Genomic DNA, 41,347 nt, shown 5'->3' on the forward strand with positions numbered 1-41,347 from the left:
TTTGATAAGGAAGTGGCCCGAGAAATACGGGGGGCGCCGGGGCATCGACCCGGTGCCACCCTTATGAGCGCTGTATCAGCCGCGACGGCCGCACACCGGCCAGGCGCCTCGGCCCTGGCTGCGCAGCACGTTTTCGGCCACGCGAATCTGCTCGTCGCGCGAGGCCAGGTGCGGCGAGCCCGAACCGCCGTTGGCACGCCAGGTTCCCAGGGTGAACTGCAGCCCGCCGTAGTAGCCGTTACCGGTGTTGATCGCCCAGTTACCGCCGGACTCGCACGCTGCGACCGCGTCCCAGTTCATGCCGTCCGCCGAGGCGGTGGCGGTCCCGAGGACCATCAGAGCAAGGACGGTAGCGCCACCGATGGCGGCGATGCCGAAGGACCGTGCGAGCGTTTTGCGGACGTTGTTCAACAGTTTTCCTTTCGCCATACGCGCGCCAGACCTCCGTCGTCGGACGGATGCGGTCCCGTGGGACAGCGGGGTTTCGGGTCGCGCCGTCTCGGTCGGGCACGACAGCGGCGGCCGGCATCACCGTGGAATCACTTCTCCGGTGATCCACAGAAGGTCGTTGCGACCTCCCCGGCCCCGCTCACACGCAGGGTTCAAATGTGTGGAGTCATATCTGCAGTTGTTTGCTCCCTTGCGGGACCGGGTAGGACGCTACAAAGCGGGAGAAATGAAGTCACATCAACGACACGCTTATCTCGGTTAGATCACGAGATGGTTACGAGCGAAAGCTATGCGTTGTCTGTGCAGGTCAGCACGCAGTTTCACAGCCAGCTATTTTGTTGACACGCCCGTAAATAACGTGACGTTTATCACGTACAAATTGTGGCCCCGCACACACGTTATTGATAACGCAAGGCACTGACCTTTGCGATTTCGCGCGTTCCCAGGAATCAAACCGCGCCCCACCTGCCCCAACAGCACCGGCACCGAGCCATTCGTTAGCTGGCGGCCGTGTTCACGGCGACGGCGGCATGACGTGATTCCGCACCGCCCCGGCCTCAATCCGCAGCGGACGGACGGGACGGCTCCCGACACCCGTCGACCGCCCGAATTGTGTTGTCCCTCAGGACGTCCTGCAGGACCGGCAGGGCAGCCGGTCCGCAATATGACAATCGGCACCGATCACATTGTCCGTCGATTCCGAATTCGCTCCGGACGCCGATTATCCGGCGATTTGCTGGGCCAGATCGGCCGGTGAATTGACGTTCGCCAGCGCGCGACTGGCCGGCATCACGATCCGCTGAGTGACGACAGATTCGGCAAGCGCTCGCATACTCCGCTCTCCCGCGGCGACCAAGGCGTCGATGTGGTCGGCGAGACCAGTGTTGTAGATACCGGCCAGGTAGTGGTCGCGGCCGTCCCATGGCAGCACGATGTCTACACCCCGGTGTTGGGCGAGCTCGTCGATGATCTCGGTGGACAGGAACGGCATATCGACGGCGCTGACGAAGGCGCGCTCCACCCCGGCCTCCGCCGCCGCCCGCAGCCCGCGCCCGGTGGCCAGCAGCGGCCCGACTCCCCGAACCTCGTCACGCAATATCTGCCCGTCGAGGGCGGGTAGCGCCTGACCGGGGGCGGCGATCACGAACACCGGCGCACAGCGGGAGCTCAGCATGGCGACGGTGTACTCCACCATCGTGGCGCCGCCGTCGGGGTGAGGCAGCGTGGCCTTGTCCCGGCCCATGCGCCGCGACGCCCCACCAGCCAGTACTACAGCGGCCAGCGGGGCGGGCGTGCTCACGGTTGGATCTAGTCCACAGTCCAGGTATCGCGACCACGCAACAGCGACTGCAGCGCGTGCCGGTCGTGCGGGGTGGCCTCGCGGGCCATCCGAACCTGGTCACGGGCGGCGTCGTCATACGTCGGCCGGTTGACCTGGCGGAACACTCCCATCACGGTGTGCTCGAGGTTCTGGTCGCTGAGCCGCGACAACGCGAACGCGTAAGCCGAGTCCGCGGTGGTGGCGTCGTGCACCACGATGTCGCTGGCCGCCACGTCGGCGGTCTTGGCGACGTCCAGGCCGAAGCCGCTCTTGACCACGCAGTACTCACCGTTGGCGCCGAACACCACCGGCTCGCCCTGGCGGACGTTGATGATCCGCTCCTCGGCGCCTTCCTTGCGGAGCAGGTCGAACGAGCCGTCGTTGAAGATCGGGCAGTCCTGCATGATCTCGACCAGCGCGGCGCCACGATGCTGGGCCGCCGCCTTCAGGACCTCCGACAGTCCCTTGCGGTCGGAGTCCAGCGCCCGGCCGACGAACGTCGCCTCAGCGCCCAGAGCCAGCGACACGGGGTTGAACGGATGATCCAGCGAGCCCATCGGGGTGGATTTGGTGACCTTGCCGACCTCGGAGGTCGGCGAGTACTGGCCCTTGGTCAGACCGTAGATCCGGTTGTTGAACAGCAGGATCGTGATGTTGACGTTGCGGCGCAGCGCGTGGATCAGGTGGTTGCCACCGATCGAGAGGGCGTCGCCGTCGCCGGTGACAACCCACACGGACAGGTCCGGGCGGGCCAGCGCCAGCCCGGTGGCGATGGTCGGGGCACGACCGTGGATCGAGTGGAAGCCGTAGGTCTCCAGGTAGTACGGGAAGCGGCTCGAGCAGCCGATGCCGCTGATGAACGCGATATTCTCCCGGCGCAGACCGAGGTCCGGCAGGAAGTTGCGGATCGTGTTCAGGATGACGTAGTCACCGCAACCGGGGCACCAGCGGACCTCCTGGTCACTGGTGAAGTCCTTGGCCTTCTGCGGCTCGTCGGTGGTCGGCACCCACGCCGTCTTCGACACGCTCGGTGCCAGCAGGTCCGAGCCGATCAGGTCAGTCATGCGTTCACTCCTGCGCCAACATCTGTGCCGGTACCCACGGTAGCTGCCGCAAGCCGGGCGAATTTCGCTTTGTCGCTTTCCTTTTCAGCCAACGTCCCGTCGAGTGCGGCATCGATGATGCCTTCCAGCTCGTCGGCCAGGAACGCCATGCCTTCCACCTTGGTCACCGACTGCACATCGACCAGGTACGTGCCGCGCAGCAGCAGCGCCAGCTGGCCGAGGTTCATCTCGGGGACCACCACGTACTTGTACTGACGCAGCACCTCGCCGAGGTTGGCCGGCAGCGGGTTGAGGTGCCGCAGGTGAGCCTGCGCAACCTTGATGCCGCGGCGGCGGGCCCGGCGACAGGCTTCACCGATCGGGCCGAACGAGCTTCCCCAGCCGAGGATGAGCAGCTCCGCGTCGCCGGTCGGGTCGTCGACCGTGACGTCGGGCACCGTGATGCCGGCGATCTTGGCCTGCCGCAACCGGACCATCAGGTCGTGGTTGGCCGGCTCGTACGAGATGGCGCCGGAACCGTTGGCCGACTCCAGGCCGCCGATGCGGTGCTCCAGGCCGGGCGTGCCCGGAACCGCGAACTGGCGGGCCAGCGTCTCGGGGTCGCGGGCGTACGGCTGGAAGTCCTCGCCGGCTTTGGCGAGGTTGGTCTCGATCGGCTCGAACGAGTCGATGTCCGGGATCCGCCACGGCTCCGAGCCGTTGGCGATCGCGCCGTCGGACAGCAGGATCACCGGCGTCCGGTAGGTCAGCGCGATGCGCGCGGCCTCGATGGCCACCTCGAAGCAGTCCGACGGCGTGCTGGCGGCCAATACGGCAACCGGCGACTCGCCGTTGCGACCGAACATCACCTGCAGCAGATCGGCCTGCTCGGTCTTGGTGGGCAGGCCGGTCGACGGTCCGCCACGCTGCACATCGATCACCAGCAGCGGCAGCTCGGCCATCATGGCCAACCCGATGGCCTCGGACTTCAGCGAGATGCCGGGGCCCGAGGTGCTCGTCACGCCCAGCGCGCCGCCGTAGGAGGCGCCGATCGCGGCGCCGACGCCGGCGATCTCGTCCTCGGCCTGGAAGGTCAGGATGTTGAAGTTCTTGTGCTTGGACAGCTCGTGGAGGATGTCCGACGCCGGCGTGATCGGGTAGGTGCCGAGCACCACCTGGATGTCGGCGAGCTGGCCGGCGGCGATCACGCCGTAGGCCAGGGCCGTGTTGCCGGAGATCTGCCGGTATTCGCCCGGGGCGAGCTTGGCCGGGGAGATCTCGTAGGTGGTGCCGAACGCCTCAGTGGTCTCGCCGTAGTTCCAGCCGGCCTTCAGCGCCAGCACGTTCGCTTCGGCGATATCGGGCTTGCGGGCGAACTTCTCCCGGATGAACGTCTCGCTGGTCTCGATCGGCCGGCCGTACATCCACGACAGCAGCCCGAGCGCGAACATGTTCTTGGCGCGCTGGCCGTCTTTCTTGGACGCGCCGATCGCCTCGACGGATCCGAGGGTCAGGGTGGTCATCGCGACGGCCTGCACCACGTAGTCGTCGAGTTCGCCGCTCTCCAGCGGGTTGTTCTCGTAGCCGACCTTCGCCAGGTTGCGCTTGGTGAATTCGTCGGAGTTGGCGATCACCAGACCACCGCGCGGCAGATCGCCGATGTTGGCTTTCAGCGCGGCGGGGTTCATCGCGACCAGCACGTCGGGACGGTCACCGGCAGTGAGGATGTCGTAGTCGGCGATCTGGATCTGGAACGACGAGACGCCGGGCAGCGTGCCCTGTGGCGCGCGGATCTCGGCGGGGTAATTCGGTTGAGTCGCAAGGTCGTTGCCGAAGAGCGCGGCTTCGGAGGTGAACCGGTCACCGGTGAGCTGCATTCCGTCTCCGGAGTCACCGGCGAACCGGATGACGACCTTTTCCAGCTTCTGCCGGTTGCCCGCAGCCCCGTTGCCGTTCGGACCCACGTCCCCGCCTTTCGTCCTGTCCGCCGGGTGTAAATACCGCGTCGCTATCGGGTGGACGCGCCGACGGAATCGACAGCCCAGGAGTTGCTGTCACTCGCAGTACCGATTATTGCACTTTCTTAGGCATGGCTGACCGCGCCCCGATCGTGACACGCCGTGCGGCCTGCATCGAAGACACAGCTCACGGACACGATCGACGGCGGAGTGAGACAAAAGTGTGTCGTTCGTCACTTCCTGAGAACGTCGTTCTCTAAGAGAAGTCGCTACTCGCCGGTAGCTCTCAGTTGCGGCGCGCCCCGAGGCGTTTCTCGAGTTCGCCGGCGACGAGTTCACTCGCTGCCGCGGCCGCGGCGCGCGGGTCGGCCCCGGCTGCCCGATTTGCCACGTAACAGGTGGTGAACATGTCACCGGCGCCGGTGGTCTGCACACCGTCGACCCGCCACGCGGCCGGCACCCGAACCTTCGTGTCCCCGGTATAGATGTCGCAGCCCTCGGATCCGTAGGTCACCAGGATTTCGGGGACCCCGAGGCGGGCGGCGGTGGATTCGTCGAAGGGGCCGTCGGCGACGATGACGGCCTCGTCCTCGGCCAGCTTCAGGATGCTCAGGTGATCCAGCAGCTCGGGCGGGTAGTGACGGTCCACCACCAGTGGCCCGAGCTGGTCGGCACGGACCAGACCCTGGCCGTCGTAGGCGACCCGGTGGCCGCGCTGGGCCAGCAGCGCCAGTGTCTCGGCGGGAAAGTCGGTCCGCAGCAGCGGGGCGAGATGCACCCACGTGGTGTCGGGGTCCGCCGACTCCACCTCGGCGGCACTCCACACCGGGCCGATCGCGTCGACCGACATCCGGCGGTGATCGACGTCCTCATAGTCCAGCCGGAACGCGCTTGTGCATTCGGCGGGCAGGATCCGGATCAGCGATCCGAACCTCTCGAGCAGCGGCTCGTACAGCGAGTGGTCCTCGTCGGCGGCCAGCGCGACGATCCCGCCCGGCCCGCCTGCTGCTGCCATGGCGACACCGGAGAACGACGCGCACCCGCCGGGTGTCTTCGGGCCGCCGTTGATCACGTCGACGGCCAGATTGCCCAGCACGGTCACACCGGCGGCGAGCTCAGCGCGGTGTCGTGACACGGGTCGGTCTCCTTGGGTGCTTCGTGAGTTGGGCGCCATTCATCGTCGCCGTCGGCGCGGAATGCTAGTCGCGATTTCTTCGAATCGACGACTCGCCGAGTTCAGGCGGGCAGGTTGTACGGGGTGATCACCTGGATCGGGACGGGCCGCGCGGGCTCGGCGGGCAACGCGCGGTGCTGCTGCAGGATCAGCCGCATCGCGAGCCGGGCGTCGGCACGCAGGTCGTTGTGCAGCACCGCCGAGATGCGGCCCTCCCGCAGCAGCCGGCGGTTGTCGGCGTCGAGGTCATGAGCGATAAAAACTCGGCACGCGCGTCCTAATTGGTCGAACGCCGCGACCGTCGCCGTGTTTCCGCCGCCGACGGAGTAGACGGCCGCGACGTCAGGGTTGCGCTCGAGTGCGTCGACCACCAGGCGTTCGATGGTGGCGTCGATACCGTCGCTGTCCCCGACCTCGACGATGCCGCGGCCGGACCTGCGCAGCGCCGTCCGGAAGCCCACTTCACGCTCGGCCTCACCGCGGAACACTGTGCGGCTCAACGTGATCAGTACGTCCGCCGGCGTGTCACCCAGCCACTGGTCCACCAGATAGGCCGCGGTGGTTCCGGCTCCGTGGTTGTCGATGCCGACGTACGCGCAGCGCGCACTGGCCGGGATGTCGGTTGTGTAGGTCACCACCGGGACGCCGGCGGCGACCAGACTGTCGACGGCCTCGGCGACCTCCGGTTCATCCTGCGCCTTGAGCACGATTCCGTGGCTGCCCTTGATCCGGGCGAGCGTGTCCACCATCTGGTCTGTCGACCCGGATTCCCAGAGGTGAAACCGCGCGCGCAGCATCGCGGGCGCGAATGCGGGCAGTTCGGCTTCGACCGCGGCGCGGAAGGCGTCGGAGAACCGCTGCGGGGTCTGCATCACCACGTCGAGCAGGAAGCGACGTCCGTTGAGCCGCAATTGAGATCGTTGTTTCTCCAGATCCTCGATGGCCTGCAGCACCTCGGCGCGGGTGGCCGCCCGGACACCCGGCCGGTCGTTGAGCACCCGGTCGACGGTGGCTTCGGACAGTCCGGACTGCTGGGCGATCTCACGGACCTTGAAACGGTGCGCCATGTTCGCACCCTATCGAGCTGATGGGTTTTTGATGGATTTCTGGTGTTGATTGCGGCCTGAGTCACAGCAAGACTTTCGGCATGGCCGATGTGCGTGCGCGGGTTCAACCTTGGTTGACGGCACAGGCTTATGAACTCGACGAGTTGATAAGCCTGACCGAGCGCGAGACCGATCTCGAGGCGTACCCGCATGCCGCCGAGGTTCGGCAGAACGTCCTCATCTACTCCGCCGCCGAGATGACCCGCGCCGACCGACGGGCTCTACAGGGCGAACTCATCACCGCGCTGGCCGAGGGTCCCGGCGTCGTCGTATTCACCGGCGCCTTCTCGGCCGCGGTCGTCGACGCCGCCAGCGCGGCGTTCGCGGCACTGATCGCCGATCAGCGGCGCACCGGCGGTGCGGCCGGGGACCACTTCGGTGTCGCGGGTGCCAACGACCGGGTGTGGAACGCCGCCCAGAAGCTGGCTTTGCACTCCCCCGCGGCGTACGCCGACTACTACGCCAACGACCTGCTGGCCCTGGTCTGCCAGGCCTGGCTCGGGCCGCGATATCAGCTCACCTCTCAGGTCAACGTCGTCAATCCCGGTGGCGCCGCGCAGGTTCCGCACCGCGACTACCATCTCGGATTCGTCGCGCCCGGCCAGCTGACCGAGTACCCGTCGCACGTGCATCGGTTGTCGCCGACGCTGACACTGCAGGGAGCGGTCGCCCACACCGCCATGCCAGTGGAGAGCGGGCCGACCATGCTGCTGCCGTATTCGCAGCTGTTCGAGGGCGGTTACGTGGCCTTCAATTCACCGGAGTTCAGCGACTACTTCGCCACGCATCATGTGCAGATCCCGCTGAGCAAGGGTGATGCGGTGTTCTTCAATCCGGCGCTCTATCACGGTGCGGGCGCCAACACCTCGGCCGCGGTCCGTCGGATGGCGAACCTGTTGCAGATCTCGTCGCCGTTCGGCCGGGCGATGGAAGCCCTGGACCGCCCCGCGATGGTGCGTTCGGTGTACCCGGCGCTGCGCGCCATGAAGGCCGCGGGCCGACCGGCGGCGGAGCTGCTCAACGCCGTGGTGGCCACCGCGGAGGGTTACCCCTTCCCCACCAACTTGGACCGCGACCAGCCGATCGGAAGTCTGGCGCCGCCAAGCCAAGTCGACGTCGTGCTCGCCGCGCTGGCCGACGATCTGTCCCCCGAAGCCCTCGACGTCGCGCTGTGCGACCAGAACGAACGGAGAATCCCATGACCACCCTCGGCGTGATCGGCCTCGGCCGGATCGGGGCCTTCCACACCGACACACTGAGCCAACTCGACGGGGTCGACGGTCTCGTCGTCACCGATGAGCGTCCCGACGTCGTCGCTCAGGTAGCGACGAAGTACGGTGTGCGGTCGGTTGATTCGGTCGACGCGCTGCTGTCGTCGGGTATCGACGGGGTCGTGGTGGCAGCCGCCACCCCGGCGCACGCCGAACTGACGCTGGCCGCCGTCGAGCGCGGGTTGCCGACGTTCTGCGAGAAGCCGGTGGCCTCCACCGCAGCCGAAAGCGCCAGGGTCGCCGAGGCCATCATGCGGGCCGGCGTTCCGGTGCAGATCGGCTATCAGCGCCGATTCGACGCCGCGTTCGCAGCCGCCAAGGCCGCGGTGGACCGTGGCGCGCTGGGCACGCTGCACACCGTCCGCAGCACCACGATGGACCCGGCTCCCCCGCCGATGGAGTACATCGCCGGGTCGGGTGGCATCTTCCGCGATTGCGCGGTCCACGATTTCGACACTGTCCGCTGGATCACCGGCCAGGAAGCCGTCGAGGTGTATGCCACCGGCACCGCGCAGGGTGATCCGCTGTTCGTTGAATACGGTGACGTCGATACGGCAGCAGTGGTGGTCCGGTTCGACGGTGGCGCGCTCGGCGTCATCTCCAACGCACGCTACAACGGCCGCGGTTACGACTGCCGGCTGGAGGTGCACGGGTTCAACGACACCGTGGTAGCCGGCTGGGACCAGGGTGTACCGGTACGGAATGCCGATCCCCACAACGACTTTCCGACCGGGCAGCCGCACCATTTCTTCATGGACCGCTTCACCGAGGCGTTCCGCACCGAACTGAGCGGCTTCGTCGACGTCGTCAAGGGTGCCCCGGTGCGCGGTGCCACCGTGGCCGACGCCGTGGAGGTCGCCTGGATCGCCGAAGCCGCCACCGAATCGCTGCGCCGCGGCGCACCGGTCCGCATCGAGGAGGTACGTCAGTGAAAATTGCCGGAGCCCCCATCTCCTGGGGTGTATGCGAAGTGCCCGGCTGGGGTCATCAACTCGGACCCGAGCGGGTGCTGTCCGAGATGCAACAAGCCGGCCTGTCGGCCACCGAGCTCGGCCCGGAGGGGTTCCTGCCCGCCGACCCCGCCGAGCTGACCGCGCTGCTGGGCCGCCACGGCCTGAGCTGTGTCGGCAGCTTCGCACCGGTGGTGCTGCACGACGCCGGCCACGACCCGGTTCCCGATATCGCCGGGGTGCTGGAATCCATTGTGGCGTCCGGAGCTTCGATGTTGGTGCTGGCCGCCGCGACCGGCACCGACGGGTATGACTCCCGGCCCGATCTGGACGACGAACAGTGGTCGACGCTGCTCGCCAACCTCGACCGGCTGGTGACAACCGCCGCCGGGAGTGGTGTCACGGCGGTGCTGCACCCGCACGTCGGCACGATGGTCGAGAAGGGCGATGAGGTGGCCCGGGTGCTGGCCGGGTCGTCGATCCCACTGTGCCTGGACACCGGGCACCTGTTGATCGGTGGCACCGATCCGTTGCAGCTGGCCCGCGCGGTGCCGGAGCGCATTGCGCACGCTCACCTCAAGGACGTCGACGCGGCCTTGGCCGCCCGGGTGCAGTCCGGCGAACTGACCTATACCGATGCGGTCTCCCAGGGCATGTACACCCCGCTGGGCACCGGTGACGTGGACATCGCGGGCATCGTTGCAGCGTTGCGGAACAACGGCTTCGACGGCTGGTTCGTCCTCGAGCAGGACACCATCCTGGACGGCGAGCCGGCCGGCGAGGGTCCGTTACGGGACGTACTGACCAGCGTCGCCTATCTGCAGCAGGTCGCGGGCGGCGTGCCGGCGTGAGCGACGCTTGCGGAGCGAACCATCAGCGGGCATGCAATGCCCGAGCCTGCGAGGGGACTGCATGAGCCTGCGCATCGGCGTGCTCGGCGCATCCCGGATCGCCGAGAACGCGATCGTCGGGCCGGCCCGGGATCTCGGTCACCGGCTCGTGGTGGTGGCTGCCCGAGATCCGCAGCGCGCCCGCCGGTTCGCCGACACGTACGGGGTTGAGCGCATCGCAGACAGCTACGCCGACGTGGTCGGGGACGCGGAAGTCGATGTGGTCTACAACCCGTTGGCCAACAGCCTGCACGCCCCGTGGAATCTGGCGGCGATCAAGGCGGGCAAGCCGGTGCTGACCGAGAAACCGTTCGCGCGCAACCACATCGAGGCACAGCAGGTCGCCGACGCCGCCACAGCTGCCGGGGTGAGCATGCTGGAGGGGTTCCACTACCTGTTCCATCCGGTGACCCAGCGGATGTTCGAACTGGCAACCGACGGTGAGCTCGGCGAGATCCGGCACGTGGAGGTCCGGATGGCGATGCCGGCCCCCGCGCCTGATGACCCGCGCTGGTCGCTGGATCTGGCCGGCGGGGCACTGATGGACCTCGGCTGCTACGGCCTGCACATCATGCGCCAGCTCGGCGCCCGCGGTCTGGGCCGTCCGGCGGTCACCGCCGCCCACGCCTCCCAGCGCAGCCCCGGCGTCGACGAGTGGTGCGACGTCGAGCTGCGGTTCCCGTCCGGCGCCACCGGCTGCAGTGCCAACACCATGACCGCCGAGGCGTTTTCGTTCACCGTCAAGCTGGTCGGCTCCAAGGGCGATGCACTGGCCCACGACTTCATCAAGCCGCACACCGACGATCGGATCACCATCCGCACGCCGGGCGGAACGCGGGTGGAGCACCTGGGCACCCGCGCGTCCTACACCTACCAACTCGACGCGTTCGCCGCCCACCTCCTGGACCATGTACCGCTGCCGATCGGCGTCGACGATGCCGTGCAGAACATGCATTATGTCGATGCCGCCTACCGGGCGGCGGGCATGTCACCGCGCTGAACGGGTCCTCCGCCGGGCCGCCATCGGGCACGATGGCAGGTATGCCGCAACGCTTTCCTGACGGTCACTGGGGCCGGGAAGACATCTCGCCTCTGTTCAAGCCTGCGCTCGCGTTCGCCTCGACGGCGGTGGGCTCGCGTGTCATCAGAGCACTCGTGCCCCTTGACCGTCGCGTGCTGCGGGCGACCAAGGGTAAATACACCTTGTTCGGCCCGACCTCGATGCCCGAACTGCTGTTGACCACGACGGGCCGCAAGTCCGGCCAGCCGCGGTTGTCGGCGTTGAGTTACCTCCGCGAGGGCGAGCGCCTGCTGGTGCTCGGCAGCAATTTCGGCCAGCAGCATCACCCGGCCTGGAGCCTGAACTTGCTGGCCAACCCGGAGGCCGTCGTCGCCATCAACGGGATCGAGATCCCGGTGACGGCCACCTTGGTGACCGGGCCCGAGCGGGACGCCGGTTTGGCACGCTTCCTGGCCTATCCGATGTACCAGGCCTACCGCACCCGGACCGACCGGGAGCTGCGACTGTTCGCGCTGACGCCGCGGTAGGTCAGCGGCCCAGCTCGTGGGACAGCGCCTCGAGCTCGTCGCCACCGGCCATCTGCTGGGTCAGGTGTTCCAGGGTGATCTCGTCGTAGCTGCAGTCGAGCTTCTGACGGCCCCGGTTCAGCAGCACGAAATGGTCGCCGACCATGTGCGCGTGGTGCGGGTTGTGGGTGATGAACACGACGCCGAAGCCGGCCTCTTTGGCGGCGGTGATGTATTTGAGCACCACCCCGGATTGCTTGACGCCGAGCGCGGCCGTCGGCTCGTCGAGAATCAGCACCCGCGCCCCGAAGAACACCGCCCTGGCGATCGCTACACACTGGCGCTGCCCGCCGGACAGCGAACCGATCGGCACATCGACGTCGGGCAGCTCGATACCCATCTTCGCCAATTCGGTCAGCGTGGTGCCCCGCATCGCGTTGGCGTCCAGCGCCCACGGGAAGCTCTTCTTACGAATTTCCTGACCCAGGAAGAAGTTTCGCCACACCGGCATCAGCGGAACGACGGCGAGGTTCTGGTACACCGTCGCGATGCCCTTGCCCAGCGCGTCGGCGGGCGAGCTGAACTTCGTCGGTTCGCCGTCGACCAGCAGTTCACCGTCGGTGGGCTGATGCAATCCGGCGATGATCTTGATGAGTGTCGACTTGCCCGCACCGTTGTCGCCGAGAATGCCGGTCACCTCACCGGCATGCACCCGTAGCGAGATGCCTTTGAGCGCGGTGATGTTGCCGTAGGTCTTGCCGACGTTCTTCAGCTCGACGAGTGGCACGTTGCCGCCGGACGGGGCTTCTTCGGTGGGTCGATCCATGGTCGCAGTCACTTCTCTCACCTCTTGGCGGCGTAATTACGGAAAGCGTTGTTGGCGATCACCGCGAACAGCAGCATGGCGCCGAGAAAGAATTTGAACCAGTCGGGGTTCCAGCCCGCGTAGACGATGCCCTGATTCGTCATGCCGAAGATGAATGCACCGATGGCGGCCCCGACGGCGGTGCCGTAGCCGCCGGTCAGCAGGCAGCCACCGATCACCGCAGCGATGATGTAGAAGAACTCGTTGCCGATGCCCTGCCCGGACTGCACCGTGTTGAACGCGAACAGCAGGTGCATGCCGACGAACCAGGCGCAGAAGCCGACGAACATGAACATCCCGATCTTGACCTTGGTCACCGGAACACCCACCGCGCGAGCGCTTTCGGCGTCACCACCGACAGCGAAGATCCAGTTGCCGATCTTGGTCTTGAACAACACCCAGGTGGCCACCGCGGTGAACAGCAGCCACCACACCACCGTGATGCGGATGCTCACACCGAACAGGGTGAACGACGAGGCGAACACCTTCTGCGCCGAGTCCCAGCCCTGCATGTCGTTCACGCTCTGCGTGGCAACTTGTCCGGCAAGGAGTTTGGTGACGGCGAGGTTGATGCCGGCCAGCATGAAGAAGGTGCTCAGGGTGATCAGGAACGACGGGATCTTGGTCTTCATCACCAGGAAGCCGTTCAAGAACCCGACGCCCAGCGCCAGGATCAACGCGAGACCGGCACCCGCCCACAGATTGAGGTGCAGGTTGTAGGACAGCATCGATGCCGCCAGCGAGCTGAACGTCACCGCCACGCCCGTCGACAGGTCGAACTCACCGCCGATCATCAGCACCGCGACGCCGCAGGCCATGATCCCGATGGTCGAGCTGGCGTAGAGGACCGTGGCAAGTGACGAGGCCTGCCGGAACGGGTCGGCCACGATGAGGAAGAAGATGAAGATCCCGACTGCGCCGATGCCCGCCCCCATCTCGGGCCGAATCAGCAGGCGCTGCAGCCGATTCCGTTCCTTGACCCGTTCGTCGTGAACGACTTTGTGGTCGCCGACCTCGAGATCTGCTTGCGTACTCATGTCTGTCCCCAGGTCGCTATCGGGTTCCGGCCTTGGCCAATTCGGCCACGGCGTCGATGTTGGACTTGTCAATGAAGGACGGCCCGGTCAGGGTCGGCTGGTTGCCGCCGATGATGTTCTTGTTACTGAGGTAGAGCCACAGCGAGTCGACAGCCAAGTAGCCCTGAAGGAATGGCTGCTGATCGACGGCCCACTGCACGTCCCCCTTCTGGATCGCGTCGACGAGCGCCGCGTTGGTGTCGAAGGTGGCAACCTTGGCGTTGCTGTTTGCGTTCTTGACCGACTGGACGGCGGTCAGCGCGAACGGCGCCCCGAGAGTCAGAACCGCGTCGACGCCCGGATCCTGCTGGAGCTTCGCGGTGATCGTCGATTCCACCGACGGCATGTCCTTGCCGTTGACGTTGAGGATCTCCGTTGCGGGGAAGGTCTTCTTCACACCTGCGCAGCGCGCTTCGAGATCCACGTGACCCTGTTCCTGGATGACGCACACCACCTTCTTGGCGCCTTCGGACTGCAGCCGCTTGCCCGCCTCTTGGCCGGCGATGTAGCCGTCCTGGCCGAAGTACTCCTTGACGCCCATCGCCTGCCAGGCGTCAAGGCCGGCGTTGAACGCAACCACGGGGATGCCTTTGGATTCGGCGCTCTGCACGGCGGCCTTCATCGCGTCCGGCTTGGCCAGCGTCACGGCGATACCCTTGACACCACTGTCGATCGCGCTCTGGACCAGGTTGGCCTGATTGGGCGCCTCGGGATCGCTGGAGTAGCGCAGCTCGAGGTTGTCTTTCTTGGCAGCGGTCTCGGCACCCTTGCGGACAAGATCCCAGAAGGAATCACCGGGCGCCTCGTGGGTGATCATCGCGATGGTCATCCGTGGCGTGTCGACGGTGCCGCCGCCCGAACCGCTGCCGTTGTCCCGCGGTTTGCCGCCGGTGGCGGAGCAGGCAGCCAGCCCGATCACGAGCGCGCTCACCCCTGCCACGGCCGCTAGCCGATTGAACTTCATGCCGACTCCTTGTCTCCATCGCGGTCTTCGTCGCCCACGACACGCCCTTGCCTCGATGTAATACGGCTCACAGCAGAAAGTCAATACTTTGTTAGGACATTCGGACTGCAGGTCAAATGTTAGGGTGCCGGGGTGAGCGACTTTGACCTGGCGGTATGCGCTGAGATGGTGTTTCGCGACCTGCCGCTTCTCGAGCGGGTGCGACGCATCCACGGGCTGGGCTTCGCGGTGGAGATCTGGAGCTGGCACGACAAGGACCTCACGGCACTCGCCGCAACCGGCGCACGGTTCTCATCGATGACCGGCTACCTGCACGGCGACCTGATCGACCCAGCGCGCGCCGACGAGGTGGTGCAGACCGCACAGCTGAGCATCAAAGCCGCTGAGACGCTGGGCGTGCCGCGGTTGAACCTGCACACCGCAGAACTCGTCGGCGGTCAGGCCGTCCGGCCACGGCAGCGGGCCTCCGGGCAGATGTGGCTGACCGCGCAGCGCACGCTGGAGCGGATCGGCGAACTCGGCGCCGCCGCGGGCGTGACGTTCTGCGTGGAGAACCTGAACACGATCGTCGATCACCCCGGCGTCCCCCTGGCCCGCGCCAAGGACACGCTCGCGCTCGTCGAGGGGGTCGACCACCCGAACGTCAAGATGATGCTCGACCTCTACCACGCCCAGATCGGCGAGGGGAATCTCGTGGAACTGGTGCGCCGGTGCGGCTCGGCGATCGGCGAGATCCAGGTGGCTGACGTACCGGGCCGATGCGAGCCGGGCACCGGCGAGATCCACTACCCCGCGATCGCAACGGCGTTGCGCGACATGGGTTATCGCGGCACGATCGGCCTGGAGGCATGGGCAGCCGGTGACAGTGACGAGGCGCTGGCGGCCTTCCGCGCCGCCTTCTCCTGACGCCGAACAGACAGAAACTCCCCCGATACGCCGAACGTTCGGGGGAGTTTCTGTCTGTTCGCGCAAGAACTAGAACATCAGCGGTCGACGAGCGTGGTGTCGAAGTAGTACCGGGCGGCGCGATAGCAATGTGTACCGAATTCGACGGCGCGGCCGGAATCGTCGAATGCCGTGCGGTCCATGGTCAGCAGCGGCGCGCCCGGCTTCTCGTCGAGCAGTCGTGCTTCACTTCGGCTGGCCGCCCTCGCGCCGATGCGCTGGCTGGCCAGCCGAATATGGACGCCGCGGCCCCGCAGTGACTGATACAGCCCGCTGTGTTCCAGTTCCTCGGCATCCGGGGCGATCTCGACCGGAAGGTAATTGGTCATCAGGGCCAGCGGCTCACCGTTGGCGCAGCGGAGTCGTTTGATGCAGGCGACCTCGCGACCCTCGGCAAGACTCAGTTCACGCGCGACGTCCTCGCTCGGCGGACCGACGTGGTACTCCAGCAGTTGGGTGGTGGGGTCCTGTCCCGCCCGGGACAGGTCGTCGAACAGGCTCGTCAGTTCGACGCGGCGGTGGACCGGATTCTGGACGACCTGGGTTCCGACACCGCGCTTGCGCACCAGAAGACCCTTGTCGACAAGTTCCTGAATGGCTCGCCGCGTGGTCGGCCGCGACAGCGTCAACCTCTTGGCCAATGCGAGTTCATTTTCGAAACGGTCGCCCGGCGCGAGTTCGCCACTACGGATTGCCGCCTCGATTGCCTGGGAGAGCTGGTAGTACAGGGGAACGGGGCTTGACCTGTCCAGTTCAACCGCCAACGGCACATCGACTCCGATCTCGAACTCGAAAACCCAACAGTAGCTGCACTCTAACATCTATTGAGCAAAAGATAGAATGTCAGGACAAAGTATTGACATAGCGCTGTGACGCGGGGCACGCTCGTACACAAGTCCCCACCGAGCCCTGAAGAGAGCTGACGTGACTACTGACGCACCGTTCGACGTACTCGCCATCGGGCGCAGTGGCGTCGACATCTATCCGCTGCAGATCGGCGTCGGGCTCGAACGCGTGGAATCCTTCGGCAAGTTCCTCGGCGGCAGCTCAGCCAACGTCTCGGTGGCCGCCGCGCGACTGGGCAACCGCACCGCGCTGATCTCCGGAGTCGGCGCAGATCCGTTCGGCCGGTTCGTCCGTGACGAATTGAGCCGCCTCGGCGTGGACAACCGCTACGTCACCATCGACCCGCAATACCCGACTCCGGTGACCTTCTGCGAGATCTTCCCGCCGGACGACTTCCCGCTGTACTTCTACCGCAAGCCGTCGGCGCCCGATCTGCAGATCACCGCCGCCGACATCGACCTCGACACCGTACGCAACGCCCGGCTGTACTGGTCGACCGTCACCGGTCTCTCCGAAGAGCCCAGCCGCGGTGCGCATTTCGCGGCGTGGGAGGCGCGCGCACGCAGACCATTGACAGTTCTGGACCTCGACTATCGGCCAATGTTCTGGGACTCCCCCGCCGCCGCCACCGCGCAGGTTCAGCGTGCACTGGCCCACGTGACAGTCGCTGTCGGCAACCGCGAAGAGTGTGAGATCGCCGTCGGGGAAACCAACCCACACAAGGCCGCCGACGCACTGCTCGACCTCGGCGTCCAGCTGGCGATCGTCAAGCAGGGCCCGCGCGGAGTGCTGGGCAAGACCCGCAGCGCCTCGGTGACGGTGCCGCCGGTGGACATCGACGTCGTCAACGGCCTCGGCGCGGGCGACAGCTTCGGCGGCAGCCTGTGCCACGGCCTGCTGCATGGCTGGCCGCTGGAGAAGACGCTGCGCTACGCCAACGCCGCCGGCGCTATCGTCGCGTCGCGGCTGGAATGCTCGACGGCGATGCCAACCGCTGACGAGGTGGCCGAACTCGCCGACCAGACGGCGGTGGGGGCCGTCAATGTCTAGCGTCTGCAAGGACTACGCGGACATCACCGATCTGCGCGCTACCGACCCGGCCGCGATCGCGCGGGCGTGGCAGAAGCGCACCACCCGGCCCGTCCTGCGCGGCAACGGACGGCTGATGATCGTCGCCGCCGACCATCCGGCCCGCGGCGCCCTGGCCGTCGGCGCACGGCCCACCGCGATGAACAGCCGCACCGACCTGCTCGACCGGCTGCGCTGCGCCCTCGCCGATCCCGGCGTCGACGGGGTGCTGGCCACCTCCGACATCCTCGATGACCTGCTGCTGCTCGGCGCACTCGAGGACAAGGTGGTCTTCTCCTCGATGAATCGCGGCGGCCTGGCCGGCGCCTGTTTCGAGCTCGACGACCGGATGACGGCCGCGACCGCCGCATCGACAGCCGCGGCGAGGATGAACGGCGGAAAGATGTTGTGCCGCATCGACCTCGCCGATCCGGGCACAGTCACCACCCTGGCCGCATGCGCGCAGGCCGTCGACGAGCTGGCCGCCCACGGCTTGATTGCGATGCTCGAACCGTTCTTGTCCAGCCGGGTCGACGGCAAGGTGCGCAACGACCTGAGCCCCGATGCGGTGATCAAGTCCATCCATATCAGCCAGGGGCTGGGATCGACGTCGGCCTACACCTGGATGAAGCTGCCGGTCGTCGACGACATGGAGCGAGTGATGGACTCCACGACCTTGCCGACTCTCCTGCTGGGCGGCGACCCCGCCGATCCCGACGAGGCGTTCGCCAGTTGGGAGAAGGCATTGTCGCTGCCGTCGGTGCGGGGTCTGATCGTCGGCCGCACCCTGCTGTATCCGACGGATGACGACGTGAGTTCCGCGGTCGCGACAGCCGTGGCGATGGTGAGGTGACAACGGATGAACAGCAAGTACTACATTCCCGCCCGCAGCGCCGAGTTGCCATTCACCGTCGACGTGACGCCCGAGTCCGCGGGATGGGCGGAGTCCTCGCTGCAGGTGGTGGAACTGGATGACAGCCAAACCATCGAGCTGACCACCGGCGGTACCGAGGTGATGATCCTGCCGCTATCGGGGGGCGGCAGGATCGACTGTGCCGGAGACACATTCGAGCTGTCACGGCGCGAATCGGTTTTCGACGGGCCTGCCGACATGGTTTACCTCGGCATCGACCAGACGTTCACGCTGACCGGTGAAGGCCGCTTCGCGATCTGTGGGGCGCGCGCCACCCGGTCCTTCCCGAACCGCCGGGTCGCGGCAGCCGACGTGGCCGTCGAGTTACGCGGGGCCGGCAACTGCAGCCGCCAGGTGCACAACTTCGGCACCGCAACCACATTCGAGGCCGACTCGCTGATCGCCTGCGAGGTCATCACCCCCGGCGGCAATTGGTCGAGCTATCCCGCGCACAAGCATGAGGAGAACAGCGACGTCGAGACGCAGCTCGAGGAGATCTACTACTTCGAGATCGCCGACAGCCCGGCAGGAACCCCCGGCTTCGGCTATCACCGTGTCTACGGCACCCCGCAGCGCCCTATCGAGGTGCTCGAAGAGGTCCGCTCGGGCGACGTGGTGCTGGTACCGCACGGCTACCACGGTCCGTCGATCGCCGCGCCCGGCCACCACATGTACTACCTCAACGTGATGGCCGGCTCCGGACCGAACCGGGCCTGGCTGATCTGTGACGACCCGAACCACACCTGGCTGCGCGGCAGCTGGGAACACCAGCAGGTCGATCCCCGGCTGCCGATGGGCAGCCCGTCCGGGCAAGGAGTCTGATCGTGGTATCGACCGCGCCGAAGTCGACCGAGAAGCTGGCCGACTCCGAAGGCACCGTGCGACTCACCGTGGCACAGGCCACCATTCGGTTCCTCGCCAACCAGTACGTCGAGCGTGACGGGGTACGCCGGAAGTTCTTCGCCGGATGCCTGGGCATCTTCGGCCATGGCAACGTGGCCGGCCTGGGTCAGGCGCTGCTGCAGGACGAAGTCGAATCGCTGGCGGCCGGTCGCCCGCCGGGTCTCAAGTACGTGCTGGGCCGCAACGAGCAGGCCATGGTGCACACCGCCGTCGCGTACGCCCGGCAGAAGGACCGCCTGGAGGCCTGGGCTGTCACCGCGAGCGTCGGACCCGGATCCACCAACATGCTCACCGGTGCGGCGTTGGCGACCATCAACCGGCTGCCGGTGCTGCTGCTGCCTGCCGACACCTTCGCCACCCGGGTCAGTTCACCCGTGCTGCAGGAGCTCGAGCTGCCGTCCTCTGGTGACGTCACGGTCAACGATGCGTTCAAGCCGTTGTCACGCTACTTCGATCGGGTGTGGCGACCCGAGCAGCTGCCCGCCGCACTTCTCGGTGCCATGCGCGTGCTCACCGACCCGGTCGAAACCGGAGCGGCCACCGTATCGATCCCCCAGGATGTGCAAGCGCAAGCCCACGACTGGCCGGAATCGCTGTTCGCCGAACGCACGTGGCACATCGCCCGTCCGCAGCCGGAACGTGCGGTGATCACCCGCGCCGCCGAGATCATCGCCGCCGCGACCAAGCCGCTGATCATCGCCGGTGGCGGCGTGCACTACTCGGAAGCCGAAGACGCCCTGGCCGCGTTCTGTGAACAGACCGGCATCCCGGTCTCCGAAAGCCAGGCCGGCAAGGGGTCACTGCGTTTCGACCATCCGCAGTCGGTCGGGGCCGTCGGCTCGACGGGAACCACGGCGGCCAACGCGCTGGCCGCCGACGCCGACGTGATCATCGGGATCGGAACCCGCTACAGCGATTTCACCTCGGCATCGCGCACCGCGTTCAACAATCCGGATGTCCGGTTCGTCAACATCAATGTCGCCTCGCTGGATTCGGTGAAACAGGGCGGCGTCAGCGTGGTGTCGGATGCCCGGGAAGCCATCGACGCGTTGGGTCCCGCATTGACGGGATACACCGTCACCGACGAATACCGTTCCCGGGTCACCGAACTGGCCGCCGAGTGGGACGACACCGTGTCGTCGGCGTACGGCTGCGAGGATGGTGCGCCGCTCAACCAGAATCAGGTCATCGGCCTGGTCAACACACTCTCAGATCCCCGTGACGTGGTGGTGTGCGCGGCCGGGTCGATGCCCGGGGACCTGCACAAGCTGTGGCGCGCCCGCGACCGCAAGGGCTATCACGTCGAATACGGCTACTCGTGCATGGGCTATGAGATCGCCGGCGGTATCGGCGTTCGGATGGCCGACGACGACCGCGACGTGTTCGTCATGGTCGGCGACGGCTCCTACCTGATGATGGCCACTGAGCTGGTGACCGCCGTCCAGGAGGGCATCAAGATCATCCCGGTCCTGGTGCAGAACCACGGATTCGCCTCCATCGGTGGGCTTTCCGAATCACTGGGTTCGCAACGATTCGGTACCGCCTATCGGTACCGGACGGACGACGGCCGGCTCGACGGCGACACGCTGCCGGTCGATCTCGCCGCCAATGCCGCCAGCCTGGGCGCCGACGTCATCAAGGTGGGCACGGCCGCGGAGTTCACCGACGCGGTCAAGACGGCCAAGGCAGCGGAGCTCGTCACCGTCATTCATGTGGAGACCGATCCCCTGATCTACGCACCCGACAGCCAGAGCTGGTGGGACGTACCGGTCAGCCAGGAGTCAACGTTGGCCTCCACTCAACAGGCCTACCAGAGGTATGCGGACTGGAAGAAAGTTCAACGCCCTCTTATCAACCCGTCCGATCGCTAAGAGGCACGCACCGTGAGCACTATCCTCGTCGGTTCCGCTCCCGACTCCTGGGGTGTGTGGTTCCCCGACGATCCGCAGCAGACCCCGTACTCCCGGTTCCTCGACGAGGTCGCTGCGTCGGGCTACCAGTGGATCGAACTGGGTCCGTTCGGCTACCTGCCCACTGACCCTCGGCAGCTCTCGGATGAGCTGGCGGCGCGCAACCTGAAGCTTTCGGCGGGGACGGTCTTCGAACACCTGCATCACGACGATTCGTGGTCCGCAGTCTGGAAGCAGATCGAGGACGTCGCGAAACTGACTGCCGCCGTTGGCGGTAAGCATGTCGTGGTGATCCCGGAGATGTGGCGCGACCCGTCGTCCGGCGCGGTGCTGGAAGACCGAACTCTGACACCCGAGCAGTGGCGCAAGAAGACGCAGGGCATGAACGAACTGGGCAAGGCGATGTTCGAGCAGTATGGGGTGCGCGCGCAGTACCACCCGCACGCCGACAGTCACGTCGACACCGAGGAGCACGTCTACCGCTTTCTCGACGGCACCGACGGCGCATTCGTGAACCTGTGCCTGGACACCGGTCACATCTCCTATTGCGGCGGCGACAACATCGCGATCATCCGCCGCGCACCCGAGCGCATCGGTTACCTGCATCTCAAGCAGGTCGATCCGGACGTGCGGGCCAAGGTCGAAGCCGAGGACCTACCGTTCGGCGAGGCCGTCAAGCTCGGCGCGATGATCGAGCCGCCCCACGGAATCCCGGACATGCCACCGCTTCTCGCCGAGATCGAGAAGCTCGGCATCGACGTGTTCGCGATCGTCGAGCAGGACATGTACCCGTGCGAGGTCGACGCTCCGCTGCCCATCGCCACGCGCACCCGCACCTACCTCGGGTCCTGCGGCGTCCCGTCCGTCCGGTTCTAGTTCAGGAGAGATTCACCCCATGTCTGACCTTCGTGTCGCCGTACTCGGTGTCGGCATCATGGGCGCCGACCACGTCGCCCGCCTGACGTCGACGATCTCCGGCGCCCATGTGACCATCGTCAACGACTACCTCACCGACAAGGCCAAGCAGATCGCTGCGGGCCTGCCGGGTTGCCGGGTGGTCGCCGATCCGCTGGACGCCATCGCCGACCCGGACGTCGACGCCGTCGTGCTGGCCACGCCGGGACCCGCCCACGAGAAGCAACTGCTGGCCTGCCTGGAGCACGGCAAGCCGGTGCTGTGCGAGAAGCCGCTGACCACCGATGTGGAGACCTCGTTGGAGGTGGTCAAACGTGAGGCCGAGCTCGGAAAGCGGCTCATTCAAGTCGGTTTCATGCGCCGCTTCGACCACGAGTACGCCGCGCTGAAAGCGATGCTGGACTCGGGCGAACTGGGTCGCCCGCTGGTGTTGCACTGTGCGCACCGCAACCCCGCCGTGCCGCCGTCATTCGACAGCGCGATGATCGTCCGCGACTCGCTGGTGCACGAGGTCGATGTGACGCGCTTCCTGTTCGACGAAGAGATCGTCTCCATCCAGATCATCACGCCGTCGGCCAACCCGGGGGCGCCCGACGGGGTGGCCGACCCACAGATCGCCATCATGCGCACCGCATCCGGCAAGCATGTTGATGTCGAGCTGTTCGTGACCACCGGTGTGGCTTATGAGGTACGCACCGAGGTGGTTGCCGAAAAGGGCAGCGCCATGATCGGTTTGGACGTCGGCCTGATCCGCAAGACCGCGCCGGGCACCTGGGGAGGCCAGATCACGCCCGGCTTCCGGGAACGCTTCGGGCAGGCCTACGACACGGAGTTCCAGCGCTGGGTGGCCGCGGCCCGGGAGGGGTCATCGACCGGAAATTACGTAGACGGCCCGTCGGCGTGGGACGGCTACGCCGCCGCGGCGGTATGCGAAGCCGGCGTCCAGTCGCTGCGCGGCGGCATGCCGGTTGAGGTCCAGATGGTGGCCCGCGAGACGATCACGGGCGCGTGAGATGAGAACGCTCGCGAACTTTCGCGCTACCAGTTGGCGACGATGACGGACTACGTCGCGAAATACCGCGCCTGCCGGTAGGTGTTGACCCCAGGTAACCGACACCGAGGAGCAGACCATGGCCGCAACCAACGGCAAAGCCATCGAGGGCAGCATCGCACTGGTCACAGGCGCCAACCGCGGCCTCGGCCGGGCGTTCACCCAGGCGCTGCTGGACCGCGGCGCCACCAAGGTCTACGCCGCCGCCCGTAACCCGAGCAGCGTCGCGTTCGACGATTCGCGGGTGGTACCGGTCGCCCTGGACATCACCGACGCTGACGCCGTGCGCGCCGCGGCGCAGGCCTGCGCCGACGTGTCGGTGTTGATCAACAACGCCGGCGCCATGCTGCAGTCGCCGTTCCTGACCGCCGAGGATCCCGATGCCGCCCGGGTCGAGATGGAGACCAACTACTTCGGCACGCTGGCGATGGCACGCGCGTTCGCGCCCGTCCTGGCCGCACAGCCGGGCGGCAGCGCACTGGTGAATATGCTGTCGGTGGTCAGCTTCTTCGTCTCTCCCTTCAACGCCTCCTACGGGGCTTCCAAGGCCGCCGAGTGGGCGTTGACCAACGCGCTGCGGATCGAGTTGCGCGGCCAGGGCACGCATGTCGTCGGTGTGCACGCCGGGTTCATCGACACCGATATGGCCGCGGTGATCGACGGCCCGAAGATCGCACCCGAGGACGTCGCGGCCCAGACCATGGACGCCATCGAGGGCGGCTCGCCCGAGGTCCTGGCCGACGAGCGCACCCGGATGACGAAGAATTCGGTACCCACCGATCAGACGTCGATCTACCCGGACATCCAGAAAGCCTGGGACGCCGGCAACAACCCCTGGCGGAGTTGATCACCTAACGGGCAAGATGCCCTTCCATGGAGACCACGTTTCCCGCTCCGGCGGGCCCGCTGCCTGCCTATCAAGCACGGCCGGCCGGCGACGGACCGTGGCCCGGCGTCGTGATCGTGCACGACGCGATGGGCATGACGGGTGACATCAAACGCATCACCGACCGGTTCGCCGACAACGGCTACCTCGCGATCACCCCGGCGCTGTATCACCGGGGTAATCGGCTGCTCTGCGTGGTGCGCACCCTGCAGGCGTTCAAGAACGGCAAAGGGACCGCCGTCGATGACCTCATCGCCGCCCGCGACCACCTGGTAGCCGACCCGGCGTGCAACGGCAAAGTCGGCGTGATCGGATTCTGCATGGGCGGTGGGTTCTGCCTCGTGCTGGCACCGACCGGGCACTTCGACGCCTCGGCCCCCAATTACGGGGAATGGCCCTCGGACATCTCGGCGATCCCGAACTCGTGCCCGACCGTGGCCAGTTACGGCGCCAAGGACTGGATGCTCAAGGGTGCGGCCGACAAACTGGAAGACCTGCTGTCGACCAACGACGTGCCGCGCGACATCAAGGAATATCCGACTGTCGGGCATTCCTTCATGAACAACTGGGACACCCCGCGACCGGTGAAGGTCATCGAACGCGTGGTGAAGATGAACTATTCACGCCCCGAAGCCGAGGACGCCTGGCAGCGGGTGTTCGCGTTCTTCAGCGAACACCTCAGGGATTCCGGGCCGGCCGGTAGCTAAGGCTCCGGAGTACGACCGTCGACCGTCGAGCGTCCCGCTCTCGGGCAACTTTCAGGTGTTGGGGCCGAATACCATTCAGGACTTCGCGGCGATCTTGGCGCGGACGTCTTCCATGTCGAGTTCCTTGACCCGGGTGATCAGGTCCTCGAGTGCGGCAGCCGGCATCGCACCCGGCTGGCGGTAGACGAGGATGCCGTCGCGAAACGCCATGATCGTCGGGATGGCTTGGATCTCCAGTGCGGCGGCGAGTTCCTGCTGCGCTTCCGTGTCGACCTTGGCGTGAACCACGTCGGGGTGCGACTTCGACGAGCGGTCGAAGATCGGAGCGAAGGCGCGGCACGGGCCGCACCAGGAAGCCCAGAAGTCGATGAGCACAACTGGATTCTCGGTGACCGTCGCTTCGAAGTCGGCGGCGGTCAGGTTGCTGGTTGTCATTGTGATTCCTTTCCTTTGGGATCCTTTGGGATGCAAGTCTTCTGTGTTGCAAGCGAATTGCTAAGCCAGGCCCTTGAGCATCAGATTCCAGTACATGAACGGGAGCCCGTACTTCTTCAGGTACCAGTAGGCGCGATGCGGCGTGGTCGGATTGAGCAGAGGGAATGTGGGTTCCAACTGCAGGTCGTAGTCGAACTCGGCGAGCAGCATCGCGTGCGACGAGGTGATGATCGGGCACGAGGAGTAACCGTCGTACGATGCCCGCAGTGGCTGGTTCGTCAAGAACGCGTCGATGTTGTCGGCGACCACGGGGGCTTGTTTGCGGATCGCGGCACCCGTCTTTGAGTTCGGCGACGAACCAGCGTCACCCAGACTGAACACATTCGGGTACCGCACATGTTGCATTGTGTGCTTGTCGATATCGACGTAGCCCATTGCGTCACCGGTCGACAGCGGACTGGTCTTGATCCAGTCCGGCGCCGACTGCAGCGGGACGGCGTGCAATACGTCGTACGGCAGCATGGTGTCCGTCCCGCCGGGGGCGACGCTGGTGATGCCGACCTTGCGCGCCGCGGCGTCGACCGACGTCACTTCGGAACTGGTATGCAAGGTGATTCCGTAGTCGGCGATGACCTTGTCGAGGCTGTCCGCGATCGCCGGAATGCCGAACGGCCGCGCACCCGGCATGACCAGGTGGACGTCGATGTCGGAGAGCACTCCCTGCTTGCGCCAATAGTCTGATGCCAGGTAGGCGATCTTCTGCGGGGCGCCGGCGCACTTGATGGCGCCGGACGGAACGGTGAACACCGCGGTTCCCGAACGCAGGTTACGGATGAAGTCCCAGGTGCGCGGTGCGAGGTCGAACCGGTAGTTCGACGAGACCCCGTCGTGGCCCAGGGCGTCCTCCAGGCCCTCGGTGCGGTTCCAGTCGAGCTGGATGCCCGGGCTCACGACGAGCACGTCATACTCGTAGGTCGCTCCGTCGACGCACGTCACCGTGTTGTCGTCGGGGGCAAAGGCACTGGCGGCGTTCTTGATCCAGGTGGCGCCCTTGGGCATGACTGAGGACTCGTCGCGCTCGGTCGTCGAGGCCTTCGCCTGTCCGGCGCCGACCAACGTCCATAACGGTTGGTAGTAGTGCTTGCTCGACGGTTCGATCACGGCGACGTCGGTGTAGCCCTTACGGAGCATCCGCGCCGCGACGGTGATACCGGCAGTTCCGCCGCCGACGATCAGGATCTGATGTTTGGCTGTGATGGTCATGGTGTCTGTCCTCCTTGGAAAATCAGGCGTTCTGGTGGGCGTCGTCCCAGGCGCCATAGCCGCCCAGGATGTCGCTCACATCGGGGAAACCGTTCTGCCGCAACAGGCTCGCGGCGACCGACGACCGGTAGCCGCCGGCGCAGTACACGACGGTGGGCTTGGTGGGATCCAGTTCATCCAATCGGGAAGGCAACTGGCCGACCGGAATCGCAATGGCATTCGGAACGGCGCCCGCCGCGACCTCACCCGGGTTGCGCACGTCGACAATCTGTAGGTCAGCCAGCTCCGCGGCGCGCTGATCGAATGCCTGGGCGGTCAGCCGGGAGGCAACTGCAACGTCGCCGGGATTCTTGAACATCACTTCGAAAGGCTTGTCCAGGTAGCCGATCACCCGATCGAAACCGATCCGGGCGAGCCGGTTCTTGCCTTCCAGTTCCTGACCGGGTTCGGTCAAGAGGACGATGTCGACGTCGGACGGAAGCACCGATCCGGCGAACTCGGCGTAACGACCTTCGAGTCCGATGTTGATCGCGCTGCGAAGATGGCCTTGGGCGAATTCCTCAGGGGTTCGCCCGTCCACGAGGACGGCGCCTCCGTCGATCGCGGCACGGACCTGGTCGTAGGTCATGGCGGGCGGCATCTTGGTCTCATCCAGCAGTCCGCGATCCTTGCGGTTGAGGATGGCGTCGTAGACGAAATACCCGGGTGCGGGCGGCTGACCCTCCGTGACGAGGCTCATGAACGTCGTCTTGTCGGGTGCGCGCAGCGCGTAGTTGGTCGCCTTCTGGTCACCCATCGTCGACCACAGGTCCGTTGACAGGTTCTTGCCGCAGGCCGAGCCGGCACCGTGTGCGGGATACACCCGCGTCGCGTCAGGCAGCGTCATCAGCTTGTCGTGCAGCGAGTGGTACAGCTTGTCGGCGAGCTCCTCGCGGGTGAATCCAATCGAGGCGAGTAGATCAGGCCGGCCGACATCGCCGATGAACAAGGTGTCCCCGGTCATCACGCCATAGGGAACGGAATCGCCGGCGTGCTCGTAGACCACCACGCTCATCGACTCCGGCGTGTGGCCGGGAGTGTGTCGGAACTCCAGCGTGACGTCACCGAGAGAATAGCGCTGGCCGTCGGCAACGCCCATGGAGTCGAACTCGGTCTCCGCGACCGAGGAGTAGACGATCTTCGCCCCGGTCGCCGCGGCCAGCTCCAGGTGGCCGGACAGAAAATCGGCGTGGAAATGGGTTTCGATCACCAACTCGATGGTCAACCCACGCTTCTTGGCATCGGCCACATACTCCGCCACGTCACGCTGCGGGTCGACAACGACTGCACGGCCGGTGGTTTCATCACCGATCAGGTACGAAGCGTGGGACAGGCAGTCCAGGTAGTACTGCTGCAGAATCATCGCCGTCTTCCTTCTTGGTCTGTCGGCATCGCCATATTGGCTATACCCCTATGGGTATCATAATGTACCCCAGGGGGTATCTTATTCCGATGCTTCGAACTGTGACGGACCAGACAATCCGCGGGTGCTAACCCCTCCTCTATATACCCCCGCGGGTATATGATGTGACTATCGAAGGAAGCCAGGACGGTCCGCGGTGAACACCGCCCCTTCTGGCATCCCAGGCATCCCGGCCGGCGCATCGATTCGGCCATCCGAGGGAAAGGCGAGTGTGATGAATGTGTTGGAGATCGACCCCACCGGCGCGATGGAGCTTGTCAACAACGCCGGCGCCGTCCTGCTCGACGTACGCGAGGACGACGAGTGGAGCGCCGGACACGCTCCTGGAGCGATTCATGTGCGACTCGGCGACTTGGACGCGCGCACCTTCGAAACAGCCGCGCCGATTGTGGCGGTGTGCCGGTCGGGGAACCGATCCGGCTCGGCGGCAACGAAACTCGCAGCTGCCGGGTTGACCGTCTACAACCTGGTCGGCGGTATGGGGGCTTGGCAGCGGATCGGGCAACCCGTGATCCGCGATAACGGTGCGCCCGGCACCGTCATCTGACTGGAATCAGCCGAAGACGCGTTCGACGAACGCCTCCGTGCCCTGTTTCCAGGCGACGACGAAGTTGCCGACATCGTCGCGGCTGATTGCCAGCCCGGGGCAAAACCAGTCCCCGCCGTCCTCGGTGAAGAAGTGCGGTGAGCCCACCACACCCCGAGCGCGGCCCTCATCCCAATCAGCTTGGACCGCAACCAACGTCGACTCCGCGTCGAGAGGTGCCAGGCCGAAGCGATCGGCGATGGATTCGACCACCTCAGTTCGCCCGATATCAAGCCCCTCTTCGAAAACCGCGTTGCGCAGCGCTAAGCCGACTTCTTCGATCAGCACGGGATCGCCGACGCGGTCAGCAGCAGCGGCCAGCGCGTATGCGGTCATCGACGTTCTCGGGAAAGCATCGGGCGTGAAGCCCCCGAAGAGGTCGGGACGCACCGACGACCGCAGCGCCGAGATCTCAGCACCGACGTGGTCGGGGTCAAGCGGGCTGCCGTTGATCAATTCGAGCGGCCAGGCTCGGATACGCAGGCGTGGTTCGGCCAGTCCGCGGTCACCGCGCCGGTCGACCAGCGTCCGCAGCCCAACGTGGGTGAATGGACACAGGACGTCGGCAAAGACCTCGACGGTACGCATGATCGCCTCCTACGTTAAACCAAGGCGCTACGAGGGCTGAGGTCCAGCGGCGTCGGCGAATTCGCAGAAAGCCGTGTAGGCGCGCGCGCCGTAGATGGTGGCCGGGCCGCCGTGCATCATGATGCTGACACCGATGATCTCGGCCGCCTCCTGCTTGGTGGCACCCGCGCGGGCCGCACCACGGGCGTGCGAGGCGATGCATCCGTCGCAGCCCTGGACGACTCCGATCACCATCGCGATCAGTTCCTTGATCTTGGCCTCGACCGCGCCGCCGCCCATCGCCGCCCGACTCAGCGCACCGAACCCGTCGTAGACCTCGGGAATCATCTGGCGCAGGGCCCGGTGCTGTGGGTTCAGTTCGCTGAGCACATCCGAGTGGTGATCATGATCCGTCATGCGCGCAACCCTATGTCGCAGGCAGACAAAACAGCAGGGACTTTCGACCCTACGACGACAATGCCGACGCCCGAGATTCCCGGGCGTCGGCATCGACATCGCAACTTCAGAGGATGTAGAGCATCTCCTGGTAGGTGGGCAGCGGCCAGAGGTCGTCGGCAACAAGGCTTTCCAACGTGTCCGCGGCCGCACGCACCGCATCCATCAGCGGCAGCAAGCTCGCCGCGTGCTCGGCCTCCTCCTTCGAGGTGTCGCCGCCGTGTGCACCCAGCGCTTCCTTGAGTGCGGCCAACGCGGCGGTCAGCTCCGAAATCGGCGTGGACACGGTCTCCAGCAAGGTGGTGTTTGCCTCCACCCCGGCTGCTTTCAGCGCCGCGACGTTCTGCGCCAACTCGGTCTGGTACCGAACGGCCGCAGGCAGGATCACCGTCGAGCCCATCTCGAGGGTCAACTTGGCTTCGACGCTGACCGTCAGGGCATATGTCTCGTACCGGACCTCTTCGCGGCTGTGCAGCTCCCGAGCGTTGAAGACCCCGTACCGCTCAAAGACCTCGATCGCCTCCGGTGTCACCAGCTGCGGAATGGCATCGAGTGTCGTCTTCAGGTTCGGCAGGCCGCGCTCGGCCGCCTCGATCTGCCAGTTCTCCGAGTAACCGTCGCCGTTGAACACGACTGCACCGTGCTCGGTGATGATCTCGGTGAGCAGCTTCTGCACCGCCTCGTCGAAGCTCTCGCCGCCAGCGACGGCCGTCTCCAGCACGGTGGCCATGTAGTCGAGCGAATCGGCCATGATGGTGTTGAGAATGATCATCGGGACATTGATCGTCTGCCCCGAGCCCGGCGCGCGGAACTCGAATCGGTTGCCGGTGAACGCAAATGGACTGGTCCGGTTTCGGTCGCCCGGATCGGTCGGCAGCTCGGGCAGCGTGTCGACACCGATGTGCATGACGCCCTTGCCCTTTGACGACGTGGCCGCCCCCTTGGCGATCTGCTCGAACACGTCGGCCAGCTGAGCGCCGAGGAAGATCGAGATGATGGCCGGCGGTGCCTCGTTCGCGCCAAGTCGGTGATCGTTGGTGGCCGAGGCCACGGAGACCCTGAGCAACCCACCGAACTTGTGCACGGCACGGATCACTGCGGCACAGAACACCAGGAACTGGGCGTTCTCATGTGGGGTATCACCCGGCACCAGCAGACTGCCGAATTGAGCGTTGCCCATCGAGAAGTTGACGTGCTTGCCAGAACCATTGACACCGGCGAACGGCTTCTCGTGGAACAGGCACTCCATGCCGTGCTTCTTGGCGATGTTGCGGAACGTCGTCATCAGCAGCTGCTGGTGGTCGGCCGCGATGTTGGCCCGCTCGAACATCGGCGCGATCTCGAACTGGCCTGGCGCGACCTCGTTGTGGCGGGTCTTGGCCGGGATGCCGAGCTTGAACAGCTCTCGCTCGGTGTCCATCATGAACGCCAGCACCCGGTCGGGAATGGCACCGAAGTAGTGGTCGTCGAATTCCTGACCCTTGGGCGGTTTCGCACCGAACAGCGTGCGGCCGGCGTTGATCAAATCGGGACGAGCCAGGAAGAAGTGCCGGTCGACCAGGAAGTACTCCTGCTCAGGGCCGCAGAACGACACGATGTGATCGAAATCCTTGTGGCCGAACAACTTCAGGATTCGCTCAGCCTGTGCACCCATCGCCTGCTGGCTACGCAGCAGCGGGGTCTTGAAATCGAGAGCCTCACCGGTCATCGACACGAACACGGTCGGGATGCACAGGGTGTTGCCGTTCGGGTTCTCCAGAATGTAGGCCGGGCTGGTGACGTCCCAGCCGGTATACCCGCGCGCCTCGAACGTGCTGCGCAGACCGCCCGACGGGAAGCTCGATGCGTCGGGCTCGCCCTGAATCAGGGTCTTACCTGCAAATTCGGCGAGTGTCGCGCCGTCGCTCACCGGCTCCAGGAAGCTGTCGTGCTTTTCGGCGGTGAGACCGGTCATCGGGTAGAAGACGTGCGCGTAGTGGGTCGCGCCCTTCGACAATGCCCAGTCCTTCATCACCGAGGCGACGGCGTCGGCGACTGCCGGATCGAGCTTCGCGCCCTTCTCGATGGTCGCGACGACCGACTTGTACACCGATTTAGGCAGCCGAAGCCGCATTTCGGCCAGGGTGAAGACGTTGGCGCCGAAGATCTCGCCTGGCGCTTCGCCCGGATCGAAGCTGAAAGGGGGAGGCTCGTACGCCTCGACATTGACGATCGCCTGAAGGCGGGCCGCGTTTCCGCTCAACTGTCTTTCCTCTGCACCCAAGACGCCCCCGTCTGCTCGCGGGCGTGTGACCGGCCCACGTTAGGTCGCTTCCATGCCGATCTCGTTACGCCTGCGTCAACGACAGAATGCGGCCTGATCCGCAACAACTTTTCGCAAACTAAAATTGAGCAAACAAATACCGGGTTCAACTGGGGTTTCCGCACGTAGATCAGCTAAAAAAGAAATATTGACGAGTTGCCAAATTTTTGTTCAGCAAGGATTCAAACGTCGTATACCGGGTACAGGGAGATTTGAATTCAACCTCTGGGGGTAGATATGTTCCGATCAACCGTCATCGCACCGCTAGCCGTCTGTGTCGTCGTGGCAGGGACGCCGACACTCGATCCGCACGGTTCGCCGACCTCACCGATAGCCACGCACACGAGCGCGTTCCAACTCACCAGCCTGGACAGCGCTGCTGCATGGCACAACCTGCAGCCGGCGTCGGCTGCTGCAGTCCCCGGCGTGCCGTTACCCTTCGGCCTGCCACAGGTTTTGGCGATCATGACGGCGCTGGCCGCGTTCAATCCAGACGCCGCCGCGACGATGCAGTTCATCAACACCGAGTTGCTCGACCAACTGGCGCAAGGCACGCCGCTGGGTGAGGCAATGGTCAATGTCAGCCTGCTCCTGTCCCCACCGACCGGCGGCGACCTGAGCTCACCGCTGTCGGGGATTCTGAATCAGATCGGCCCGATGATCGCGTTGGCTCCCACCGTGATCGGCGGTGCGTTCACGGTTCTCGCGGCCATTCCCGAGGCGGCGCTACCAGTCGTCGGGGCAGTGGTGGATGCCTTCATCAAGACCGCCGCCGCAGCGGGTTCGGATGGATTCGGGGCGGCCGTGCAAGCCGGCATCACTGAGGTGGTGACCGCCGCAGCCAAGGGCATCGCCATGATGGTCGACGTCGTCAGGAATGTGCTGCAGTCCATCTCGGCCACCCTGACCGGCGGATCCGCCTCGGCAGCCGTGGCCCCGGCCGCAGCCCGGGCCCTCCGCACTCCGAGCGGCCGCCTGGCAGCCGGCGACACCACCAAGGTCGACGCGAGCACCACGCGCGCCACCGCCTCCGCCACGTCGGCGCGAGGCGTCGCGGGAGCCCGGCCCAGGCACTCGTCTTCCGCCGCGGCGTCCGCCACAGCCACCGCCAACCGCCGGCCCAGCGATTCGCCTCGAGCACGCGACACCCGCCCGACGGGCAGCAAGGGGACCGCCAAGTCCGCCCGTTAGTGTCGGCGGCCGGCACGGCGGCCTAGATTTGAGGGTATGAGCACCGGCCGCGACATCCCCGCCGACTATGACGAACGAGCCGTCAACGTCAGCGACCGCAAAGACGAGGCCGCCGGGGTGAAGGCCGTGATGGTCACCATGCAGCGCGCCCTGGAGCAGATGGGTCCCGTCCGAACCCTGTCCACCCTGGCACGGATCAACCAGCGCCACGGCTTCGACTGTCCCGGGTGCGCGTGGCCCGAGGAACACGACAATCGCAAGCTCGCCGAGTTCTGCGAGAACGGCGCCAAAGCGGTGGCCGAGGAGGCCACCAAGCGCCGGGTCACCCCGGAGTTCTTCGCCCGCCATTCGGTGGCCGAGCTGGCCGCCAAGCCCGAGTACTGGCTGTCCCAGCAGGGGCGGCTCACTCACCCGATGGTCCTTCGCCCCGGTGCGCAGCACTACACCCCGATCGGGTGGGACGACGCCTACCGGCTGATCGCCGACCACCTCACCGGGCTGGCATCCCCGGACGAGGCCGTGTTCTACACCTCCGGCCGCACCAGCAACGAGGCCGCGTTCCTCTACCAGTTGCTGGTACGCAGCTTCGGCACCAACAACCTGCCGGACTGCTCCAACATGTGTCACGAATCATCAGGCACCGCGCTGATCGACTCCATCGGCGTCGGCAAGGGCTCGGTGACCGTCGACGACATCGAGCACGCCGACGTGATCGTGATCGCCGGGCAGAATCCCGGCACCAACCATCCGCGGATGCTGTACGTGCTGGAGAAGGCGAAAGCCAACGGCGCCAAGATCATCGCCGTCAATCCGCTCCCCGAGGCGGGCCTCATCCGATTCAAGGATCCGCAGAAGGTCCACGGGGTGGTCGGGCATGGTGTGCCGATCGCCGACGAGTTCGTCCAGATTCGCCTGGGCGGTGACCTCGCTCTGTTCAAGGGGCTGGGCCGGCTGCTGGTGGAGGCCGACGACCGCGCCCCCGGCAGTGTGATCGACCGCGAATTCGTCGACGCGCACTGCCACGGATTCGACGAGTATCTCGCCGAGGCCCGCTCGGTCGACCTCGACACCGTCACCGACGCCACCGGTATCGACCGCGCGCAGCTCGACCGGGTCGCCGGCATGCTCGCGGGGTCGCAGCGCACGATCGTGTGCTGGGCGATGGGTATCACCCAGCACACCCACGCCGTCGCGACGATCGCCGAGATGACCAACCTGCTATTGCTGCGCGGCATGATCGGAAAGCCCGGCGCCGGGGTATGCCCGGTGCGTGGTCACTCCAATGTTCAGGGCGACCGCACGATGGGGATCTGGGAGAAGGCGCCCGAGCCGTTCCTTGCCGCGCTCGACACCCGATTCGGCATCGCCAGTCCCCGCAAGCACGGCTTCGACACCGTCGACGCGATTCGGGCGATGCGCGACGGCCGGGCTTCGGTGTTCCTCGCGATGGGCGGCAACTTCGCCTCGGCCACCCCGGACACCGCGGTCACCGAGTCGGCGCTGAGCACCTGCGCGCTGACCGTGCAGATCTCGACCAAGCTCAATCGCAGCCACGTGGTGCACGGGCGCACGGCATTGATCCTGCCCACCCTGGGCCGCACCGACCGCGACCTGGTGAACGGTCACAAACAAGTTGTCTCGGTTGAAGATTCGATGTCGATGGTGCACCTGTCGCGCGGTAGCCTGACACCGCCCAGCGACCAGGTCCGCAGCGAGGTCGCGATCATCTGCCAGCTGGCCCGCACCGTGCTGGGCGCCGATCACCCGGTCCCGTGGGAGAGCTTCGCCGCCGACTACGACACGATCCGCGACGCGATCGCCGAGGTGGTGCCGGGCTGCGCCGACTACAACACCCGGGTGCGTCAGCCCGATGGCTTCCAATTGCCGCATCCGCCACGGGATTCCCGTGAATTCCCGACCGTCACGGGCAAAGCGAACTTCGCGGTGAACCCGATGCGGTGGGTGCCGGTACCGCCGGGGCGGCTGGTACTGCAGACACTGCGCAGCCACGACCAGTACAACACCACCATCTACGGTCTGGACGACCGCTACCGCGGCGTCAAGGGCGGGCGCCGTGTCGTGTTCGTCAACCCCGCCGACATCGAGTCCCTCGGCCTCGCCGAAGGCGACCGCGTCGACCTGGTGTCGGAGTTCACCGACGGCGCGGGCCAGCTGCAGGAACGCCGCGCCAAGGACTTCCTGGTGGTGCCCTACTCCACGCCGGTCGGTAACGCCGCCGCCTACTACCCCGAGACCAACCCCCTCGTACCGCTGGATCACGTTGCCGCCCGGTCGAATACGCCGGTGTCGAAGGCGGTCGTCATCCGGCTGGAACCGGGTGGACAGAACCCCGAGAAAGGCGCCGCATGGGCAGGGTGACCGCGCGGCGACGGGCCAGTCACGTCTACGACGGCACCGCCACCGAGCGTCCGGAGACGCTGGTGGTCGAGGAGCCGCTGGAGATCCGGGTGAACGGGACCCCGCTGACGGTCACCATGCGCACACCGGGATCCGATGTCGAACTGGCGCAGGGCTTCTTGCTGACCGAAGGACTCATCGCCCATCGCGACGACGTGCTCACCGTGCGGTATTGCCGCGGCGCGGAGGCCGACGGGGTGAACACCTACAACGTCCTCGACGTGACGCTGCGCCCCGGCATACCGATGCCGGACGTCGACGTGACCCGAAACTTCTACACCACCTCCTCGTGCGGGGTGTGCGGCAAGGCTTCGATCGACGCGGTGCGACTCACCAGCCAGCACTCCCCCGGCGACGACCCGGCGACGGTCCAGGCTTCGGTGTTGACCGCGATGCCGGACCAACTGCGCTCGGCGCAAAAGGTTTTCGCCAGCACCGGTGGACTGCACGGGGCGGCGCTGTTCACGACGGGCGGCGCGCTGCTCGCCGTACGTGAGGACGTCGGTCGCCACAATGCCGTCGACAAGGTCATCGGGTGGGCTCTGGAAGCCAAGCACATCCCGCTCAGTGCCACGGTGCTGCTGGTCAGCGGCCGCGCGTCGTTCGAGCTGACCCAGAAGGCGGTGATGGCCGGCATTCCGGTGCTGGCCGCGGTGTCCGCGCCGTCGTCACTGGCCGTCGACCTCGCCACCCAATCGGGCCTGACGCTGGTCGCGTTCCTGCGTGGGGAATCGATGAACGTCTACAGTCGGGCCGACCGCATCCGCCACTGACCGTGGGTCAGTTGTTCCCCGGAATCGCCGTCGGCGGCGGCGGGGCCTTCACCGTCGGCGAGAAGCTGTTGGGTCCGCCACCGTCCGAGCCCTTTTCCGTCGGCGAGGGCGGCGCAGGCACGCTGCTGCTGACCGGCGTGGTGGTGGTGGTGGTCGTCGTCGGCGTGCTGGTCGTCGGCGCAGGCTTCTCGTTGGAACTACAGGCCGTGGTGATACCCAGCAGGCCAACAGTGACGGCTACCGCGGCCACCGCGGACCGGTGGCGGAGTCTCTTCATGTAGAGACCGTACGACGCCTAGGCGGACTTGTCGCGGCGCTCGGGGCGCGCAGGCTTGCGCGGCACGATCGTCGGCAGGACGTTGTCCTGGACGGTCTCCTTGGTCACCACGACCTTGGCGACGTCATCGCGGCTGGGGATGTCGTACATCACCGGCAGCAGGACTTCTTCCATGATCGCGCGCAGACCGCGGGCACCGGTGCCGCGATGGATCGCCTGATCGGCGATGGCGTCGAGGGCGTCGTCGGCGAATTCGAGCTCGACACCGTCCATCTCGAACAACCGGGTGTACTGCTTGACCAAGGCGTTCTTCGGCTGGGACAGGATCTGCACCAACGATTCCTTGTCCAGGTTGGTCACCGAGGCCACCACCGGCAGACGACCGATGAACTCCGGGATCAGCCCGAACTTGATCAGATCCTCGGGCATCACCTCGGCGAAATGGTCCTGGGTGTCGATCTCGGCCTTGGACTTGACCTCGGCGCCGAAGCCCAGACCGCGCTTGCCGACACGGTCGGAGACGATCTTCTCCAGCCCGGCGAACGCACCCGCAACGATGAACAGCACGTTGGTGGTGTCGATCTGGATGAACTCCTGGTGCGGATGCTTGCGGCCACCCTGCGGCGGAACCGATGCCTGCGTGCCCTCGAGGATCTTCAGCAATGCCTGCTGGACACCCTCGCCGGACACGTCGCGCGTGATCGACGGGTTCTCGCTCTTGCGGGCGATCTTGTCGACCTCGTCGATGTAGATGATGCCGGTCTCGGCGCGCTTCACGTCGTAATCGGCGGCCTGGATCAGCTTGAGCAGAATGTTCTCGACGTCCTCGCCCACATATCCGGCTTCGGTCAGCGCGGTGGCATCGGCGATCGCGAACGGCACGTTGAGCATCTTGGCCAGCGTCTGCGCCAGGTAGGTCTTTCCGCAGCCGGTCGGGCCGAGCATCAGGATGTTGGACTTGGCCAGCTCCACCGGCTCGGCGCGGGAGTCACGGTGCTTCTCCTGTGCCTGGATGCGCTTGTAGTGGTTGTAGACGGCGACAGCCAGCGTGCGCTTGGCGGTGTCCTGCCCGATGACGTAGTTCTCCAGGAACTCGCGGATCTCGGCCGGCTTGGGCAGCTCATCGAGTTTGACGTCGTCGGCGTCGGCCAACTCCTCTTCGATGATCTCGTTGCAGAGGTCGATGCACTCGTCGCAGATGTAGACGCCCGGACCCGCTATGAGCTTCTTCACCTGCTTCTGACTCTTACCGCAGAACGAGCACTTCAGCAGGTCACCGCCGTCTCCGATACGCGCCATGGTGGTGGGGTCCTACTTTCCTTCGCCGGGTCTTCGATCGTTGCTATCAAGTCCGCGTTGGGCTCTGTCCCGACGCTACCCGCTTGCTCCGCCGCGGTGCGACAGATAAAGACGAATCGCGCCAGTGGTATTCGTGCGTGATGGTGAACATATCCCCTGACGCCGCTCTCGTCGCCTCGGAACGTTTTGGCGTGTCGCCGCTGTTACCAAACCGAGAGGCGCGCGGCTGCGCCACCCGTGCAGTGTCGTCGAGGCGTTCGCCGAACGCCGCGACCCGACGGGCCGCGGCGGGCGCGAACATCGGATGCCGCCGGGTGGGCCCGGCAGCCACCGTCATCAAGCGTTCTGAGCCGAGAGCTTCCGGTACTCCAGGACCGTGTCGATGATCCCGTACTCCTTGGCGTCGGCCGCGGTGAGGATCTTGTCGCGGTCGGTGTCCTTGCGGATCACAGCCGGATCCTTGCCGGTGTGGCGGGCCAGCGTCTCTTCCATCAGGGTCCGCATCCGCTCGATCTCGGCGGCCTGGATCTCCAGGTCGGAGAACTGGCCCTGGATGACCCCGCCCAGCGACGGCTGGTGGATGAGCACGCGGGCGTTGGGCAGCGCGAGGCGCTTGCCCGGGGTGCCCGCGGCCAGCAGCACCGCGGCAGCCGAGGCGGCCTGCCCCAGGCACACCGTCTGGATGTCGGCGCGCACGTACTGCATGGTGTCGTAGATCGCCATCAGCGAGGTGAACGAGCCACCCGGTGAGTTGATGTACATGGTGATGTCGCGATCGGGATCCAGCGACTCCAGCACCAGCAGCTGGGCCATGATGTCGTTGGCCGAGGCGTCGTCGACCTGGACACCCAGGAAGATGATGCGTTCCTCGAACAGCTTGTTGTAGGGGTTGGATTCCTTGACGCCCCAGCTGGAGTGCTCGACGAACGACGGCAGGATGTAGCGGCCCTGCGGCGCCAGCCGCGGATCTGTGTAATCAGGCATTGGTCGCTCCGTTGAAGTTCGCGTGGGTGATGATGTGGTCGACGAAGCCGTACTCCAGCGCTTCCTGAGCCGTGAACCAGCGGTCACGGTCCGAGTCGGCCTCGATGCGCTCGATCGTCTGGCCGGTGAACTCGGCGTTGAGCCGGAACATCTCCCGCTTGATGAGCGCGAACTGCTCAGCCTGGATGGCGATGTCGGCCGCACCGCCGGTGATCCCGCCCAACGGCTGGTGCATGAGGATGCGGGCGTGCGGCAGCGCGTAGCGCTTGCCCTTGGTGCCCGCCGCCAGCAGGAACTCACCCATCGACGCGGCCATGCCCATCGCGTAGGTGGCGACGTCGCACGGCGCGAGCACCATGGTGTCGTAGATCGCCATGCCGGCGCTGATCGAGCCGCCCGGCGAGTTGATGTAGAGGTTGATGTCCTTCGTCGGATCCTCGGCGGCCAGCAGAAGGATCTGCGCGCACAACCGGTTGGCGATGTCGTCATCGACCTGGGACCCCAGGAAGATGATGCGCTCGGCGAGCAATCGCTCGTACACCGAGTCAGTGAGGTTCAGCCCTGGCGCGCCCGAACGCATATGAGTCACGACTTGATACCTGCTTTCTACGGCTTTGTTCTACCCGACCCTAACGAACCCACGGCGGAGCGCACTCCCGGGAGAGTGCGCTTTCGCTGTCGGCGTTATTCGGACTTCTCGGCTTCCTGCTCAACGTCCTTCTCGATGGCCTCGGCGTCTTCGGCGACCTCGTCGATGTCGACGTCGTCGGCGTCGGCCACCACTTCGTCGTCCTCGGCTCCGGCCGGCGGGCCGAAGAACTCGGCGGTGTCGACGACGTTGCCCTCGCTGTCGGTGACGGTGGCCGCCTCGACCACCGCGGCGACGGTCAGGCCACGGCGCACGTCGGCGAACATCGCAGGCAGCTGGTTGTTCTGCTGCAGGATCTGCAGCAGCTGCGCCGGCTCGATGCCGTACTGCCGCGACATCAGCACCAGCCGCTCGGTCAGATCGTTCTGACCGACCTGGATGTCGAGGTCGTCGGCGATCGCGTCCATGAGCAGCTGCGTCTTGACGGCCTTCTCGGCGGCCTCACGGGTTTCGGCGTCGAACTTCTCTCGCGAGCTGCCCTCGGCTTCGAGCGTCTCCGCGAACTTGTCCTCGTCATGGTCGAGACCGTGGATCGCATTGTGCACGGTCTGGTCGACCTGGGCCTGCACGATGGCCTCGGGCAACGGCACCTCGGTCTTCTCCAGCAGCAACTCGAGGGCGTTGTCGCGAATCTTCTCGGCCTGCTGAATGCGCTTGACGCGTTTGACCTGCTCGACGAGGTTCTCGCGCAGCTCGTCGATGGTGTCGAATTCGCTTGCCAGCTGCGCGAATTCGTCGTCGGCCTCGGGAAGCTCGCGCTCCTTGATCGACTTGACGGTGACGGTGACCTCGGCGTCGGCGCCGGCGTGCTCGCCGGCGGCCAGCTTGGTGGTGAAGACCTTCGACTCCCCCTCGGACAGCCCGACGATGGCGTCGTCGAGGCCGTCGATCAGCTGACCGGAGCCGACCTCGTGGGACAGGCCTTCGGTGGCGGCGTCGGGAAGCTCTTCGCCGTTGACGGTGGCCGACAGATCGATCGACACGAAGTCGCCGGTCTGGGCGGGCCGCTCGACGCCCTTGAGGGTGCCGAAGCGGGCGCGCAGCGACTCCAGTTCGGCGTCGACTTCCTCGTCGTTGATCTCGATCGCCTCGACCTCGATCTTGAGCGCGCTCAGATCAGGGAGTTCGATCTCGGGTCGCACGTCGACCTCGGCGGTGAACACCAGTTCCTCGCCGTCCTCGATCTTGGTGACCTCGATCTCGGGCTGGCCCAGCGGCGTCACCTCGGTGGCGGTGACGGCTTCGCTGTAGCGGCTGGGCAGCGCGTCGTTGACGACCTGCTCCAGCACCGCGCCACGGCCGATGCGGGCCTCGAGCAGCTTGGCCGGCGCCTTGCCGGGGCGGAAGCCGGGCAGCCGGACCTGCTTGGCGAGTTCCTTGTAGGCCCGGTCGAAGTCGGGCTGCAATTCCGTGAAGGGCACCTCCACATTGATGCGAACCCGGGTCGGGCTCAACTTCTCGACGGTGCTCTTCACGGCGGTACTCCTCGGTTCAGTCTTGTTCTCGTGCGGGACTTCGTTGGGCGTGTCGGGGTGACAGGATTTGAACCTGCGGCCTTCCGCTCCCAAAGCGGATGCGCTACCAAGCTGCGCTACACCCCGGTGCTGTATTTCTTGCGCCCGAATCCTACGGCCCGATGCCTGCTCAGCGGCAATCGACCTCTGCGACGCGCTTCCAGGTGGGCCGATTCGGATTTGATCAGGTCGACCGGTACATTTGGGCTCACGCAAACACGCGGGCGTAGCTCAATGGTAGAGCCTCAGTCTTCCAAACTGATTACGCGGGTTCGATTCCCGTCGCCCGCTCCATGTGATGTATCAGGACATAGGAATAGCTCTGAACCCTTGTTGGGGGTTTAGGGCTTTTTCTTTGGGCGGCCGCAGGGCACGCCGCGGGGTTGATAGTCCCTGGTGGGGTCGATGGTTAGCTCGCGGATGAGTTCGCCG

General features: G+C 65.9%; 38 protein-coding genes, 2 tRNA genes and 1 pseudogene. 20 read left to right on the plus strand and 21 right to left on the minus strand.

The annotated features are described in order from the left end of the window. Nucleotides 1–75 precede the first annotated feature (75 nt). The 6 genes and pseudogenes from AB4879_RS00270 to AB4879_RS00295 all read right to left on the minus strand — a co-directional run. Nucleotides 76–309: pseudogene (locus tag AB4879_RS00270) on the minus strand (transglycosylase family protein); the annotation flags it as partial. 862 nt (nt 310–1,171) lie between these two features. Beyond that, complete coding sequence (gene mobA / locus AB4879_RS00275; RefSeq protein ID WP_370505939.1) at nt 1,172–1,750, minus strand: molybdenum cofactor guanylyltransferase; 579 nt, start codon at nt 1,748–1,750, stop codon at nt 1,172–1,174. 8 nt (nt 1,751–1,758) lie between these two features. Then, a complete protein-coding gene (locus AB4879_RS00280) occupies nt 1,759–2,835 on the minus strand; it encodes a 2-oxoacid:ferredoxin oxidoreductase subunit beta (RefSeq protein WP_102805676.1) in 1,077 nt (358 codons plus the stop codon). Then, nucleotides 2,832–4,778 carry a 2-oxoacid:acceptor oxidoreductase subunit alpha gene (locus AB4879_RS00285; RefSeq protein WP_102805677.1) on the minus strand — a complete coding sequence of 649 codons (1,947 nt, stop codon included), beginning with the start codon at nt 4,776–4,778 and terminating at the stop codon, nt 2,832–2,834. The genes AB4879_RS00280 and AB4879_RS00285 overlap by 4 nt, the downstream gene beginning before the upstream one ends. A 280-nt stretch (nt 4,779–5,058) precedes the next feature. Next, on the minus strand, nt 5,059–5,874 hold the full coding sequence (locus tag AB4879_RS00290; RefSeq protein ID WP_370505966.1) for a PfkB family carbohydrate kinase: 816 nt from the start codon (nt 5,872–5,874) through the stop codon (nt 5,059–5,061). A 134-nt stretch (nt 5,875–6,008) separates the two neighbouring features. Next, nucleotides 6,009–7,013 carry a LacI family DNA-binding transcriptional regulator gene (locus AB4879_RS00295; RefSeq protein WP_102805678.1) on the minus strand — a complete coding sequence of 335 codons (1,005 nt, stop codon included), beginning with the start codon at nt 7,011–7,013 and terminating at the stop codon, nt 6,009–6,011. 80 nt (nt 7,014–7,093) lie between these two features. Here AB4879_RS00295 and AB4879_RS00300 point away from each other — a divergent pair, with 80 nt between their 5' ends. The 5 genes from AB4879_RS00300 (at nt 7,094) to AB4879_RS00320 (ending at nt 11,711) form a co-directional block, all read left to right on the plus strand. Beyond that, nucleotides 7,094–8,254: a phytanoyl-CoA dioxygenase family protein gene (locus tag AB4879_RS00300; protein ID WP_370505940.1), complete on the plus strand. Its 1,161-nt coding sequence runs from the start codon at nt 7,094–7,096 to the stop codon at nt 8,252–8,254. Further along, nucleotides 8,251–9,255, plus strand: coding sequence for a Gfo/Idh/MocA family oxidoreductase (locus AB4879_RS00305; protein ID WP_370505941.1), 1,005 nt, complete (start codon nt 8,251–8,253; stop codon nt 9,253–9,255). Before AB4879_RS00300 ends, AB4879_RS00305 begins: the two co-directional genes overlap by 4 nt. After that, nucleotides 9,252–10,124, plus strand: coding sequence for a sugar phosphate isomerase/epimerase family protein (locus tag AB4879_RS00310; RefSeq protein ID WP_370505942.1), 873 nt, complete (start codon nt 9,252–9,254; stop codon nt 10,122–10,124). The genes AB4879_RS00305 and AB4879_RS00310 overlap by 4 nt, the downstream gene beginning before the upstream one ends. Before the next feature lie 61 nt (nt 10,125–10,185). Next, nucleotides 10,186–11,163 (plus strand): Gfo/Idh/MocA family protein, encoded by a 978-nt coding sequence (locus AB4879_RS00315; protein WP_370505943.1) that lies wholly within the window; start codon nt 10,186–10,188, stop codon nt 11,161–11,163. 41 nt (nt 11,164–11,204) lie between these two features. Then, complete coding sequence (locus AB4879_RS00320; RefSeq protein WP_370505944.1) at nt 11,205–11,711, plus strand: nitroreductase family deazaflavin-dependent oxidoreductase; 507 nt, start codon at nt 11,205–11,207, stop codon at nt 11,709–11,711. A 1-nt stretch (nt 11,712) separates the two neighbouring features. Here AB4879_RS00320 and AB4879_RS00325 read toward each other — a convergent pair whose 3' ends face one another. Genes AB4879_RS00325 through AB4879_RS00335 form a run of 3 tightly spaced genes read right to left on the minus strand, consistent with a single transcriptional unit; the run spans nt 11,713 to nt 14,595 of the window. Continuing rightward, nucleotides 11,713–12,516, minus strand: a complete 804-nt coding sequence (locus AB4879_RS00325; RefSeq protein WP_370505967.1) for an ATP-binding cassette domain-containing protein — start codon at nt 12,514–12,516, stop codon at nt 11,713–11,715. A 17-nt stretch (nt 12,517–12,533) separates the two neighbouring features. Then, nucleotides 12,534–13,592: an ABC transporter permease gene (locus AB4879_RS00330; protein WP_370505945.1), complete on the minus strand. Its 1,059-nt coding sequence runs from the start codon at nt 13,590–13,592 to the stop codon at nt 12,534–12,536. Between the two features lie 16 nt (nt 13,593–13,608). Beyond that, nucleotides 13,609–14,595 (minus strand): substrate-binding domain-containing protein, encoded by a 987-nt coding sequence (locus AB4879_RS00335; RefSeq protein WP_370505946.1) that lies wholly within the window; start codon nt 14,593–14,595, stop codon nt 13,609–13,611. A gap of 132 nt (nt 14,596–14,727) precedes the next feature. Between AB4879_RS00335 and AB4879_RS00340 the strand changes: the two genes are divergently transcribed. Next, a complete protein-coding gene (locus tag AB4879_RS00340; protein WP_370505947.1) occupies nt 14,728–15,501 on the plus strand; it encodes a TIM barrel protein in 774 nt (257 codons plus the stop codon). Between the two features lie 77 nt (nt 15,502–15,578). On the opposite strand, the gene AB4879_RS00345 is transcribed toward AB4879_RS00340, so the two are convergent. Beyond that, entirely contained in the window at nt 15,579–16,361 is a 783-nt protein-coding gene (locus AB4879_RS00345; protein WP_370505948.1) for a GntR family transcriptional regulator, read from the minus strand. 103 nt (nt 16,362–16,464) lie between these two features. On the opposite strand from AB4879_RS00345, the gene iolC reads away from it, so the two are divergent. The 8 genes from iolC to AB4879_RS00385 all read left to right on the plus strand — a co-directional run bounded on the left by iolC (nt 16,465) and on the right by AB4879_RS00385 (nt 24,739). Further along, nucleotides 16,465–17,436 carry a 5-dehydro-2-deoxygluconokinase gene (gene iolC, locus AB4879_RS00350; RefSeq protein WP_370505949.1) on the plus strand — a complete coding sequence of 324 codons (972 nt, stop codon included), beginning with the start codon at nt 16,465–16,467 and terminating at the stop codon, nt 17,434–17,436. Next, nucleotides 17,429–18,307, plus strand: coding sequence for an aldolase (locus tag AB4879_RS00355; protein WP_370505950.1), 879 nt, complete (start codon nt 17,429–17,431; stop codon nt 18,305–18,307). The genes iolC and AB4879_RS00355 overlap by 8 nt, the downstream gene beginning before the upstream one ends. Nucleotides 18,308–18,313: 6 nt before the next feature. Beyond that, nucleotides 18,314–19,189 (plus strand): 5-deoxy-glucuronate isomerase, encoded by an 876-nt coding sequence (gene iolB / locus AB4879_RS00360; protein ID WP_370505951.1) that lies wholly within the window; start codon nt 18,314–18,316, stop codon nt 19,187–19,189. Between the two features lie 2 nt (nt 19,190–19,191). Next, nucleotides 19,192–21,141 (plus strand): 3D-(3,5/4)-trihydroxycyclohexane-1,2-dione acylhydrolase (decyclizing), encoded by a 1,950-nt coding sequence (iolD, locus tag AB4879_RS00365; protein ID WP_370505952.1) that lies wholly within the window; start codon nt 19,192–19,194, stop codon nt 21,139–21,141. 12 nt (nt 21,142–21,153) lie between these two features. Continuing rightward, nucleotides 21,154–22,056, plus strand: coding sequence for a sugar phosphate isomerase/epimerase family protein (locus AB4879_RS00370; protein ID WP_370505953.1), 903 nt, complete (start codon nt 21,154–21,156; stop codon nt 22,054–22,056). A 19-nt stretch (nt 22,057–22,075) separates the two neighbouring features. Continuing rightward, nucleotides 22,076–23,107: a Gfo/Idh/MocA family protein gene (locus AB4879_RS00375; RefSeq protein ID WP_370505954.1), complete on the plus strand. Its 1,032-nt coding sequence runs from the start codon at nt 22,076–22,078 to the stop codon at nt 23,105–23,107. Between the two features lie 118 nt (nt 23,108–23,225). After that, the gene (locus AB4879_RS00380) at nt 23,226–23,993 is read left to right on the plus strand and encodes an SDR family oxidoreductase (RefSeq protein WP_370505955.1); all 768 of its coding nucleotides are present in this window, start codon (nt 23,226–23,228) and stop codon (nt 23,991–23,993) included. A 26-nt stretch (nt 23,994–24,019) separates the two neighbouring features. Then, the gene (locus tag AB4879_RS00385) at nt 24,020–24,739 is read left to right on the plus strand and encodes a dienelactone hydrolase family protein (protein ID WP_370505956.1); all 720 of its coding nucleotides are present in this window, start codon (nt 24,020–24,022) and stop codon (nt 24,737–24,739) included. 75 nt (nt 24,740–24,814) lie between these two features. Here AB4879_RS00385 and trxA read toward each other — a convergent pair whose 3' ends face one another. The 3 genes from trxA to AB4879_RS00400 are packed head-to-tail and all read right to left on the minus strand — an operon-like array spanning nt 24,815 to nt 27,839. Next, a complete protein-coding gene (gene trxA / locus AB4879_RS00390; protein ID WP_370505957.1) occupies nt 24,815–25,174 on the minus strand; it encodes a thioredoxin in 360 nt (119 codons plus the stop codon). Between the two features lie 60 nt (nt 25,175–25,234). Beyond that, nucleotides 25,235–26,437: an FAD-dependent oxidoreductase gene (locus tag AB4879_RS00395; RefSeq protein ID WP_370505958.1), complete on the minus strand. Its 1,203-nt coding sequence runs from the start codon at nt 26,435–26,437 to the stop codon at nt 25,235–25,237. Between the two features lie 22 nt (nt 26,438–26,459). Beyond that, entirely contained in the window at nt 26,460–27,839 is a 1,380-nt protein-coding gene (locus AB4879_RS00400) for a rhodanese-like domain-containing protein (RefSeq protein ID WP_370505959.1), read from the minus strand. Between the two features lie 274 nt (nt 27,840–28,113). Between AB4879_RS00400 and AB4879_RS00405 the strand changes: the two genes are divergently transcribed. Beyond that, on the plus strand, nt 28,114–28,446 hold the full coding sequence (locus AB4879_RS00405; RefSeq protein ID WP_102805699.1) for a rhodanese-like domain-containing protein: 333 nt from the start codon (nt 28,114–28,116) through the stop codon (nt 28,444–28,446). 6 nt (nt 28,447–28,452) lie between these two features. Here the strand turns inward: AB4879_RS00405 and AB4879_RS00410 are convergent, their stop codons facing one another. The 3 genes from AB4879_RS00410 to AB4879_RS00420 form a co-directional block, all read right to left on the minus strand. After that, nucleotides 28,453–29,073: a DsbA family protein gene (locus AB4879_RS00410; RefSeq protein WP_370505960.1), complete on the minus strand. Its 621-nt coding sequence runs from the start codon at nt 29,071–29,073 to the stop codon at nt 28,453–28,455. Between the two features lie 27 nt (nt 29,074–29,100). After that, nucleotides 29,101–29,469: a carboxymuconolactone decarboxylase family protein gene (locus AB4879_RS00415; protein ID WP_036344352.1), complete on the minus strand. Its 369-nt coding sequence runs from the start codon at nt 29,467–29,469 to the stop codon at nt 29,101–29,103. Between the two features lie 106 nt (nt 29,470–29,575). Further along, nucleotides 29,576–31,750: a glutamine synthetase III gene (locus AB4879_RS00420; protein WP_370505961.1), complete on the minus strand. Its 2,175-nt coding sequence runs from the start codon at nt 31,748–31,750 to the stop codon at nt 29,576–29,578. A gap of 486 nt (nt 31,751–32,236) precedes the next feature. On the opposite strand from AB4879_RS00420, the gene AB4879_RS00425 reads away from it, so the two are divergent. From AB4879_RS00425 to AB4879_RS00440, 4 genes are read left to right on the plus strand one after another with little or no spacing between them, the layout of a single operon-like run. Beyond that, nucleotides 32,237–33,001, plus strand: coding sequence for a hypothetical protein (locus tag AB4879_RS00425; RefSeq protein WP_370505962.1), 765 nt, complete (start codon nt 32,237–32,239; stop codon nt 32,999–33,001). A 36-nt stretch (nt 33,002–33,037) separates the two neighbouring features. Next, nucleotides 33,038–35,380: an FdhF/YdeP family oxidoreductase gene (locus AB4879_RS00430; RefSeq protein ID WP_370505963.1), complete on the plus strand. Its 2,343-nt coding sequence runs from the start codon at nt 33,038–33,040 to the stop codon at nt 35,378–35,380. Beyond that, a complete protein-coding gene (fdhD, locus tag AB4879_RS00435; protein ID WP_370505964.1) occupies nt 35,368–36,192 on the plus strand; it encodes a formate dehydrogenase accessory sulfurtransferase FdhD in 825 nt (274 codons plus the stop codon). The genes AB4879_RS00430 and fdhD overlap by 13 nt, the downstream gene beginning before the upstream one ends. A 2-nt stretch (nt 36,193–36,194) precedes the next feature. Next, nucleotides 36,195–36,473 (plus strand): hypothetical protein, encoded by a 279-nt coding sequence (locus tag AB4879_RS00440; protein WP_158248981.1) that lies wholly within the window; start codon nt 36,195–36,197, stop codon nt 36,471–36,473. Nucleotides 36,474–36,487: 14 nt separating this feature from the next. On the opposite strand, the gene clpX is transcribed toward AB4879_RS00440, so the two are convergent. The 5 genes from clpX to AB4879_RS00465 form a co-directional block, all read right to left on the minus strand. Further along, on the minus strand, nt 36,488–37,768 hold the full coding sequence (gene clpX / locus AB4879_RS00445; protein WP_083120235.1) for an ATP-dependent Clp protease ATP-binding subunit ClpX: 1,281 nt from the start codon (nt 37,766–37,768) through the stop codon (nt 36,488–36,490). A gap of 336 nt (nt 37,769–38,104) precedes the next feature. Further along, nucleotides 38,105–38,752 (minus strand): ATP-dependent Clp protease proteolytic subunit, encoded by a 648-nt coding sequence (locus AB4879_RS00450; RefSeq protein ID WP_240176935.1) that lies wholly within the window; start codon nt 38,750–38,752, stop codon nt 38,105–38,107. Further along, the gene (locus AB4879_RS00455; RefSeq protein WP_102805706.1) at nt 38,745–39,332 is read right to left on the minus strand and encodes an ATP-dependent Clp protease proteolytic subunit; all 588 of its coding nucleotides are present in this window, start codon (nt 39,330–39,332) and stop codon (nt 38,745–38,747) included. Before AB4879_RS00455 ends, AB4879_RS00450 begins: the two co-directional genes overlap by 8 nt. A 104-nt stretch (nt 39,333–39,436) precedes the next feature. Then, a complete protein-coding gene (gene tig / locus AB4879_RS00460; protein ID WP_370505965.1) occupies nt 39,437–40,876 on the minus strand; it encodes a trigger factor in 1,440 nt (479 codons plus the stop codon). 52 nt (nt 40,877–40,928) lie between these two features. Beyond that, nucleotides 40,929–41,002 (minus strand) — tRNA-Pro (locus AB4879_RS00465). Between the two features lie 133 nt (nt 41,003–41,135). Here AB4879_RS00465 and AB4879_RS00470 point away from each other — a divergent pair. Next, nucleotides 41,136–41,209 (plus strand) — tRNA-Gly (locus tag AB4879_RS00470). The last annotated feature ends 138 nt before the right edge of the window (nt 41,210–41,347 follow it).

Source organism: Mycobacterium sp. SA01, assembly GCF_041287105.1.
In the GTDB taxonomy this organism is placed as follows: domain Bacteria; phylum Actinomycetota; class Actinomycetes; order Mycobacteriales; family Mycobacteriaceae; genus Mycobacterium.

Bases quoted from the DNA above. Each gene is read 5' to 3' on its own strand.
- fdhD (WP_370505964.1), top strand. From the start codon at position 35,368: ATGGGCAGGGTGACCGCGCGGCGACGGGCCAGTCACGTCTACGACGGC.
- AB4879_RS00300 (WP_370505940.1), top strand. From the start codon at position 7,094: ATGGCCGATGTGCGTGCGCGGGTTCAACCTTGGTTGACGGCACAGGCT.
- clpX (WP_083120235.1), bottom strand. From the start codon at position 37,768: ATGGCGCGTATCGGAGACGGCGGTGACCTGCTGAAGTGCTCGTTCTGC.
- AB4879_RS00355 (WP_370505950.1), top strand. From the start codon at position 17,429: ATGTCTAGCGTCTGCAAGGACTACGCGGACATCACCGATCTGCGCGCT.
- AB4879_RS00455 (WP_102805706.1), bottom strand. From the start codon at position 39,332: ATGCGTTCGGGCGCGCCAGGGCTGAACCTCACTGACTCGGTGTACGAG.
- AB4879_RS00330 (WP_370505945.1), bottom strand. From the start codon at position 13,592: ATGAGTACGCAAGCAGATCTCGAGGTCGGCGACCACAAAGTCGTTCAC.
- AB4879_RS00305 (WP_370505941.1), top strand. From the start codon at position 8,251: ATGACCACCCTCGGCGTGATCGGCCTCGGCCGGATCGGGGCCTTCCAC.
- AB4879_RS00295 (WP_102805678.1), bottom strand. From the start codon at position 7,013: ATGGCGCACCGTTTCAAGGTCCGTGAGATCGCCCAGCAGTCCGGACTG.
- AB4879_RS00410 (WP_370505960.1), bottom strand. From the start codon at position 29,073: ATGCGTACCGTCGAGGTCTTTGCCGACGTCCTGTGTCCATTCACCCAC.
- AB4879_RS00385 (WP_370505956.1), top strand. From the start codon at position 24,020: ATGGAGACCACGTTTCCCGCTCCGGCGGGCCCGCTGCCTGCCTATCAA.
- AB4879_RS00325 (WP_370505967.1), bottom strand. From the start codon at position 12,516: ATGGATCGACCCACCGAAGAAGCCCCGTCCGGCGGCAACGTGCCACTC.
- AB4879_RS00280 (WP_102805676.1), bottom strand. From the start codon at position 2,835: ATGACTGACCTGATCGGCTCGGACCTGCTGGCACCGAGCGTGTCGAAG.
- AB4879_RS00335 (WP_370505946.1), bottom strand. From the start codon at position 14,595: ATGAAGTTCAATCGGCTAGCGGCCGTGGCAGGGGTGAGCGCGCTCGTG.
- AB4879_RS00430 (WP_370505963.1), top strand. From the start codon at position 33,038: ATGAGCACCGGCCGCGACATCCCCGCCGACTATGACGAACGAGCCGTC.
- AB4879_RS00320 (WP_370505944.1), top strand. From the start codon at position 11,205: ATGCCGCAACGCTTTCCTGACGGTCACTGGGGCCGGGAAGACATCTCG.
- AB4879_RS00345 (WP_370505948.1), bottom strand. From the start codon at position 16,361: ATGTTAGAGTGCAGCTACTGTTGGGTTTTCGAGTTCGAGATCGGAGTC.
- AB4879_RS00395 (WP_370505958.1), bottom strand. From the start codon at position 26,437: ATGACCATCACAGCCAAACATCAGATCCTGATCGTCGGCGGCGGAACT.
- AB4879_RS00375 (WP_370505954.1), top strand. From the start codon at position 22,076: ATGTCTGACCTTCGTGTCGCCGTACTCGGTGTCGGCATCATGGGCGCC.
- AB4879_RS00450 (WP_240176935.1), bottom strand. From the start codon at position 38,752: ATGCCTGATTACACAGATCCGCGGCTGGCGCCGCAGGGCCGCTACATC.
- AB4879_RS00380 (WP_370505955.1), top strand. From the start codon at position 23,226: ATGGCCGCAACCAACGGCAAAGCCATCGAGGGCAGCATCGCACTGGTC.
- AB4879_RS00315 (WP_370505943.1), top strand. From the start codon at position 10,186: ATGAGCCTGCGCATCGGCGTGCTCGGCGCATCCCGGATCGCCGAGAAC.
- AB4879_RS00405 (WP_102805699.1), top strand. From the start codon at position 28,114: ATGAATGTGTTGGAGATCGACCCCACCGGCGCGATGGAGCTTGTCAAC.
- AB4879_RS00415 (WP_036344352.1), bottom strand. From the start codon at position 29,469: ATGACGGATCATGATCACCACTCGGATGTGCTCAGCGAACTGAACCCA.
- AB4879_RS00400 (WP_370505959.1), bottom strand. From the start codon at position 27,839: ATGATTCTGCAGCAGTACTACCTGGACTGCCTGTCCCACGCTTCGTAC.
- trxA (WP_370505957.1), bottom strand. From the start codon at position 25,174: ATGACAACCAGCAACCTGACCGCCGCCGACTTCGAAGCGACGGTCACC.
- iolB (WP_370505951.1), top strand. From the start codon at position 18,314: ATGAACAGCAAGTACTACATTCCCGCCCGCAGCGCCGAGTTGCCATTC.